Origin of the sequence: Ornithinimicrobium jinqii (assembly GCF_045032595.1) — a bacterium.
Taxonomy (GTDB): Bacteria; Actinomycetota; Actinomycetes; order Actinomycetales; family Dermatophilaceae; genus Ornithinicoccus.
The window spans coordinates 1-57671 of sequence record NZ_JBJFZS010000012.1 but is presented as its reverse complement, the minus strand read 5'-3'; the positions used below and the strand labels follow the sequence as shown (position 1 = coordinate 57671).

Annotated in this window: 48 protein-coding genes (1 of these 48 running past the window's edge); 25 read left to right on the top strand and 23 right to left on the bottom strand. The window is 73.8% G+C overall.

Going from position 1 to position 57671, the window contains the following annotated elements; all coding sequences use genetic code 11:
• The 3 genes in view from fdhF to ACI3ET_RS05510 are tightly spaced (each overlapping or abutting the next) and all read right to left on the bottom strand, a layout consistent with a single transcriptional unit that may run on beyond the window.
• Positions 1–80 carry the beginning of a formate dehydrogenase subunit alpha gene (fdhF, locus tag ACI3ET_RS05520; protein ID WP_405031973.1) on the bottom strand. The gene continues 2779 nt to the left of window position 1, outside the view, so 80 of the gene's 2859 nt are visible here — the first part of the coding sequence; it begins with the start codon at positions 78–80; the stop codon falls past the left edge of the window.
• Complete coding sequence (locus ACI3ET_RS05515) at positions 77–1606, bottom strand: formate dehydrogenase beta subunit (RefSeq protein WP_405031972.1); 1530 nt, start codon at positions 1604–1606, stop codon at positions 77–79. Before ACI3ET_RS05515 ends, fdhF begins: the two co-directional genes overlap by 4 nt.
• Complete coding sequence (locus ACI3ET_RS05510; protein ID WP_405031971.1) at positions 1603–2061, bottom strand: NADH-quinone oxidoreductase subunit NuoE family protein; 459 nt, start codon at positions 2059–2061, stop codon at positions 1603–1605. The genes ACI3ET_RS05515 and ACI3ET_RS05510 overlap by 4 nt, the downstream gene beginning before the upstream one ends.
• A 132-nt stretch (positions 2062–2193) precedes the next feature.
• On the opposite strand from ACI3ET_RS05510, the gene ACI3ET_RS05505 reads away from it, so the two are divergent.
• Complete coding sequence (locus ACI3ET_RS05505) at positions 2194–2637, top strand: pyridoxamine 5'-phosphate oxidase family protein (protein WP_405031970.1); 444 nt, start codon at positions 2194–2196, stop codon at positions 2635–2637.
• Positions 2638–2646: 9 nt separating this feature from the next.
• Here ACI3ET_RS05505 and ACI3ET_RS05500 read toward each other — a convergent pair whose 3' ends face one another.
• The 11 genes from ACI3ET_RS05500 to ACI3ET_RS05450 all read right to left on the bottom strand — a co-directional run bounded on the left by ACI3ET_RS05500 (position 2647) and on the right by ACI3ET_RS05450 (position 14593).
• Entirely contained in the window at positions 2647–4449 is a 1803-nt protein-coding gene (locus ACI3ET_RS05500; RefSeq protein WP_405031969.1) for an FAD-dependent oxidoreductase, read from the bottom strand.
• A 159-nt stretch (positions 4450–4608) separates the two neighbouring features.
• Positions 4609–6591: an acetate--CoA ligase gene (acs, locus tag ACI3ET_RS05495; RefSeq protein ID WP_405031968.1), complete on the bottom strand. Its 1983-nt coding sequence runs from the start codon at positions 6589–6591 to the stop codon at positions 4609–4611.
• A 102-nt stretch (positions 6592–6693) separates the two neighbouring features.
• On the bottom strand, positions 6694–8334 hold the full coding sequence (locus tag ACI3ET_RS05490) for a solute symporter family protein (protein ID WP_405031967.1): 1641 nt from the start codon (positions 8332–8334) through the stop codon (positions 6694–6696).
• The gene (locus tag ACI3ET_RS05485; RefSeq protein ID WP_405032088.1) at positions 8331–8663 is read right to left on the bottom strand and encodes a DUF485 domain-containing protein; all 333 of its coding nucleotides are present in this window, start codon (positions 8661–8663) and stop codon (positions 8331–8333) included. The genes ACI3ET_RS05490 and ACI3ET_RS05485 overlap by 4 nt, the downstream gene beginning before the upstream one ends.
• Before the next feature lie 184 nt (positions 8664–8847).
• Entirely contained in the window at positions 8848–10371 is a 1524-nt protein-coding gene (locus tag ACI3ET_RS05480) for a sodium/solute symporter (RefSeq protein WP_405031966.1), read from the bottom strand.
• Positions 10372–10381: 10 nt separating this feature from the next.
• A complete protein-coding gene (locus ACI3ET_RS05475; RefSeq protein WP_405031965.1) occupies positions 10382–10768 on the bottom strand; it encodes a hypothetical protein in 387 nt (128 codons plus the stop codon).
• Positions 10769–10781: 13 nt separating this feature from the next.
• Complete coding sequence (locus ACI3ET_RS05470) at positions 10782–11627, bottom strand: LytR/AlgR family response regulator transcription factor (RefSeq protein WP_405031964.1); 846 nt, start codon at positions 11625–11627, stop codon at positions 10782–10784.
• A gap of 27 nt (positions 11628–11654) precedes the next feature.
• Entirely contained in the window at positions 11655–12854 is a 1200-nt protein-coding gene (locus ACI3ET_RS05465; protein WP_405031963.1) for a sensor histidine kinase, read from the bottom strand.
• Between the two features lie 39 nt (positions 12855–12893).
• A complete protein-coding gene (locus ACI3ET_RS05460) occupies positions 12894–13544 on the bottom strand; it encodes an alpha/beta fold hydrolase (protein WP_405031962.1) in 651 nt (216 codons plus the stop codon).
• Between the two features lie 39 nt (positions 13545–13583).
• Entirely contained in the window at positions 13584–13973 is a 390-nt protein-coding gene (locus ACI3ET_RS05455; RefSeq protein ID WP_405031961.1) for a VOC family protein, read from the bottom strand.
• A 68-nt stretch (positions 13974–14041) separates the two neighbouring features.
• Positions 14042–14593: an NADPH-dependent FMN reductase gene (locus tag ACI3ET_RS05450; RefSeq protein WP_405031960.1), complete on the bottom strand. Its 552-nt coding sequence runs from the start codon at positions 14591–14593 to the stop codon at positions 14042–14044.
• 71 nt (positions 14594–14664) lie between these two features.
• On the opposite strand from ACI3ET_RS05450, the gene ACI3ET_RS05445 reads away from it, so the two are divergent.
• From ACI3ET_RS05445 to ACI3ET_RS05435, 3 genes are read left to right on the top strand one after another with little or no spacing between them, the layout of a single operon-like run.
• Positions 14665–17103, top strand: coding sequence for an excinuclease ABC subunit UvrA (locus ACI3ET_RS05445; protein ID WP_405031959.1), 2439 nt, complete (start codon positions 14665–14667; stop codon positions 17101–17103).
• 13 nt (positions 17104–17116) lie between these two features.
• On the top strand, positions 17117–18433 hold the full coding sequence (locus ACI3ET_RS05440; protein ID WP_405031958.1) for a glycosyltransferase: 1317 nt from the start codon (positions 17117–17119) through the stop codon (positions 18431–18433).
• A gap of 45 nt (positions 18434–18478) precedes the next feature.
• On the top strand, positions 18479–19711 hold the full coding sequence (locus ACI3ET_RS05435; RefSeq protein ID WP_405031957.1) for a PQQ-dependent sugar dehydrogenase: 1233 nt from the start codon (positions 18479–18481) through the stop codon (positions 19709–19711).
• Positions 19712–19820: 109 nt separating this feature from the next.
• On the opposite strand, the gene ACI3ET_RS05430 is transcribed toward ACI3ET_RS05435, so the two are convergent.
• Positions 19821–21719 (bottom strand): glycosyltransferase family 2 protein, encoded by a 1899-nt coding sequence (locus tag ACI3ET_RS05430; RefSeq protein ID WP_405031956.1) that lies wholly within the window; start codon positions 21717–21719, stop codon positions 19821–19823.
• Positions 21720–21796: 77 nt separating this feature from the next.
• On the opposite strand from ACI3ET_RS05430, the gene deoD reads away from it, so the two are divergent.
• Positions 21797–22513, top strand: a complete 717-nt coding sequence (gene deoD, locus ACI3ET_RS05425; RefSeq protein ID WP_405031955.1) for a purine-nucleoside phosphorylase — start codon at positions 21797–21799, stop codon at positions 22511–22513.
• Positions 22514–22520: 7 nt separating this feature from the next.
• On the opposite strand, the gene ACI3ET_RS05420 is transcribed toward deoD, so the two are convergent.
• The 8 genes from ACI3ET_RS05420 to ACI3ET_RS05385 all read right to left on the bottom strand — a co-directional run bounded on the left by ACI3ET_RS05420 (position 22521) and on the right by ACI3ET_RS05385 (position 32087).
• Positions 22521–23552, bottom strand: a complete 1032-nt coding sequence (locus ACI3ET_RS05420; protein WP_405031954.1) for an alpha/beta fold hydrolase — start codon at positions 23550–23552, stop codon at positions 22521–22523.
• 16 nt (positions 23553–23568) lie between these two features.
• Entirely contained in the window at positions 23569–24180 is a 612-nt protein-coding gene (locus tag ACI3ET_RS05415; protein ID WP_405031953.1) for a class I SAM-dependent DNA methyltransferase, read from the bottom strand.
• Positions 24181–24182: 2 nt separating this feature from the next.
• Positions 24183–25922 (bottom strand): substrate-binding domain-containing protein, encoded by a 1740-nt coding sequence (locus tag ACI3ET_RS05410; RefSeq protein ID WP_405031952.1) that lies wholly within the window; start codon positions 25920–25922, stop codon positions 24183–24185.
• Positions 25923–25942: 20 nt separating this feature from the next.
• Positions 25943–26791, bottom strand: coding sequence for an NUDIX hydrolase (locus tag ACI3ET_RS05405; protein ID WP_405031951.1), 849 nt, complete (start codon positions 26789–26791; stop codon positions 25943–25945).
• 82 nt (positions 26792–26873) lie between these two features.
• On the bottom strand, positions 26874–28622 hold the full coding sequence (gene paaN / locus ACI3ET_RS05400; protein ID WP_405031950.1) for a phenylacetic acid degradation protein PaaN: 1749 nt from the start codon (positions 28620–28622) through the stop codon (positions 26874–26876).
• Between the two features lie 29 nt (positions 28623–28651).
• Entirely contained in the window at positions 28652–30364 is a 1713-nt protein-coding gene (locus tag ACI3ET_RS05395; RefSeq protein ID WP_405031949.1) for an ABC-F family ATP-binding cassette domain-containing protein, read from the bottom strand.
• Complete coding sequence (locus ACI3ET_RS05390; protein WP_405031948.1) at positions 30346–30804, bottom strand: hotdog fold thioesterase; 459 nt, start codon at positions 30802–30804, stop codon at positions 30346–30348. Before ACI3ET_RS05390 ends, ACI3ET_RS05395 begins: the two co-directional genes overlap by 19 nt.
• Positions 30801–32087 carry a 3-hydroxyacyl-CoA dehydrogenase NAD-binding domain-containing protein gene (locus tag ACI3ET_RS05385; protein ID WP_405031947.1) on the bottom strand — a complete coding sequence of 429 codons (1287 nt, stop codon included), beginning with the start codon at positions 32085–32087 and terminating at the stop codon, positions 30801–30803. Before ACI3ET_RS05385 ends, ACI3ET_RS05390 begins: the two co-directional genes overlap by 4 nt.
• 501 nt (positions 32088–32588) lie before the next feature.
• Here ACI3ET_RS05385 and ACI3ET_RS05380 point away from each other — a divergent pair.
• The 20 genes from ACI3ET_RS05380 to ACI3ET_RS05285 all read left to right on the top strand — a co-directional run bounded on the left by ACI3ET_RS05380 (position 32589) and on the right by ACI3ET_RS05285 (position 57601).
• Positions 32589–34712 (top strand): hypothetical protein, encoded by a 2124-nt coding sequence (locus ACI3ET_RS05380; protein WP_405031946.1) that lies wholly within the window; start codon positions 32589–32591, stop codon positions 34710–34712.
• 221 nt (positions 34713–34933) lie between these two features.
• Complete coding sequence (locus ACI3ET_RS05375; RefSeq protein WP_405031945.1) at positions 34934–38656, top strand: FtsX-like permease family protein; 3723 nt, start codon at positions 34934–34936, stop codon at positions 38654–38656.
• Complete coding sequence (locus ACI3ET_RS05370; RefSeq protein ID WP_405031944.1) at positions 38653–41430, top strand: FtsX-like permease family protein; 2778 nt, start codon at positions 38653–38655, stop codon at positions 41428–41430. Before ACI3ET_RS05375 ends, ACI3ET_RS05370 begins: the two co-directional genes overlap by 4 nt.
• The gene (locus ACI3ET_RS05365; RefSeq protein WP_405031943.1) at positions 41427–42404 is read left to right on the top strand and encodes an ABC transporter ATP-binding protein; all 978 of its coding nucleotides are present in this window, start codon (positions 41427–41429) and stop codon (positions 42402–42404) included. Before ACI3ET_RS05370 ends, ACI3ET_RS05365 begins: the two co-directional genes overlap by 4 nt.
• Positions 42401–43141 (top strand): ABC transporter ATP-binding protein, encoded by a 741-nt coding sequence (locus ACI3ET_RS05360; protein WP_405031942.1) that lies wholly within the window; start codon positions 42401–42403, stop codon positions 43139–43141. The genes ACI3ET_RS05365 and ACI3ET_RS05360 overlap by 4 nt, the downstream gene beginning before the upstream one ends.
• A complete protein-coding gene (locus ACI3ET_RS05355) occupies positions 43131–43466 on the top strand; it encodes a DivIVA domain-containing protein (RefSeq protein ID WP_405031941.1) in 336 nt (111 codons plus the stop codon). Before ACI3ET_RS05360 ends, ACI3ET_RS05355 begins: the two co-directional genes overlap by 11 nt.
• A 62-nt stretch (positions 43467–43528) precedes the next feature.
• On the top strand, positions 43529–44548 hold the full coding sequence (gene galE / locus ACI3ET_RS05350) for a UDP-glucose 4-epimerase GalE (RefSeq protein WP_405031940.1): 1020 nt from the start codon (positions 43529–43531) through the stop codon (positions 44546–44548).
• Between the two features lie 72 nt (positions 44549–44620).
• Positions 44621–45001 (top strand): BlaI/MecI/CopY family transcriptional regulator, encoded by a 381-nt coding sequence (locus ACI3ET_RS05345; protein ID WP_405031939.1) that lies wholly within the window; start codon positions 44621–44623, stop codon positions 44999–45001.
• A gap of 3 nt (positions 45002–45004) precedes the next feature.
• Complete coding sequence (locus tag ACI3ET_RS05340; protein WP_405031937.1) at positions 45005–45928, top strand: M56 family metallopeptidase; 924 nt, start codon at positions 45005–45007, stop codon at positions 45926–45928.
• 64 nt (positions 45929–45992) lie between these two features.
• Positions 45993–47453 carry a cytochrome ubiquinol oxidase subunit I gene (locus tag ACI3ET_RS05335; protein WP_405031936.1) on the top strand — a complete coding sequence of 487 codons (1461 nt, stop codon included), beginning with the start codon at positions 45993–45995 and terminating at the stop codon, positions 47451–47453.
• 34 nt (positions 47454–47487) lie between these two features.
• Positions 47488–48540: a cytochrome d ubiquinol oxidase subunit II gene (gene cydB / locus ACI3ET_RS05330; protein ID WP_405031935.1), complete on the top strand. Its 1053-nt coding sequence runs from the start codon at positions 47488–47490 to the stop codon at positions 48538–48540.
• Between the two features lie 6 nt (positions 48541–48546).
• Positions 48547–51411, top strand: coding sequence for an ABC transporter transmembrane domain-containing protein (locus ACI3ET_RS05325; RefSeq protein ID WP_405031934.1), 2865 nt, complete (start codon positions 48547–48549; stop codon positions 51409–51411).
• On the top strand, positions 51309–51965 hold the full coding sequence (locus ACI3ET_RS05320; RefSeq protein ID WP_405031933.1) for an ATP-binding cassette domain-containing protein: 657 nt from the start codon (positions 51309–51311) through the stop codon (positions 51963–51965). Before ACI3ET_RS05325 ends, ACI3ET_RS05320 begins: the two co-directional genes overlap by 103 nt.
• 71 nt (positions 51966–52036) lie before the next feature.
• On the top strand, positions 52037–52393 hold the full coding sequence (locus ACI3ET_RS05315; RefSeq protein WP_405031932.1) for a hypothetical protein: 357 nt from the start codon (positions 52037–52039) through the stop codon (positions 52391–52393).
• 78 nt (positions 52394–52471) lie between these two features.
• Positions 52472–53905 carry an adenylosuccinate lyase gene (purB, locus tag ACI3ET_RS05310; RefSeq protein ID WP_405031931.1) on the top strand — a complete coding sequence of 478 codons (1434 nt, stop codon included), beginning with the start codon at positions 52472–52474 and terminating at the stop codon, positions 53903–53905.
• Entirely contained in the window at positions 53902–54282 is a 381-nt protein-coding gene (locus ACI3ET_RS05305) for a barstar family protein (RefSeq protein ID WP_405031930.1), read from the top strand. Before purB ends, ACI3ET_RS05305 begins: the two co-directional genes overlap by 4 nt.
• Positions 54279–54737 carry a guanyl-specific ribonuclease gene (locus ACI3ET_RS05300; protein WP_405031929.1) on the top strand — a complete coding sequence of 153 codons (459 nt, stop codon included), beginning with the start codon at positions 54279–54281 and terminating at the stop codon, positions 54735–54737. The genes ACI3ET_RS05305 and ACI3ET_RS05300 overlap by 4 nt, the downstream gene beginning before the upstream one ends.
• Before the next feature lie 49 nt (positions 54738–54786).
• Positions 54787–55068 (top strand): metal-sensitive transcriptional regulator, encoded by a 282-nt coding sequence (locus ACI3ET_RS05295; protein WP_405032087.1) that lies wholly within the window; start codon positions 54787–54789, stop codon positions 55066–55068.
• A 60-nt stretch (positions 55069–55128) separates the two neighbouring features.
• Positions 55129–55353 (top strand): heavy-metal-associated domain-containing protein, encoded by a 225-nt coding sequence (locus tag ACI3ET_RS05290; RefSeq protein ID WP_405031928.1) that lies wholly within the window; start codon positions 55129–55131, stop codon positions 55351–55353.
• A 46-nt stretch (positions 55354–55399) separates the two neighbouring features.
• On the top strand, positions 55400–57601 hold the full coding sequence (locus ACI3ET_RS05285) for a heavy metal translocating P-type ATPase (protein WP_405031927.1): 2202 nt from the start codon (positions 55400–55402) through the stop codon (positions 57599–57601).
• Positions 57602–57671 lie beyond the last annotated feature (70 nt).

Sequence of the window (57671 nt, the reverse complement as noted above, 5' to 3'; positions counted from 1 at the left end):
ACCCCGTCGCCCCCCGGCGGGGGCGGGGTGCCGAGGTCGCGCTCGGGGGCGTAGGGGGTTCCAGCGTCGAGGGTGGTCACGTCGGTCTCCGATCGAAGTCCTCCGGGAAGTGCGCGAGCGCGCTGCGCACCGGAACGGGCGTCAGGCCGCCCATCGCGCACAGCGACCCCTTGGTCATCGTCTCGCACAGGTCCTCCAGCAGCGCCAGGTCGGCCTGCCGTCGCTCGCCGCCGCCGGACGTGATGCGGTCGATCGTCTCCACCCCGCGGGTGGAGCCGATCCGGCAGGGCGTGCACTTGCCGCACGACTCGACAGAGCAGAACTCCATCGCGAACCGCGCCATCCGCGCCGCGTCGAAAGTGTCGTCGAAGACCACGACGCCGCCGTGGCCGAGCATCCCGCCCGCCTCGGCCAGCACCTCGTAGTCCATCGGCACGTCGAGGCGGTCGGCGGGCAGGTAGGCCCCCAGCGGGCCGCCGGTCTGTACCGCGCGGACCGGGCGGCCGGACCGGGTGCCCCCGCCGAAGCCCTCGACGAGCTCGCGCAGGGTGATGCCGAAGTCGCACTCGACGAGCCCGCCCCGGGCCACGTTGCCGGCCAGCTGGAAGACCTGGGTGCCGAGCGAGCGACCCGTGCCGTGGGCGGCATACGCGGCGCCGCCCCCGGTGACGATCGCCGGCACGGCGGCGAAGGTGAGCACGTTGTTGACGACGGTCGGGCGCCCCCACAGCCCGACGAGCGCCGGGATCGGCGGCTTGGCCCGCACCTCGCCGCGGCGACCCTCGAGGGACTCGAGCATCGAGGTCTCCTCGCCGCAGATGTAGGCGCCCGCCCCCTCGCGAACGTGCACGCGGAAGCTCCGGCCGCTTCCGAGCAGGTCCTCGCCCAGGTAGCCGTGCTCGCTCGCGACGGCCACGGCCTCGCGCAGGGTCTGCAGGGCGTCGGGGTACTCGCTGCGGCAGTAGACGTAGCCCTCCGTCGCCCCGACCGCCACGGCGGCGACCGCCATCCCCTCGAGCAGCAGGAACGGGTCGCCCTCGGCCACGATCCGGTCGGCGAACGTGCCGGAGTCGCCCTCGTCGAGGTTGCAGGCGACGAACTTCTGGTCCGCGACCGCCCCGAGAACCGTGCGCCACTTGATGCCGGTCGGGAAGCCCGCCCCGCCGCGGCCGCGCAGCCCCGAGGTGACGACCTCCTCGACGACCTCGGCCGGGTCGGTCCCCAGCGCGCGCCGCAGGGCGTCCCACCCGCCGGAGGCCAGGTATGCCGCAAGGTCCAGCGGCTCGGCGAGGCCGAGCCGGGCGCAGGTCACCCGTTGCTGCGCGGTCAGCCAGGGGTCCTCGTCGACGACCCCGATGACGTCGCCGGTCGCCGAACCGTCGAGCAGCCCGTCGGCCACGAGCCCGGGGACCGCTGCGGCGGTGACGTTGGCGTAGCCGACCCGTCCGCGTCCTGTCTCGACCTCGACGAGCGGCTCTCGCCAGAGCATGCCCCGGGTCCCGTTGCGGCGCACCGTGACCCCCTCGACCGCGGCGAGCGCCTCGGCCACCTCGTCCGCGCCGACGGCCCTGGCCGAGCTGTCCCGCGGGACCCAGACCGTGGTCATCCGTCCCACCCCTGCGCCCGCTCCAGCACCTGGGCGGCGGTCGCCCGGCCGCGCAGCTCCCCGTCAACCGTCACGCTCGGACCGAGGGCGCAGTTGCCGAAGCAGAAGACCTGCCGCACCTCGACGTTGGCCCGGCCCGCGAGGCCCCGCTCCACCTCGCCGTGCAGCTCCTCGGCACCGACCGCCTGGCAGGCCTCGCCACGGCAGACGCGCACCGTGTGGGCCGGCGGCGGCGTGCGACGGAGGTCGTCGTAGAAGCTCACCACCCCGTGCACCTCGGCGACCGAGAGGTTGAGCTCGTCGGCGATCTCGACGACCGCTGCGTCGCTGATGCAGCCGTCGGCCCGCTGGACGTCGTGGAGGACCTCCAGCAGCGGTCCTCGCTCGTCGGCACGACGACGGGCCAGCTCCCGCGCGCTCGTCTCCCGCGCGCTCGTCGCTCCCGTACGGGTCACGTCCACCCCTCCTCGTCGACGGTGGTCCCCGCAGTCTAGGCCCGCCCGCCCGGCGCCCGACCGACGCCCGACCGACGTGCTGAGGGGGGCTGACGCGCTACGACCGCCTGTCCTAGAGTGGGGCCAGGAGGGATGACCATGCCGACGGAGAACCCGATGAAGATCCTGACCGAGAGCGAGTGCTGGGAGCGGCTCGACGACCTGGAGTTCGGGAGGATGGCCTACCACCTCGCCGACGAGGTGCACATCTCTCCGGTCAACTACGCGGTCGACGGAGGGCGCATCATCTTCCGCACGGCGGAGGGCTCCAAGCTCCTCGGCGTCGTGATGAACGAGGACGTCGCCTTCGAGATCGACCGGATCCACACCGACGACGAGACCGCCTGGAGCGTCATCGCCCGGGGCAGGGCCGAGATCCTCGAGGGCCAGGACGCCCGGGACACCGACAACCTGCGGCTGCGCCCGTGGGTGAGCACCGACAAGTTCAACGTCGTGGCGATCACGGTCCATGAGCTCAGCGGCCGGCAGTTCCACCTCGCCCGGCCGTGGCGGCACATGGTGCCCGGTCAGGCGTAGCCGCCCGGTTCACGACGCGGCAGGCACCCACGACGACGCGGCAGGGACCGGCTCCAGCGCAGCACGCAGCGGGGAGGACGTCGCGGGCACCGGCGCGGTCGCAGCAGGCGTCGGCACCGACGCGGTCGCAGCAGGCGTCGGCACCGACGCGGCCCGGCCCGCGGCCCAGGTGAGGTACCCGCCGTCCAGGTTCCGGACGTCATACCCCCGCTGGGTGAGCAGCCGCGCCGCCGCGTGCCCGCGCACCCCGACGGCGCAGTGCACCACGAGCGCCCCGGCGGGCAGCTCGTCCAGCCGGTCACGCAGCTCGTCCAGCGGGAGCAGCACGGCCCCGGGGATCGCGCCACGCGCGTGCTCGGCCGCGGTGCGCACGTCCACGACGCTCGCGCCGGCGGCCAGGGCGTCGCCGAGCTCGTGCCACTGGATGCTCCGGGTCAGCCCGCCGGCCAGGTTCTCGGCGACGAAGCCCAGCATGTTGACGGGGTCCTTGGCCGACCCGAACTGCGGCGCGTAGGCCAGCTCCAGCTCGGCCAGCCCGCTGGCCGTGAGCCTTCCCGTCATCGCCGTCGCGATGACGTCCATCCGCTTGTCCACACCGTGCCGGCCCACCCCCTGCGCGCCGAGGATGGCGTCCGTCCGCGGGTCCACGAGCAGCTTGAGGTGCATGGTCTGCGCGCCGGGGTAGTAGCCGGCATGGTCGCCGGCGTGGGTGTGGATGGCCCGGTAGGGACGGCCGGCGGCCCGCAGCCGCTTCTCGTTCCAGCCGGTCGCCGCCACCTGCAGACCCATCACCCCCACGATGGCCGTCCCGAGCACCGGCCGTGACCGCACGTCGAGCCCGGCGATGTGGTCCGCGACGCGGCGCCCCTGGAGGTTCGCGGTGTTGGCCAGGGGCACGAGGACGTCGCTGCCGTCGAGGGCGTCCTGCTTGACGACGGCGTCGCCGACCGCGTAGACGGCAGCGTCCGAGGTGCGCAGGTGCTCGTCGACGACGATGCCTCCGCCCGGTCCGGTGGCGAGCCCGGCATCCTGCGCCAGCCGGGACTCGGGACGCACGCCGATGGCCAGGACGACCAGGTCGGCCGGCACGACGGCACCGGTGGAGGTGGTGACGGTCTCCTCCTCGACGGAGACGACCTGCTCACCGAGCCGCAGGCGGATGCCCACCTCGCGCAGCTCGTCGTGCACCGGCGCCACCATCTCGGGGTCCAGCGGCGCCATCACCTGGGTGGTGGCCTCGACGAGGGTGACCGACAGTCCGCGGTGGACGAGGTTCTCAGCCATCTCCACGCCGATGAAGCCGCCGCCGACGACCACGGCGGTCCGGGCAGACGCGGTCGCGGCCACGAGGGCGTCGGTGTCCTCGAGGTCGCGCAGCGACAGCGCTCTCTCGATGCCCGGCATCGGCGGTCGCACCGGTCGTGCACCCGGTGAGAGCACGAGCGCGTCGTAGGGCAGCTGCTCGGTCCCGCCGCCGTTCAGGTCGGCGACGTGCACGACGCGCGCCTCACGGTCGATGGCGGTGACCTCGTGGCGCACGCGCACGTCCAGGCCGAAGCGCGCACCGAGCGACGCGGGCGTCTGCAGGAGAAGGTCGGAGCGCTCCTCGATCACCCCGCCCACGTGGTAGGGCAGTCCGCAGTTGGCGAACGACACGTGGCCGCTGCGCTCCAGCACGACGATCTGCGCGTCCTCGTCGAGCCGCCGCAGCCGGGTGGCCGCGGACATGCCACCGGCGACGCCACCGACGACGACGACGCGCCGGACCCCCGCGGGGGAGGTCGTGTCGTGGGGCTGCGGGGCAGGGTTCATCGGTCAGTCCTTCGTCGGGGATACCCACCAGGGTATACGACCGGGGCTGGCCGACAGCCCCCGCCGACCGCCCCGGCCACCGCCCCTGGGGACAGCACTGCGCCCGTCCAGGCGAGTGGACGGGCGCAGCGGTTCGGGGGTGGTGCAGGACGGGAGCGCTCAGTCGCCCTTGTTGAGCCCCGCGCTGATCATCGTCATGACCGAGGAGTCCGCCAGCGTCGTCACGTCGCCGACCTCTCGGTTCTCCGCGACGTCCTTGAGCAGGCGGCGCATGATCTTGCCGGAGCGGGTCTTGGGCAGCTCGGGCACGATCATGATCTGACGCGGCTTGGCGATCGGCCCGATCTCCTTGGCCACGTGGTTGCGCAGCTCGGCGATGAGGTTCTCACCCTCGCCGACCTCGTCCGCCTCCTCCACGAACTCCGAGCGGAGGATGACGAAGGCGCAGATCGCCTGGCCGGTCGTCTCGTCGGCAGCACCGACGACCGCGGCCTCGGCGACCTTGGGGTGGGACACCAGCGCCGACTCGATCTCCGCCGTGGACATCCGGTGCCCCGAGACGTTCATGACGTCGTCGACGCGGCCGAGGACCCAGATGTTGCCGTCCTCGTCCAGCTTGGCGCCGTCGCCGGCGAAGTAGAGGTTCTCGAACCGGCTCCAGTAGGTCTCCTTGTAGCGGTCCGGGTCGCCCCAGATCCCGCGGAGCATCGCCGGCCACGGCTCGGTGAGGACCAGGTAGCCGGCCGAGCCCTTCTCCACCGGCTGGCCCACGTCGTCCACCACGGCGGCGCTGATGCCGGGGATCGCGTGCTGGGCGGAGCCCGGGCGGGTGGGGGTGACGCCGGGCAGCGGGCTGATCATGATCCCGCCCGTCTCGGTCTGCCACCAGGTGTCCACGATCGGGCACCGGTCGCCGCCGATGACCTCGCGGTACCACATCCACGCCTCGGGGTTGATCGGCTCGCCGACCGACCCGAGCAGCCGCAGCGAGGACAGGTCGAACTTCTCCGGGATCTCCCTGCCCCACTTCATGAAGGTGCGGATCGCCGTCGGCGCGGTGTAGAGGATGCTGACCTTCTTGTCCTGGACGATCTCCCAGAACCGGCCCTGGTGGGGGGTGTCCGGCGTGCCCTCGTACATCACCTGCGTCGCGCCGAGCGTCATCGGGCCGTAGACGATGTAGGAGTGGCCGGTCACCCAGCCGATGTCGGCGGTGCACCAGTAGACGTCGGTCTCGGGGTGCACGTCGTGCACGACCGAGCTGGTGTAGGCCGTCTGCACCAGGTAGCCGCCGGTCGCGTGGAAGATGCCCTTGGGCTTCCCCGTCGTGCCGGAGGTGTAGAGGATGAACAGCGGGTGCTCGGCGTCGAAGGCCTGGGCCTCGTGGCTCTCCGCCGCGGCGGCGAGCGCGTCGTCCCACCACACGTCCCGACCGTCGGTCCACTCCACGTCCTGGCCGGTCCGCCTCACCACGAGGACGTTCTGCACGTCGGTGTCGCCGACCGCGAGGGCCGCGTCGACCGCCGGCTTGAGGGCCGAGTGCTTGCCGCGCCGCCAGCCGCCGTCGGAGGTGATGACGAGCGTGGCACCCACGTCGTCGATCCGGCTGTGCAGCGCCTCCGCGGAGAAGCCGCCGAAGACGACCGAGTGGGGCGCACCCAGGCGTGCGCAGGCGAGCATCGCCACGACCGCCTCGGGGATCATCGGCAGGTAGATCGCGACCGTGTCGCCCTGGCCGACGCCCAGGTCCGCGAGCGCGTTGGCGGCCCGCTGCACCTGCTGGTGCAGCTCGGCATACGTGATGTCGCGGGTGTCCCCGGGCTCTCCCACGAAGTGGATGGCGACGCGGTCGCCGTTTCCCGCCTCGACGTGCCTGTCGACCGCGTTGACGCAGGCGTTGAGGGTGCCGCCGACGAACCACTTCGAGAAGGGGGCGTCGGACCAGTCGAGGACCTGGTCGAAGTCCTGCTCCCACGTCACGTAGCGGCGGGCCTGCTCGGCCCAGAACCCCTCACGGTCTGCCGCCGCGTGCTCGAAGAGCTCGGCGGTGCCGTTGGCCGCAGCCGCGAACTCCTCGCTGGGCGGGAAGGTGCGCTCCTCGTGCAGGTGGGTCGGTCCATCGGTCTGCTTCGGGTCGGACATCGGTGTCTCTCTCCTTGCCTCGTGCGTCAGGCTCCGTGCTTGCTGAGTATGCCGTGCCCCGGGGTGCGCGTCGCGGCGCACCCCGGGAGCACGGCGGGGGGGTCAGTGCTCGATGGACTCGGCGACGCCGTGCCCGGTGAGGCTCTTCACCTCGACCTCGGCCCACTTCTGGGGGTTGCTCTCCTTGTCGGTGACGGTGCCCAGCCAGCCCAGGAAGAAGCCGAGCGGGATCGAGATGATGCCCGGGTTGGCCAGCGGGAAGAACGAGAAGTCGACGTCCGGGTTGGTGATCATCGACGTCTCGGACCCCGAGACGACCGGGCTGAACGCGATGAGCAGCAGCGACGAGGCCAGACCGCCGTAGATGCTCCACAGGGCGCCACGGGTGTTGAACCGCGACCAGAACAGCGAGTAGAGGATCGTGGGCAGGTTGGCGCTGGCCGCGACGGCGAACGCCAGGGCCACCAGGAACGCGATGTTCTGCCCGTAGGCCAGGATGCCGCCGACGATCGCGACGACACCGATGCCGACCGCGGCCCAGCGGGCCACCCTGACCTCCTCGTCCGGGGTGGCCTGGCCGTTCCGGAAGACGTAGTTGTAGAGGTCGTGGGCGAAGGTCGCGGAGCTGGCGATCGTCAGACCGGCGACGACCGCGAGGATCGTCGCGAAGGCGATCCCCGAGATGATGCCGAGCATCCACGAGCCGCCGAGCTCGAAGGCGAGCAGCGGGGCCGCGGAGTTCGCCCCACCGGGGGCGGCGTTGATGGCGTCCGGCCCCACCAGGGCGGCGGCACCGTAGCCGACGACCAGGGTGAGCAGGTAGAAGCCGCCGATGAGCCAGATGGCCCACTCCACGGACTTGCGGGCCTGCTTGGACGTGGGGACGGTGTAGAAGCGGATCAGCACGTGCGGCAGGCCGGCGGTGCCGAAGACCAGCGCCATCGACAGCGAGATGAAGTCGATCTTGCTCAGTGTGGAGCCGCCGTAGCGCAGGCCCGGGTCGAGCAGCGCGGCCCCGTCCGGGGAGTTGTCGACGGCACCCTGCAGCAGCCCGGAGAGGTTGAAGCCGTACTTGCCCAGCACCCAGACGGTGATGATCGTGGTGGCCCCGATGAGCAGGACCGCCTTGATCATCTGCACCCAGGTGGTGCCCTTCATGCCGCCGATGAGGACGTAGCCGATCATCACGGCGCCGACGACGGCGATGACGAGGTACTGCGCCCACAGCGAGTTGAGCCCCAGGAGCAGCGCGACCAGACCACCGGCACCGGCCATCTGGGCGAGCAGGTAGAAGAAGGAGACCGCCAGCGAGCTGGTGGCCGCGGCGATCCGGACCGGACGCTGCTTGAGGCGGTAGGAGAGCACGTCGGCCAGGGTGAAGCGGCCGATGTTGCGCATCAGCTCGGCGGTGAGCAGGAGTGCCACCAGCCACGCGACCAGGAAGCCGACCGAGTAGAGGAAGCCGTCGTAGCCCTGCAGCGCGATCGCGCCGGCGATGCCGAGGAAGGACGCCGCCGACAGGTAGTCGCCGGCGATGGCGAGGCCGTTCTGCCGGCCGGAGAACGACGCACCGCCGGTGTAGTACTGCGCGGCGGTCTTCTTGCCGCCGGCCACCCGGATGACGATCGTCAGGGTGAAGAGCACGAAGCCGGCGAAGACGGCGATGTTGAGGGCGGGGCTACCCACCTGGACGGACTCGGCCGCGGCGGTCACCGGGACGAGGCTGGCGAAGGAGGTGCTCATCGGCCCTCTCCCATCTCGGTCATCCGCTCACCGAGGGCCTCGGCGCGGGGGTCGAACTCACGGTTGGCCCACCGTGCGTAGATGAAGGTGATCGCGAACGTCGTCACGAACTGGAGCAGCCCGAAGATCAGGCCGACGTTGATGTTGCCGAAGACCTGGACGCTCATGAACCCGGGCGCGAAGACGGCCGCGAAGACGTAGAGGAAGTACCAGGTGAGGAAGAAGGCGGTCATCGGGAAGACGAACTTGCGGAAACGGCTGCGCAGGTCCTGGAAGTCCTCGGTCTGCTGCAGTCTCACGTACGGGTCGACGTTGAGGTCGTCGTCCACGTGACGGGGGTCGGCCACGGGTTCCTCCATGCTCGGGACCGGGCTCCGGTGCTCGGTCGGTGACCCCACTGTGCGGTGGCGGCGGGGGCGCCCGGAACCCCTCCGGCAGCCCGGGGAGGACGGACGGCCGAGCGGCGCGCCGAACGGTCGCCCTGACGCGACGAACGGTCGCCGCCGCGTCTCCTCACCGGGCGTCGGTGATCGCCTCGGGGGTGTGGAGGCGGGCCAGCGTGCGCGCGGTCCCCCGGGGTATGCCGTGCGGCGTGGCCAGCGAGACCCCCACCGAGGTGAGGGCGGCCAGGGAGACCGTCCAGGCGGCCGGGTGCGCGAGGAGGGCCCCGGGCCAGCCGCCGGGCTCCCCCACCATCACGGTGACGACCAGCGCACCGGTCGCGAGCACCGCCCCGGTGACCAGACCGGCGGCCGCGCCCTGCACGGTGAGCCTCGGCCACCACACCCCCAGGGCGAGCAGCGGGAAGAAGGTCGAGGCAGCGATGACGAAGGCGAGCGTGACGAACGCCGCGAGCGGCACCTCGGGGAAGAACCGGCTGACCCCGAAGGGGACCACCACGGCCACGACCGCCGCCATCCGGAAGCCGGTCACCTCCGAGTGGTCGCCGCCGCTGAGGTGGCCCAGCAGCGGCCGGACGACGTCCTGGTTCAGCACGCCGGTCACGGCCACCGCCAGCCCCGACGACGTGGAGATGAAGGCGGCGAACGCACCGCCGGCCAGCGCCGCGACCAGCACGTCGGCCGGCAGCCCGGCGAGCACCTCGGTCGGCAGCCGGAGCACGACCGCGTCGGCGCGCATCCCGCCCTCGAGGACGGGCAGGTAGGCCCGGCCGAGGACGCCGTACACGACGGTGAAGACGTAGAAGATCGCGAGCAGTGCGAGCACCCGCACGGTGGTCTGCCGCGCGCTGGCGCCGTCCGGGTTGGTGTAGTAGCGCACGACGACGTGCGGGAGGCCGGTGGTGCCCAGCGCCAGGGCGACGATGAGCGAGAACGTGCGGTAGAGGCTGTGCGCCTGACCTTCCCCTCCGGTCCCCGCCAGCGGCGTCGTCCACGAGTCGGTCACGGCGGGCATGGGTCCGGACGTCGCCCACCAGACGCCGAGGATGACGCCGGCCGGAACGGCGAGGGCGGTCAGCTTGACCCAGTACTGCACCGCCTGGACCAGGGTGATCGAGCGCATCCCGCCCGCCGCGACGGACAGGACGACGACCACCAGCACGACGACCGCCCCCAGCCACGGCGGCGCACCCGTGACCATCCGCAGCGTGAAGCCCGCCCCCTGGAACTGGGGGACCAGGTAGAGCCAGCCGATGAGGACGACCAGCACCGAGCACAGGTGCCGCACGAAGCGGGACTCCAGCCGCGCCTCCGCGAAGTCCGGCAGCGTGTAGGCCCCGGACCGCCGCAGCGGCGCGGCGACGAGGACGAGCAGCACGACATACCCGGCGGTGTAGCCGACGGGGTACCAGAGCGCGTCCACCCCCTGGTCGTAGATCAGGCCAGCGACGCCGAGAAAGCTTGCCGCAGAGAGGTACTCGCCGCCGATGGCGGCGGCGTTGCGAGCCGGGGAGACGGTGCGACCGGCGACGTAGAAGTCGGAGGTCCGGCGCGAGAGCCGCAGCCCGAAGACGCCGAGGACCAGGGTGAGGAGGCAGACGAACGCCACGGCGCTGCCGGACAGCACGGTGCTCACGGCGGCGTTCTCAGCGCTCGCGCGTCACGACGTCGGTGAAGCGGCGCTCCACCCGCTCGGCGCGCACGACGTACCAGGCCGCGATCCCGACCATCGCGGGGTAGAGCAGCACACCCAGCGCCACCCACGGGAACGGCAGCCCGAGGACGCGCAGCTCCTGGCTGGCGGGAACGAGGAGGAAGAGCAGGGGCAGCCCGAGCAGCGTGGCGGCCCCCAGTCCGAGCACGACGAGCGCCAGCCGCAGCTGAGACTGCAGCAGACCCTGGAGGTAGAGCTCGCCGACGCCGGTCTGCTCGACCAGGGCGGTCGCGCGGGTGCGGCGGCGCGGCGCGGCGGCGCCGCGGCGGCTCGACGTGACGCGGACGCGCTGGGGTGGTGGCGTCGGCTCGTCGGGCATGCGCGCAGCGTAGTCAGTGGGAGCGGTCGACGGCGGGCGTCCGTGGGACGGGAGGCCGGGCCATCGCGAGGACCCGCTCGCGGACCTCGCGGGTGTGCCGTCGCGCCACCTGCAGCTGCGTGCCGTCCGGTGCCAGGTGGACGGCCAGGCGTCCCTGGCTCTGCCGCAGCTCCGCGACGTGGGCCAGGGCGACCAGGGTGGAGCGGTGGATGCGCACGAACCCCGCGCCGGCCCACCGCTCCTCCAGGGAGGCGAGCGGGATCCTGACCAGGTGGGAGCCGGTGCGGGTGAAGAGGCGGGCGTAGTCGCCCTGGGCCTGGACGTAGCGGATGTCCGAGCGGCGCACGAGCCGCGTCACCCCGCCGAGCTCGACCGCGATCGTCTCGTCGGGGGCACGGTCCTCGAGGGGGGAGGTCGGCGCAGACGTCGACGCCTGCGCCCCGGCCGCGGCACCACCCTCACCGGCCGCGCCCGGCGTCGACGCGACCCGCGGCGCCGGGGCTGCTGCCGCGACCACGCGGTCGACGGCCTCCGCGAGGCGCGCGCGGGACACCGGCTTCATGACGTAGTCGGTCGCCCGCACCGCGAACGCGTCCACCGCGTGCTGCTCGTGGGCGGTGACGAAGACCACCTGCGGGCGCTCGGCGAAGCGGGCGATGACGCGGGCCAGCTCCATCCCGTCGAGGCCGGGCATCGAGATGTCGGAGAAGACGACGTCGACGCGACCGGACTCCAGGGCGCGCAGCGCGTCGGTGCCCGAGCCGGCCGACTGCACGTCCTCGAACCGCCCGTCCTGCTCGAGCAGGTACGTGAGCTCGGAGAGGGCCGGCGGTTCGTCGTCGACGACGAGGGCGCGCATGGTCCTCATCGTAGGAGGCGGGCGGTCTCAGGCATGCACCCCGGGCGCGAACTTCGGCACCCGGAAGCTCACCTTCGTCCCGAGGCCGGGTGCGGTCTCGACGACCAGACCGTGGTCGTCGCCGTAGACCTGGCGCAGCCGGGCGTCGACGTTGCCGAGGCCGACGCTGTCCCGACCGTCGTCGGCGGACGGGTCGCCGTCCAGGGCCCGTCGCACCTGCTCGGGGTCGGAGCCGACACCGTCGTCCTCGATGCTGATCTCGGCGAGGTCGCCGAGGTCGGTCGCGGTGATCGTCACGTGCCCGACCCCCTCCTTGCCCGCCAGTCCGTGCCGGACGGCGTTCTCGACGAGCGGCTGCACGGCGAGGTAGGGCACCGCCACCGTGAGCACCTCGGGCGCGACCAGGAGGTGCACCTGGAGCCGGTCGCCGAACCTGGCCTGCTCGAGCACGAGGTAGCGCTCGATGTTGCGCAGCTCGTCGGCGAGGGGCGTGAAGGCTCCGCCGCGACGCAGGGCGTAGCGGGTGAAGTCGGCGAACTCCAGGATGAGCTCGCGGGCCCGGTCGGGGTCGGTGCGCACGAAGCTGGCGATGGCGGTGAGGCTGTTGTAGATGAAGTGGGGACTGATCTGGGCCCGCAGGCTGCGCAGCTCGGCCTCCATCGCGCGGGTGCGCTCGCGGTCCAGCTCTCCCAGCTCGAGCTGGCCGCAGACCCAGGTGCCGACCTGCTCCGTGGCCCGGGCGAGACCGGCCGAGGTGCGGTCGGCGTAGGCGGCCAGGGTGCCGATCACGCGGTCCTCGACGACGAGCGGGACGACGACGCCGGCGCGGACGTCGCACTCCACGTGCCCGCACGGCAGGTCCGCCCGCGTGAGGACCGCCGTGTCGCCGGTCCGCAGGACGCGCTCGGCGTGCTGCAGGGCCTGGTCCGCGTGGTGGTCGCCGTGCCCGGACCAGACGAGCAGGTCCTGGCTGTCGCAGATCGCCAGGGCGCTGGCGCCCAGCATCTGGCGCAGGTACCGCGCCGAGCGGTGGGCATGCTCGGGCGTCAGCCCGGAGCGCAGGTGCCGCCCCGCCTGGCTGCCCATCCGCAGGGTCTCGTAGGTGATCCGGTCGGTCTCGGACAGGAACCCGCTCTGCACCCGCCTGCGCCGCAGCCACAGGCCCGCGAGGAGCAGCAGGAAGACCGCCGTGACCACGATCGCCGTCGGGAGGTGGAAGCCCTGCATGCCAGCATCATCCCCCGAGGCCACCCCCTGACGGCGACGTCAGCGCAGGAAGTCCTCGAGGATCTCGACCAGCTCCTCCGGCTTCTCCTCGTTCAGCTGCTGCCCCGCGCCGTCCACGACGCGCAGGCGGGCACCGGCGATCCCCGCAGCCAGGGCCCGGGCCCCCGGCTGGTTCGCGCGGTCGCGGCCCCCCACGAGCACCAGGGTCGGTGCCTGGATCCTGGGGAGAGCATGGCTGAGGTCCGTCCGCCTGGCCAGGTCCAGCGCCTGCAGGAGCCGCTCCTTGGAGACCCCCGAGTCCGCGAACCGACTGGCCGGGATGAGCTTGAGCGCAGTCTGCTGGACCGACATCACCCCGCGGGGTGCTCGCACCTGCCCGGCGACGAGCACCAGCCTGCGCACCCGCTCCGGGAAGTCGGCGGCCAGCTGGGTGGCCACCATCGCCCCGTAGGAGACGCCGCACAGGTCGACCGCCTGCAGGCCCTCGAGCATGAGGTCGGTGTCGAGCGTGGCGGCCGCGTCCTCCAGCGGCACCGGTGCCTTCTCGGTCGGACGCAGCCCCGGCACCCACGGGGTCAGCAGCCGCCGCGACCCGTAGAGCCGCACCACGACGTCCTCCCAGGCCATCGGCGCCTGCCCGACACCGTGGAGCAGGACCAGCGGGGTGGTGGTGGGTGCGTCGTCCGTCATGCGGTCAGGGTATGCCGTGGGACCCGCGGCACCGCGCGGTCAGCGACCGTCGGCCGCCTGCGCGCCGTGGCCGGCGCCGACGCAGAACGTGTTTCCCGCAGGGTCGGTCAGGATGGTCCAGGTCGACCCGTCCCGCTCCCGGGTCTCGACCACGCTGGCGCCGAGCTCGACGAGCCGGGCGACCTCGTGGGGCCGCTCGCCGCCGGTGAGGTCCAGGTGGATGCGGTTCCTCGAGGTGGGCGGCTGCTCGACGCGCTGGAAGGCCAGGGACGGGGTGCCGGCGACCACCACCAGGTCGTCGCCGTGCGCCTCCCTCACCTCGGCCCCGAGCGCGGCACCCCAGAACTCGGCGAGGGCCGCAGGTTCCTCACAGTCGACGGTGACGGCCTGCACGGACAGCTGGCTGGGTCCCACCTCGGCGTCTGCCATGAGCGCCAGTCTGTCCCAGCGGCGCCGAGGCGTCCACCGCCGGCCGCCGGTCGGCCGGCCGCCTCCGCTCAGACCGGAAGGGCTGCCGACTCGCGTGCGGCCGCGAGCACCTGGTCGTAGAGCCCGCGCACGGCGTCCTCCGGCGCGGCATCGAGCACGTCGCCCTCGGGCGACAGGTCCTCCCCGAAGCGCAGGCCGGGGCCGTCGAGCCGCACGGTCCTCAGCCGGTCGAGCACCGTCGCGAGCGCGCCCGTCGCGGCCGCGGCTCCGCCCCAGCCGTAGCCCACGACGCCGACGGGCATCCCGGCCCACTCGGCGTGGAGGGTGTCGAGAGCGTTCTTCAGCACGGCCGGGTAGCCGCCGTTGTACTCCGCGACGGTCAGGATCAGCCCGTCGAAGCCCCCCACCTTCTCCGACCACGCGAGGGTGCTGGGCAGGTCGTACTCACCCTGCGCCGGCAGGGCACGGTCGGCGAGGAAGGGCAGGTCGATCGCGGCCAGGTCGACGACCTCGGCGCGGACGCCGTAGGGGGCCAGCTCCGACACCCACCGGGCCACCTTGGGGCCGATGCGGCCAGGACGGCTGGTGCTGACGACGATGCCGATCAGGGGGGTGCTCATGCTTCTTCAATGCGTGACGTTTCAACTACATTCCCGCACGCACCCGGGTGTGGTGCACGCCATACGCTGGCATGGTGACCGGTCGGATCGAGGTGCGCGGCGCCCGCCTCCACAACCTGCGCGACGTGGACGTCGACCTTCCGCGCGACGCGCTGGTGGCGGTGACCGGCGTCTCCGGCTCCGGCAAGTCGAGCCTGGCGTTCGGCACGATCCACGGCGAGGCGCAGCGCCGCTACCTCGACTCCGTCGCCCCCTACGCGCGCCGGCTCATCCACACGGCCGTCGACCCGCAGGTCCGCGACGTGCGCGGGCTGCCCCCGACCGTCGCGCTGGACCAGCGTCGCAGCGGCGGGAGCAGCCGCTCCAGCGTGGGCACCGTCACCGCCACCGGCCCGACCCTGCGCCTGCTGTGGTCCCGCTGCGGGAGCTACCCGCGCGGCGCGGAGCACCTCGACTCCGACCACTTCTCCGCCAACACGCCCGAGGGCGCCTGCCCGTCCTGCGGGGGCCTCGGCGTCGTCCACGAGCCGACCGAGTCCTCGATGGTCCCGGACGACTCCCTCTCCGTGGCCCAGGGGGCGGTGGCCGCGTGGCCGGGTGCCTGGCTCGGCAAGAACTACCGAGACATCCTCGCCACCCTCGGCCACGACGTCGACCTGCCGTGGCGCGCGCTGCCGCGCGAGGTCCGTGACTGGATCCTCTTCACCGACGAGCAGCCCGTCGTCACGGTCGTCCCCACCCGCGACGCGGCCCGCATCAACCGCCCCTACCAGGGCACCTTCTCCTCCGCCGCCCGCTACGTGCGCCGCACCCTCGCGGAGACGCGCAGCGCCACCCAGCGCGCCCGGATGCTCAGGTATGTCGACACGCACCCGTGCGGCACCTGCGCCGGGCGGCGGTTGCGGGCGGACGCCCTGGCGGTGACGTGGCAGGGCCTGGCCGTCGACGAGGCGGCCGCCCTGCCCGTCAGCGACCTCCTGGCCCGGCTGCGCGAGCGGCTCGACGCCCTGGCGGTCCGGCTCGGGCGGGACGCCCGCGAGCAGGCCGAGGTGCTGCTGCTGGGCGACCTCGTCGGGCGCCTCGCGCTGATGGGCGACCTCGGTCTCGGCCACCTCACGCTCGATCGGAGGAGCACCAGCGTGTCGACGGGCGAGCTGCAGCGGCTGCGCCTGTCGACGGCTCTGCGGTCCGGGCTGTTCGGCGTGGTCTACGTCCTCGACGAGCCGTCCGCCGGGCTGCACCCTCGCGACACCGACCAGCTGGTCGCGCTGCTCCGGCAGCTCGTGCAGGCCGGCAACACCGTCGTCGTGGTGGAGCACGACATGGGGGTCGTCGCCCGCTGCGACTGGGTGGTCGACGTCGGGCCCGGCGCAGGGTCGCAGGGTGGTGAGGTGCTGTGGTCCGGTCCGGTGGAGGGGCTGGCCTCGGTGAGGGAGTCGGTCTCGGCGCGCTACCTCCACGAGCCCGTCCACCCCGAGGAGATCAGGGCAGGACGTCCGCCCCGCCGGGGGTCGGGCACCCTGTCCTTCGCCGGGCTGACGCGGCACACCGTCCGCGACCTGGCCCTCGAGGTCCCCCTCGGTGCCCTGACCGTGGTCACCGGCGTCTCCGGGTCCGGGAAGACGAGCCTTCTCGACGCGGTCCACGACGTCACGGGCGCCCAGCTGGCCCGGGTGGAGGACCAGCCGGACGCCGACCCGGACGACGCCGAGCCCGAGGACGGGGCCGACGCACCTCCCGGGGACGCGCCCGCGGGAGCGCGCGTGGCCGCCTCCGGGGACGGCATACCGACCCGCCTGGTGCGGATCACGCAGAAGCCGATCGGGCGCTCGCCCCGTTCCACCCTCGCGACCTACACCGGCCTGTGGGACCAGGTCCGCAAGCTCTTCGCCGGCACACCCGCGGCCCGCGAGCGCCGCTTCACGGCCAGCCGGTTCAGCTTCAACACCGCCGCGGGCCAGTGCCCCACGTGCCACGGCGAGGGTGCGGTGGCGGTCGAGCTGCTGTTCCTGCCGGGCACCTACTCGACCTGTGCGGACTGCCGCGGCGCGCGGTTCAACGCCGAGACCCTGGAGGTGACCTGGGAGGGCCTGACGGTCGCCGACCTGCTGGCGATGACCGTGGAGGAGGCGCTCGAGGTCCTCGGACGCGTGCCGGCCGCCCGACGTGCGCTCGCCGCGCTCGACGCGCTCGGCCTGGGCTACCTCACGCTCGGTCAGCCGGCTCCCGAGCTCTCCGGTGGCGAGGCCCAGCGCATCAAGCTGGCGACCGAGCTGCAGAAGGAACGCCGCGCCCCGACGCTCTACCTCTTCGACGAGCCCACCACCGGGCTGCACCCGGCCGACGTCCACCGCCTGCTGGCCCAGCTGCACACCCTCGTCGACGCGGGGCACACCGTGCTGCTCGCCGAGCACGACGAGGCTGCGGTGAGCACGGCGGACATCGTCGTCGAGCTCGGGCCGGGCGCCGGGGACGACGGTGGCCGGGTCGTCGGCGTGCGAGCACGGTGACCCCCCTCCGCCCATGCCCGTGCCGACGCCCGCGACCGCCCCCACCCCGCTGCGCATCGCCCTGCTCGCCGCCGGGAGCCGCGGCGACTACCAGCCCTTGGTCGCCGTCGGGCGCGGCCTCGCCGCCCGCGGGCACGACGTGGGCGTGACCGCGACGACCGACTTCGTCGACCTCGTGCGGGCCGGCGGGCTGCGGCCCGAGGAGGTCCGCGTCGACGCCATGCGGTACTACCGCGAGGACCTCGCCGGGCGCGGGATGCCCACCGACCTCGACGGGCAGATGGGTCTGCTCGGCGACCTCGCCCGGGTGCTGGCCCCCGAGGTCACCCGCACGATGCGCGACCTGTGGCCGCGCTACGACGGGTTCGTCACCACGGCCATGAGCGCCACCTGGGCCGGGCTGTTCGGCGCGCGAGACCCTCGTCCGCAGGTGCTCATGATGTTCGTCCCCGCGCTGCCGTCGGTGTGGGGGGACTCCAGCCTCTTCGCGGTCGAGGAGGGCCGCTCGCTGCGCAACCTCGGCGCGGGCCTGCGCTCGCTGCGCGGAGCGGTGCAGCTCGCCTCTCCGGTCGAGGACGAGCTCGCGCGCAACGGCCTGAGCGGGCGGGACCGTCGCCGCGCGGTGCGTCGGATGGTGACGTCCCCAGCATTCGTCGCGAACAGCGTGCAGCTCGTCACGCCACGTCGGGTCTTCGGCCGCGCGGTGCGCTGCGTCGGCTACCCCTTCCTGGACAGTCCGCCGGGCACCGCCCTGCCGACCGAGGTCGAGCGCTTCCTGACGGCCGGGCCGCCCCCGGTCTTCGTCGGTCTCGGCTCGCACACCCTCCCCGCGGTGCGCGTCGCCCTGCGACACACGGTCGACGCGGCCCTGGGGCTGGGCCAGCGCGTGCTGGTGATGGCAGGTTCTGGCCTGGAGAGCGACGGCGGGTATGGCGAGAACGTGGCCTTCGTCGGCGACGTCCCCCACGACCTGCTGTTCCCCCGGACGGCGGTGGTCGTCCAGCACGGCGGTGCCGGGACGAGCGCGGTCGCGCTGCGGGCAGGTCGGCCCCAGGTGGTGCTGCCGTTCACGATGGACCAGCCGTTCTTCGCGCGGCGGTTGCACGAGATCGGCGTGGCGGCCCCGCCCGTGCCGACCGAGGACGCCGGCTCACCGGACGGGGTGCGGCGGCTCCGCGGGGCGCTCTCGCACGCCCTCTCGCCCCACGTCGCCGACCGCGCCGCCGAGGTGGCCCGGGCGGTGAGCCGGGAGGACGGCGTCGCAGGTGCGGTCGCCGAGATCGAGCGGGCGCTCGGGCGAGGGCTCGGGCGACAGGCGATGGGCGGGTAGTCGGTGCGGCGGCCGGTGGGCGGTGGGCGGTGGCACAGTGGTCGCATGAGCCGTCACGCCCGACCACTCGCGATCACCGCAGTCGCTGCGCTGACGCTGACCGCCTGCACCGGGGTCGTCGAGGACGAGCCCGGGTCCGACGCCACGGGGCCCAGCCCGGCCGGCGAGCCGACGGACGCCTCAGCCACCTCCACGACGGCCGCCACGGACCCCGCCACCGACCCGGCGGCCGTCCCTGCCCTCGACGTCGAGGTGGTTGCGGACGGCCTCACCCTTCCCTGGGACGTGCAGCTGCTGCCCGACGGCACCGCACTGGTCACCGAGCGTGCCGGCCGGCTGCTGGCCCTCGACGACGGCACGACGCGCGAGGTCACGATCGACCTGGCCACGCTCTTCGTCGGCAGCGAGGCCGGACTGATGGGACTGGCGCTCTCGCCGGAGTTCGAGGACGACCGCACGGTCTTCCTCTGCCACGCGGCGCAGGCCCCCGGGGAGCGCGCGGACGTGCGGGTCACCCGCTGGACCCTGGACGAGGACGTCACGGCAGCGAGCGCGGACGGGGTGGTGGTGGACGGCATACCCCTGACGTCCGGGCGCCACAGCGGGTGCCGACTGCTCTTCAGCGCCGACGGCACCCTGCTGGTCGGCACCGGCGACGCGGCCGACGAGACGAACCCGCAGGACCTCCGCTCGCTCGGGGGCAAGGTGCTCGCGCTCACCCCGGACGGCGACCCGGCAGACCCGGACGGGCACGTCGACGGGGCCGACCCGCGGATCCTCACCTACGGCCACCGCAACGTCCAGGGCCTCGCCCTCCAGCCCGGCACCGGCGAGCCGGTCGTCTGGGAGGTCGAGCACGGCAGCGACGTGGACGACGAGGTCAACGTGATCGAGCCCGGCGGCAACTACGGCTGGGACCCGGGCCCGGGCTACGACGAGTCCGTCCCGATGACCGATCTCGACGCCTTCCCGGACGCGGTCCCGGCCCGCTGGTCGAGCGGGAGCCCCACGCACGCCACGAGCGGCGCGGTGTTCCTCGACGGTGCGGCCTGGGGCGCCTGGGACGGGGCGCTCGCGGTGGCCGAGCTCAAGGGGTCGGGCGTGACCGTCCTCACCGTCGACGCCACGGGCGAGGTGTCGGGCGAGGCGAGGATCCCCGAGCTCGAGGGCACCTACGGCCGGCTGCGCTCGCTGACCCTGGACGACGACGGTGCGCTGTGGGTGACGAGCTCGAACGGCGAGCGCGACGTCGTCCTGCGCGTCACCCCGCGCGGCTGAGCACCTGCGGGTGCGGCCCTGGGCACCTGCGGGTGCAACCCTGGGCACCGGCGGAGGTGGTGCGACCCCCGACCGCGACCTCGGTCCTCACCGTCCTCCCGACGAACGCTCACAGGACGCCGACCGACCGTGTGCTGCGGACGCTGTCGGCGAGCAGCGGCATCGTCCACCCCTCCTGCTCCCAGATCAGCTGCTCCGCCCGAGAGCGAGCGCCCCACTCCGGGGCGCGTCCGAAGAGTGCTCGCACCACGGCCCCGACCGACTCCAGGTCGCGCGGCGGCTCGTCGCCGGAGGGCGGGACCGCGGCCACGAGGACGCGGTCGGCGCTGATGCCCGGAACAGGCTCCGGGGCGACCGCGAGCACGGACGGCTCGAGCACGAGCAGCGTGTCGGCGTGCACGCGGTCGCTGTCCGTGAGCAGCTCGATCCGGGACTCGCGCGCTGCCTCCAGGAGCACGTCGCTCCACGGCGCCGGTCCCTCGCCGGCCCGTGTCAGGTCCTCCCTCCCCAGCACCCCGACGGCTTCGTCGGTGCCGGTGACGCCGTCGGATCCTCGCACCCATGCCGCCAGCCGGTCGTCGAGGGCCGCCGGGCAAGGATCGGCCTGGTCGACGACCATCACGAGGGGCAGGCGCCCGGACGGCGGGGCCCCGGGGAGACCGCGCACGAAGGTGCGTGGCACTGGGAAGGGGCGTGGCCCCTCCCTGCGGAGGGCAGCGGCCTCCGGGGTCGCCGCCCCCCGGTCCGCCAGCTGCCCGTGCCAGTGCCGGAACGAACTCCGGAACAGCACGCGGTCCGGGCTGTGCCTGCCGAGGGTGAAGTCGGCCCGCGAGAGCGACCCCGGAGCGAGCCGCGTGATCGCCAGCGGTGCGAGCACGTCCACGACGCCCCCCACCAGGGCCAGGCGCTCCTGCAACTCCGAGTCGGCGCCCTTGCGGACGGTGTCGAAGCCGCCCAGGCGGTTCAGCACGTCGCGGCGGACCATCAACGAGCTGGCGTTCATCCGCTCCGGGCGGTAGCCGAACCACTGCCGCGTCAGGTCCGGCCGGGCGCGGATCGCGACGCTGCGGCTGCCGGCGGCGCGGGGGGCCTCGGCGAGGGCCTCGACCTGCCGGGCCACCCGCTCCGGATGCGACCAGTCGTCGGCGTCCTGGGTGGTCACGAGCTCGCCGCGCGCCACCTCGAGCGCCGCGTTGCGCGCCAGGTAGGAACCGCCGTTGACCTCGCGTCGCAGCAGCCGGACGCGCGCGTCGAGAGCCACGCACTCCGCGAAGACCTCCTCGAACGCCGGTCCGGACGCGTCGTCCACGAGCAAGACCTCGAGGTGGCCGTACGACTGCGACACCATCGACGCCACCGAGGTGACCAGCCCCCGGTCCGGACGGTAGGCCGGCACCACGACCGTGACCATCGGTCCGTCCACCGACCGGCCCGGAGCCAGCCTCAGTCCGTCGAACACCGGCACGCGCGAGCCGTCGACCGACGGCCCCAGGAGCCCACGTGCGGCGAAGCGGGACCCGAGCAGGCCCTCCCAGCGCGCGTGCCCCGCCGGGGAGCGCGTGTGCTCGGCGTAGGGGTTGACGAGGTCGGCGAGCAGTCCCTCGGTGACGTCCGCGCTGACGTCCGGCAGCTCCTCCAGACCGCGACGGACCAGGTCGTGCCGCCCGACGAGGAAGGCCGCCTGCAGGTAGTGCCGCCGCTCGACCCGCCGCAGCGCTCCCGGTCCGAGCCGCTGCACGACCTGGCGGTAGACCTCCACCGCGGCCTGCATCTCCCGCTCGTCGCGGGCGGCGCCGAACCAGGCGGTCGCCAGCGCCACGACGTAGGGCAGCGTGACCCCCTGCTGCGTCGTCCGCGACGGAAGCTCCTCACCGTCGACCAGCGACCCGGCGAGCGCCCTCGCGGTGCGCCCGACCCCGGCCCCCCCGGCCAGGGCGTCGAAGGCCGCGTCGTGACGCCCTCGCAGCGCCACGCCGAGCAGGCGGTCGCTGTCCCTCGGTGTCGCCATGCCGTCCCTTCGTCGCGGTGACCGTGCAGCCTACGTGGGGTTGGGTGAACCCGCTCCGGAACGCATAGCCTGTCCGCGTGAGCACGCACATCGCCGCCGGCCCCGGCCAGATCGCCCCCCGCATCCTTCTTCCCGGAGACCCGCTGCGCGCCCGGTGGATCGCCGAGACCTACCTCGAGGACGCGGACTGCTACTCCGAGGTCCGCGGGATGCTGGGCTTCACCGGCACCTTCCGCGGCGAGCGCGTCTCGGTCCAGGGCACCGGTATGGGGCAGCCGTCCGCCTCGATCTACGTCAACGAGCTGATCCGGGAGTATGACGTGCAGCAGCTCGTGCGCGTCGGTTCCTGCGGCGCGCTGACCGAGCGCCTCGCGGTGCGCGACGTCGTGCTCGCGCAGGCGGCCGCCACCGACAGCTCGATGAACGCGCTGCGGTTCCAGGGCTACCAGTACCCCGCGACCGCCCACTTCGGTCTCCTCCGCAACGCGGCCCGGGCCGCCGAGGACGCCGGCGCCCCCCACCTCGTGGGCACCGTCTTCAGCTCCGACAGCTTCTACCACTCCCGCCCCGAGCTCACCGCCACCGTGGTCGAGTACGGCGTCGTCGCGGTCGAGATGGAGGCTGCGGAGATCTACACCCTGGCAGCCCGCCACGGCCGCCAGGCCCTCGGCGTGATGACCGTGTCGGACCACATCGTCACCGGCGAGGAGACGACCGCCGCCGAGCGCGAGCAGACCTTCGGCGACATGGTCACGATCGCCCTCGAGGCGATGCTGGCGACGCCGCTGCCCTGAGTCGGTCTCAGGCTCGCAGGAAGGCCCGCACGTCGGCGGCGAACCGCTGCGGGTGCTCCAGGTGCGGCGCGTGGCCGCAGTCCTCGTAGACCTTCTCGGTGACCACGCCGCCCGCACGCTCCAGGACGGCCCGGAGCTGGGACACCATCGGCTGGGTCGGCACCACGTCCTCGCCCGGGTAGCCGGGCACGACACCGAGCCTGCCGAGCTGGGCCAGGTCGAAGAACGAGGTGTCGGACACGATCTGGTCCTGCTCCCCCCGGATCCACAGCACCGGGGGCACCGGGTCGAGGTCGGCGAACCCGCTCTGGTCCAGGTACTTCGGCGAGAGCGCGTTGTTCATGCCGCTCGTGCCCGGCGCGACGCCGGGCCAGTGCGGCGACGCGGTCTGGTCCCCGGGGTAGACGTCGTCGCCGACCGAGGTCGCGAGCATCCCGTCGAGGTAGCGCTCCTCCGCCTCGGGGTCGAACGCGAACCCCGGCCGGACGTAGAACGAGCGGAGCGTCGTGCGCGGGCTGGTGGGCCCCTCGCCCCGGTCGCCGGCTGCGAGCGCCTCGCAGAACTGCGGGTTGGCGGTTCCCCCGCCCGACCCGGCGAAGTCGTCGGCGACGGGCCGGCCGTCGAGCCCCGTGCTGCCGCCGAAGCCGAACGGGCTGCCCGCCGCCTCCAGGACCAGCCGTCGGACCCGGTCGGGGTGGTCGATCGCCAGCTGCAGCACCACGTTGCCGCCCGCCGACCACCCGAGGGCGTCCACCGGCCCCTCGACGCCCATCGCGTCCAGGAGCGCAACAAGGTCGTCGGAGAGGTCGGCCATGCCGCGGGCCGCGTCGATGGGGGCGCGCTCCGACCCGCCGTACCCGCGGAAGTCCGGCGCGACCAGGTGGAAGTCCGCGGAGAGGTCCTCCATCAGCGCGTCGAAGAACACCGACGAGGACACGTTGCCGTGGACGAGCAGCAGCAGCGGCGCGGCAGGGTCGCCCGCCTCGCGCACGAGGGTGGTCAGACGGTCGGTGCTGACGGAGCGGGACTGGGTGCTCATGCCTGCATCCTGCCAGTCAGGGCCGACGGGCGGTGGCGAGGAACACGGGGTATGCGGTGCCCTCCTTGGAGATGGTCGTGCAGTCCGCCGTGGTCACCTCCGCGAGACCTGCGGCGCCCAGGGCTGTCACCAGCTCCTGCCGGTCGAAGCCGTGGTGGCCGCCGAAGTCGTGGCTGTGGAAGCTGCCGTCCTCGCGGTCCAGGTCGGCGATGCACAGGTGACCACCGGGTTCGAGCAGCTCCGCGAAGGCGGCGAGCACCACGTCGAGCTGCGTGACGTGGTGCATGACCATCGAGGACACGACCAGGTCGAAGCGCTCGCTCGGGACCGGCTGGGTCTCGAGGTCGAGGTCCCAGACGCGGGCGTCCCGGGGCAGGATGCCGGAGGCGACCTTGACCTGCAGGACCTCGCGCATGCCCGGCGAGTTGTCGGCGAGGGTGACCGGCCCGACGCGGCCGATCAGCGCCTGCGTCACCAACCCGGTGCCGGCGCCGTACTCGAGCAGGCGGGTCGCCCCGTCGGTCGGGACCGCGGACGCGACCGCGCGCGCCACGTCCTGCGCCTGGCGCGCCTTGTCCGGGTCGTCGTCCCAGGTCGCGGCCTTGTCGTCGAAGTGCTCGGTGCCCATGGTTACGGCGCGCGCCGGGCGACGATGTCGACGAAGACCTGCGGCAGCTCCCGCGGGTCGCGGAGCACGAGCGCCTCGCCGCCGGCCGACGCGGCCAGCCGCTCCAGCGCCTCCTCGTCGACGTCCGGTCCCATGCCGATGAGGACCACGGTGACGGGGCGCTCGCCGGTCTCGCGCGCCTCGGTCAGCCGCTCGACCACCTCGTCCTCGGACAGGCCGCCGGTGCTGTCGTCGTTGATGCCGTCGGTGAGGAGCAGCACTGAGCTGATCGCCTCGGGGCTGTAGTCCTCCTGCATCTGCTGGTAGGCGGCCCACAGCGAGTCGTGCAGACCCGTGTCCCCCTCGAGGATGTCGAGGTCGAGGTCCTCGGTGACGCTCAGCACCGCGTCCAGCTGGGTGACGCCGCTGCGGACCTCCTCGTTGAGCGGGCGCATGGGGACGGCCTCGCGGTAGTCGCGGTCGCCGTCGAGCGCGGTGGCGAAGTACCACACCCCGATCGCGGTGCGCTGCGGGATGACCGACAGTGCGGTCTGGGCGGCCTCGCGGGTGAGGTCGATGCGGGTGACGTCGCCGTCGACGGGTGCCTCCATCGAGCCGGAGATGTCGATGAGCGCCAGGATGCGCGACTGGGGGGCGATGAGCGTCCAGGTCTGGGCGAGCAGGTTCGTGGTGGCGGGGTCCGGGGCCTCCCCGTCGACGGTCAGCCCCTCGGGCACGCCGGCCACGTCCGGGGCCTCCCCGTCGGTGCCGGCACGCAGCTGCAGGTCGGCGAGGTCGGTGGCCGCCTCCTCGGAGGTCAGCTGCTGCTCGAGCGCGTCCACCGCCGCGGCGGAGCCCGTGTCGGCGACCCGGACGAACGGCATGGTGACGGCGCCCACGCCCCCGGCGAGCGAGACGCCCTCCAGCTCGAGGTCCTCCTGCGCCGCGGCACCGATCTGCTGCTCGGTGGCCGGGACGACCAGGGTCTCCTCCGAGGCCAGCGCCGACACCGGCTCGCCCGGGACGGCGGTCTGAGCCAGCACGACGAGCAGGTTGCGCCCGGCGCTCCCGGACTCGTCGAGGCCCCCGAGCTGGTCGCTCGTCGCGGTCAGGAGGGCCATCGTGGCGGGGTCGGTGCGGGGGTCCCCCAGCCGCACCGCGACGTCGGACCCGCCGGTGGCGACGGCCGCCTGGTAGCTCTGCAGCACCTCGGCGAAGGTGCTCTCCGGGGTGACGCCCAGCTCACCCAGCCCGGCCACCACCTGAGGACGCCCTGCGAGCAGGACCGGCGAGGAGGCGACCGTCTGCCCGATCTCCAGGTCGACGCCCTCCTCGGCCATCAGCTGCGGCCAGGCCACGGAGCTGGGCAGCCACACGTCCGGGGTCTCCCCGTCGCGCAACGCAGACCTGGCGGTGGGTGCGGTTCTCGACACCACGGCATAGCTGAAGCAGTCGTCGGTGGCCCGTCCCGCCGCGGACTCCACGGCCGGCAGGAGCTCGGGGGCGGCCCAGACGGTGACCTGCCCGCACTCCACCTCCCCGCTCCGGGCGTCGTCGTCCGCTGCCGGCGGCGGGTCGCTCGTCACGGCGGAGTCGTCGACGTCGCTCGTGCCCGTCGCCGTGCTGCCCGTGCCGTCCTCGTCCCGGTCCCCCACCAGCAGACGGTAGATGCTGATGCCGCCCACGAGGACGGCGACCGCCACCAGGAGCGCGAGGATGCGCTGGCCCCCGCTGGTCGGGGTGGGATTGCTGTGCTTGGCCACGCTGGGCAACGTAGCGCACCTCAGGACCCCCGCGGCGTCCCGTCCTCCAGGAACTGGGTCCGGGCGGGGGCGCCGACGCCGTCCCCGGACCTGTCGCGCCTCCCGTCCGCGATCTCCGTGAGGTCCGCCAGCGAGCGCAGCAGCCGGGCGACGTAGGGGGCCACGTGGTCGGCCGCCTCCCCCACGGTCCGCCAGTGCAGCCCACGCAGCTCGGTGGTCTGCAGGGTGGCCTGGTCGATGAGGTCGGGGTGGATCCCGAGGTCGAAGACGAGCAGCAGCGCGTCGGTCCACTGCCGGTAGGGCGGCAGCCAGTCGACCGCCAGCAGGTCACCGACCGGCAGGTCCAGGCCGAGCTCCTCGCGGACCTCCCGCTCGAGGCTGGCGACGGGGGTCTCCTCCGGCTCGGCCACCCCGCCGACGAGGTCCCAGTCCTGCTTGTAGGTCAGCTCGCACAGCAGCACCCGGCCCTCGCCGTCGCGCACCAGGCCCTGGACGATGAGGCGCTTGGTCGGCAGCGTGGCGTTGAGCATCCCCAGGAAGGCTGCGGGGGTGCCGGGCGCGGGGTCGGCACGCAGGCGCGCCAGGCGCAGGACGTCCACGGGGCGGCCGTCACGCCCGGTCCCGCGACCGCGCGCCACCCCCTCGGGACGCAGCCCGGCGCGCTGCAGCACCCGCCGGGTCCGGGCGTCGTCGTGCTCGACCTCGGCCTCGACCCGGTGGTGCCCCTCGGCGAACGCGACGGCGACCAGGCCGCTCACGACCTCGAGGGCGGTGTCGGCGTCCGCCGGCAGGTGCTGCAGGCCGACGAGGGTGGCGCACCCGTCGCCGGTGGCGTGGGCGCGGACGCGTCCTGCGCGTCCCGGGCTCACCCCCGGCCCCGAGTTCTGGCCAGGCACCGCAACGCGACCCGGCACCACCTCATACCCGCGGACGTCCTCCTCGCCCCCGCCCTCAGACGTGCCGCCGGCTGGTGACGACGCGGAAGCGGTTGGCGACGAAGGCCGCGTCCGCGTAGGCGGCGTTGGCGGCCGGGTTCGCGCCGGTCCCGTGGTAGTCGGAGAAGGCCGCCGTCTGGTTGACGAAGACCTGGCCGGTGAGGTTCTCCGACAGGGAGACCCCGGCTTCGGCGGCGGCGTCGCGCGCGGCGTCGAGGACGTCCGCGGAGGTGGAGTAGACCGCTGCGGTCATCCCGCCGTGCTCGCGCACCGTCGCGGCGAAGATCCGCAGCGACTCCTCGGTGTCGGCGGTGCGGACGAGGAAGGCCACCGGGCCGAAGCACTCCTGCGTGTAGGCGGCCTCGTCGGCGGCGTCGACGGCCACCAGCGCCGGGGTGCGCACCACGGCGTCGGGATAGGTCGGGTGGTGGACCTCGCGGGCGTCGAGCACCACCTGGCCCCCCAGCCGCTGCGCCAGCGCGGGCACGTCGGTGGCCCGGCTGCGGACGTCGTCGTTGACCGTGGCGCCGAGGATCTCGACGGCCTTGGCGTCGTCGGCGGTGAACCGGGAGATGGCCGCGCCCAGCCGGGTGCCGAACTCCTCGGCCGACAGGTGACCCTCGTCGGTGTCCACGCCGGTCGCGGGGACGTAGACGTTCTGCGGGGCGGTGCACATCTGGCCGGAGTAGAGGGAGAACGAGAAGGCGAGGTTGCCGAGCATGCCGCGCAGGTCGTCGGTCGAGTCGACGACGACCGTGTTGAGGCCGGCCTTCTCGGTGTAGACGAGCCGGCCGCCGGCCGCCGCCTCGGTCTCCAGCCAGTGCCCGAAGCCCGGTCCGCCGGTGTAGTCGACGATCCGGACGTCGGGGTGCAGCGCCAGGTCCTTGGCCAGCGTGCCGCCGTCGTCCTCGGCCGCCAGCTGCACCAGCGCCCGGTCGAAGCCGGCCTCGGCCAGCACCTCGCGCGCCACCGCGACGGTGATCGCCAGCGGCAGCACGGCGCGCGGGTGCGGCTTGACGACGACCGGGTTGCCGGTGGCCAGGCTGGCGAAGAGGCCCGGGTAGGCGTTCCAGGTCGGGAAGGTGTTGCAGCCGATGACCAGCGCGACCCCGCGCGGCACGATCCGGTAGTCCTTCTGCATGCGGATCGGCTCGCCGCGTGCGGGCTTCTCCCACGTCACGGACGCGGGGATGCGCTCCTGCTCCTCGAGGGCGGCGACGACCGCCTCGAGCGCCCGGTCCTGCGCGTGCGGGCCGCCGGCCTGGAAGGACATGACGAAGGGCTGGCCGCTGGTGTGCATCACCGCGTGGGCGAGCTCGTGGGAGCGGGCGTTGATCCGGTCGACGATCTCGACGCACACCGCCGCCCGCACCTGCGCGCCCGCGTCCCGCCAGGCCGGGAGCGCGGCGCGGGCCGCAGCCATGGCGGCGTCGACGTCGAGCTCGGGGTAGCGAACGCCCAGCCAAGGGCCGTAGGGGCTGACCTCGCTGCCGACTGTGCGCCCGGTGGAGGGCTGGTCGGCGAGCGCGCCGAAGTCGTGGTGAAGCGTCCGGTCGTGGGCGCGCAGCCCGTCCTCGGGCGCGGTCTCGCCGTAGACGCGGGGGCTCGGCGACTCGGGGTAGCGGCTGAACCAGGAGCGCTCGCGCAGCGCCGTCCCCGCCTGCTCGAGGGTCTCGCGGTGCCGGTCCAGGAGCGGGTGGCCCGCTGCGGTGGTCGTGCGGGCCGGGCCGGTGTCGTCGGTGGGCTTCGTTGCGGTCTCGGACATGGCGCCAGCGTAACCAGCGTCGCCGACAGCTATCTGCGTCGGCGGACCCGCGACTCGTCCCAGACCGGTTCGTCGGCCTCGTAGACCTCCCCGTCGGCGCCGAACACGAGGAAGCGGTCGAACCCGCGGGCGAACCAGCGGTCGTGGGTCACCGCCAGCACCGTCCCGTCGAAGGACCGCAGCCCCTCCTCCAGCGCTTCTGCCGAGTGGAGGTCGAGGTTGTCGGTCGGCTCGTCCAGCAGCAGGAGCGTCGCCCCCGACAGCTCGAGCACGAGGATCTGGAACCGGGCCTGCTGCCCCCCGGAGAGCGAGTCGAAGATCTGCTCCGCCGCCCCCGCCAGCTCGTAGCGGTCCAGCACCCGCGACGCCTCGTCGCGCCCCCGGCCGCGACGGTGGTCGTCCCCGCGGTGCAGGATCTCGAGCAGCGTGCGACCGGTGAAGTCGTGGTGCTCGTGGGTCTGTGCGAACCACCCGGGCCGGACCCGGGACCCCAACCGCACCACCCCGGTATGCCGCACCGCCGGCGGGCGCAGGTCGCCCACCGGGAGGTGCTCGGGCTCTGGGTCGGACCCGCCGGCCGCCAGCAACCGGAGGAAGTGCGACTTGCCCGAGCCGTTGGACCCGAGCACGGCGACGCGCTCGCCGTACCAGACCTCGAGGTCGAAGGGGCGCATGAGCGCGTCAGCGCCGGCGGGGGCACCCTCCGGGGCGAGCAGCTCCACGCGCTCGCAGATGACGGCCCGCTTGGCGGTGCGGCCGCCGGTCAGCCGCATCGTGACGTGCTGCTCGTGGGCGACCTTCTCCGGCGGTCCGGCCTCCTCGAAGCGGCGCATCCGCGTCCTCGCCGCCTGGTAGCGGGCCGCCATGTCGGCGTTGTAGGACGCCTTCTGCTTGTACATCAGGACGAGCGCCCGCAGCTTGGCGTGCTCCTCCTCCCAGCGCTTCAGCGCCTCCTCGAGCCGGGCGTTGCGCTCCTCGCGCGCCTGGTGCCAGGTGGCGAACGAGGCGGGGTGCGTCCACGCCGTGGCCCCTGCCGCCCCCGGTTCCAGCGTGACGATGCGGGTGGCGGCCTGGCTGAGGAGCTCGCGGTCGTGGCTGACGAGCAGCACGGTCTTGTCCGTCTCGCGCAGCCGGCCCTCGAGCCAGCGCTTCCCCGGCACGTCGAGGAAGTTGTCCGGTTCGTCGAGCAGCAGGACCTCGTCGGGGCCGCGGAGCAGCGCCTCCAGGACCAGCCGCTTCTGCTCGCCGCCGGAGAGCGTCGAGGCACGGCGCCACTGGTGCTGCTCGAAGCCGACCCCGAGGGCTGCGGTCGTCACCGTGTCCCAGCGTGTCTCCTGCTCGTAGCCGCCGACGTCGCCCCAGTCGGCGAGCGCCTGGGCGTAGGCGAGCTGGGTCGGCTCGTCGTCGACCTCCATCATCGCCAGCTCGGTGGTGTCGACGGCGCGCGCGGCGGCCCGGATGCGCTCCGGGGCCACGCCCACGAGGAGGTCGCGGACCGTCGCGTCGTCGCGGACCGAGCCGATGAACTGCCGCATCACGCCGATCCCGCCACTGCGCGAGACGGTTCCGCCGTGCGCGTCGAGGTCGCCGGCGACGATCCGCAGCAGGGTGGTCTTGCCGGTGCCGTTGGGGCCGACCAGCGCCACGATCGCGCCCTCGCCGACCCGGAAGCTGACCTCGTCGAGCAACGGTCGGCCGTCGGGCAGCGAGAAACTGATCTGGCTCAGGTCGACGTGTCCCACGCGCCGAGCCTCGCAGACGGGGGGAGGGCGCGCGAGCGTCCGCGCACCTCGGCGACGACGGCACCGTCCGCCTCACGGCATACCTCGATGTCGGTGAGCCCGCTGCGGCCGTAGGTGACGCGCTCGCGGCCGTGCGCGACGAGCACGTCGCCGAGTCGTGCGACAGCGACGAAGGTGACGTCCGCGCCCGCGGCCACGCTGGTGCGCCCGGTGGCGTTGCAGGCCAGGGCGAAGGTCGAGTCGGCGAGGGTGAAGAGGTAGCCGCCGTGGGCGATCCCGTGCCCGTTGACCATCGCGGGGGTCACCACCATCCGGGTGCGCGCGTGCCCGCGCCCGTCCTCGACGCCCACCTCGAGCAGCTCGATTCCGAGTGCGGCCGACGCTGCGTCTTCGGCCCACATCCGCTGCACGTGGGCGAGGTCGGACGACTGGTCGTTCACAGGTCCTCGAGCCCCGGGCTGGTGCGGTAGCGGCCGCCGGGGTAGACGCGGTCCAGCTCCTCGAGCTGGGCACGGACGGCCTCGGCACCGAGCTCCTCGAGCCAGCCGAAGGGTCCCTGGGGGTAGTTCGTGCCCAGCCGCATCGCGGTGTCGACGTCCTCGGGGGTCGCCTCGCCGCGGTGGACCAGGTCGACGCCCTCGTTGACGAGCATCGCGAGCGTGCGGGCGACGGGGTCGGTGACCACCGGACCGCCGACCAGTCGCTCCGCCAGGTCCGCGTCCGGCTCGGCGTCGAGCGCGCGTCCGTCGTCGTCGTAGCGGAAGATCCCCCGACCGGTCTTGCGGCCGAGCCGGCCGGCGCGGACGAGGTCGCGCTGCAGGTCGGCCGGGGCGTAGCGCGGGTCCTCGTCGGTCTGGTGCCAGACGGACTCGCTCACGGCGAGGTTGACGTCCTGGCCGATGAGGTCGGTGAGCTCCAGCGGACCCATCCGGAACCCGGCGCCGCGCAGCGCGAGGTCGATGGTGGCCGGGTCGGCGATGCCCTCCTCGACCATCCGCTGCGCCTCGCCGTAGAAGGGTCGCGCCACCCGGTTGACGATGAAGCCGGGCGTCGAGGTGCACTGCACCGGCGTCTTCCCCCAGCGGCGCATCAGCCCGGCGGCGTCCTCGAGGACGGCCGGGTCGGAGTCGGTGCCTCTCACCACCTCGACCAGGCGCATCGCCGTCGGCGGGTTGAAGAAGTGCAGGCCCACGACGCGGCCGGGCAGGGCCAGCGCCGGGGAGCGACCTCCGTGCAGGGCGGCGTCGTGCCCGGTGGTCGCCACCCCCGTGATGCCGTCGATCGGCAGGCTGGAGGTGTTGGTCGCCAGGACGGTGGCGGGCGGCTGCGTCTGCTCCAGCTGACGGAAGATCACCCGCTTGATGTCGAGGTGCTCGACGACGGCCTCGACCACCAGCCCGACCGGGGGGACGGTCGTCATGTCGCTGGTCGTGAGCGGGGTGATGCGGGCCAGCGCCGCGTCCGCGTCGGCGCGCCCGAGGCGGCCCTTCTCGACCCGTGCCGAGACGGCCTCGGCGAGGCGCCTGAGGGCCTGCTCCGCGGCGCCGGACTGACTGTCGACGAGGAGGACGGGGTGCCCGGCCAGGGCCGCCACCTGGGCGATCCCGCTGCCCATCGAGCCTGCGCCGATGACGGCCACGGTCAGCTCGGCGGCCGGTCGGCCCACGAGCGGGCCGGCAAGCGGTCCGGCGGCCGGGCCGGAGGACGAGGACGTCTCAGTCATGGCACGACTCTTTCACGTGCCTCCGACGTACCCGCGATCACGGTTGCGTAGCTCTCCGCGGACGATGAGGCTCCCCGCGTAGGGCCTCAAGACGCGGTGGACGTGGTGGGCCCACGGGCCGGTCGAGGGCACTTGTCCACAGGCCGCGGACACTCTTGACAAACTCGAACATATGTACTAACTTTGAGCTAGGTGATAGGACCAGCGCGGGTCACAGATAGGGCGCAGGCGATGAGCAGAGAAGACGGCTCGGCAGAGGGCGAGGGCAGAGACGGTGCCGACCGGTGGCGCTCGGGGCGGCAGTCAGGTCAGGCGGAGGGCCTGGGGCGTTTGGGGCGCCTGGGAGAAAGCGCTGCGCGTGAGCGCATCCGCGATCGGGCGCGGCTGAGGGTCATGACGGCATCGGCGCACCCGCCGCGTCACGGCCGGTTGGTGCTGCGACAGTTCGTGCCCGAGCAATGGTCTCCCCACGCTCTCCGCGGCCTTGGTGGGGTGCTCCGGATGACACTGCCGCCGTCGGACTCCTGGGACACCCGCGACGCACTCGGCGACGAGAACGGTGGCCATGCCCACCACGAGGACCGCTCACGCGACGGCCACGAGAACAGTGACGACGGAGGGGTGGGTGCGCTGCTGGCGGACCTGGGCTGCGTGCTCCCCGGGGCGGCAGCTCAGGACCTGGACCCTGAGCGATGCCTGGACGCGGTCCGTGCCGCCCACCGCCTGACCGCGATCCTGCAGTCCGCCACGATGCTCGCTACCGGACAGCTCGCTGCCCGCACCGGCGAGCGCCTTCTGCGCGAGGCCGACGCCACCGATCCCGGGGAGCTGTCCAAGACCGCACGTGCACGATGGCGGGCCCGCGTGAAGACGGTCACGGCCCTGGAGGTCGAGGCCCTGACCGGACTGGGCCGATACGCCGCCCGTGAGCTCGTCGCTCTGGCCACGGCCCCCGCCCCGGTGCGGGCCGCGGTCACGCAGGGACTGTCCGGGGGCACGACCCGCGCGGAGCAGGTCAGCGCGTGGTGGCGGCGCTGCTCCCAGCTGCCGCACGAGGACGCCACCGACATCGCGCGGCGCCTGTTCGCCGACAGCGACGACCCGGACGACGTGGTGCCTGAACGCCGCGGCCCCGACGGGGACGTCAAGACCGCCCCGTGGGCGACCGGAGAGTTCCGCAACGCCCTGGAGCGCGAGGCCACCCGCGCCGAGGGCAGGGACCCCACCACTCGCGCAGCCACCCGCGCCGCACGAGCCCGCGCTCGAGACGGCTACGGGATCCTCGACGACGACGGGACGGGGAGGGTCGTCCTCACCGGCGACGCCGCGTCAATCTCCGCGTGCGTGGACCGCCTTCACGTCCTGGCCCGCCGCGCCCGCCAGGCAGGCGACCCCCGCACCCAGGCCCAGCTGCGCTCCGACGTCGGCCGCGCCCTGCTGCTGCACGGCGCCCTCCTCCTGCCCGACCTCGGCGACGAGCCGGCCCTGATCACCCCCGACGACATCGACAGGCTCGTGCAGGTCGTCAGCGGCGCGCCGTCGTACGAGGTCCAGGTCGTCGTCCCCTGGAACGCCCTGACCGGCACACCGGCCCTGGCCACCGTCAATCCACCCCCGGCTCACTGGCATCGCACGGAAACTGGCACCCCCGCGAGCGACCCCGAGGGCGCCGCCGCCGCCGCCAGGACCACCCCGGCCGCTGCCGCTACCGACCGGGATGAGTTCGGTGCGGTCCCGGCCGGAGGGGTCGGTGAGCAGCTGGGCCGGTTCCGGCGCTACCTGACCACTGATGAGATCCGCGACATCCTCTGCCGTACCGGGACCTCCCTGTTCCGGCTCCTGACCGACCCCGCAGACGGCCGCTGCGTCGAACGCACCCTGGCCCGCTACCAGCCGGACGCGGCCATGCGCGCCCAGGTCCGCGCCGCGGACCTCACCTCCCGCGGACCAGGCTCCACCGTCCTGGTCCGCGACGCCGACCTCGACCACGTCACCTCCTACCTTCTCGGCGGGTCCACCAACGAGGTCAACCTCCAGGGTCTTGACCGGGTCTGGCACGCGGCCAAGACCCAGAAGCACTGGCAGGCCCAGATCGACGCCACCCGCAACGTCACCTGGACCTCGCTCTGGGGACGCCTCTACCGCACCCGCGGCCACGACTACAGCCAATATCTCGACCTGCGATCCCTCGCGGGCCCAGCCCCAGGCAGCGACCCGCACGAACCAGCCAGCCACGCGGGCCCATCAGGCACATCAGGGCGACCGGGCACCGACCTGACCCCCGAGGAACGTCGCCATCTCGCCTCTCTGCTCGTCTACTCCGCCCTCGCCCACCGCGACCCCGGATCACCCCTGGAGTCCGACACCGACGACCCCGACAACGACGGCGACCTGCCCGACGTGCGACGCCTGCGTCAAGCCATCCACCTGCGCCACACCCGACCTGACGGCAAGAAGGGCAACGGCCCCCATCCCCGGACACCCACTCCCGGACAGCTCCGCCAGCACGGCGCCTCCACCGTCCTCAACCACTCCGAATGGACCCTCCTGCGCCACACGACTCCGGGCGGCGACGCCGACGACCCGGACGAGAGAGGAGCCAACCAGCCACCACCGCCCTTCTGAGCCCCTTCTGGAGTCGCCCCATCTTCCCCACCCCGTCTTCCCCACCCCGTCTTCCCCACCCCGTCTTCCCCACCCCGTCTTCCCCACCCCGTCTGTACGCGGCACCGGACCCCAGACCCCCCAGCCCGAAGCCCGAAGTCAGCGAGAACGGCAGGGGCCGCTGTTGCAGCCGTTCAAGGGCGCTGTTGCACCCGTTCAGGGGCGCGGCCTAGGGTCCGCCCATGACGACGTGGTGGGGGTGGGCGCTACGCCGCGCGCGCGCCTCCACCGGGCTCCTGCTCACGCTGCTCGTGCTGGTCACCGCCACCACGGCGATCCTTGCCGGCGCGGTCGGCTACTCCGGGGCAGCGTCGACCACCGCGGCCCGCCTGGCCCTGACCGGCACGGTCGCCAACGAGGCAGGGATCACGGTGCAGACCCGGCAGGCGGAGGACCCGCAGGCCCAGGACGAGGCAGCCCGCCAGCTCATCGACGACGCCTTCCGACCGGCCGCGATCACCGTGCAGCGCACGGTGGTCAGCGAGCCACGGCCGGCGGCCCTCGACGGGGAGCTGCTCGACGGGCGCCTGGTGGTGCTGGCGAGCCCGTCGCTGACCCCCGAGGACCCGCAGGTCGACGAACGCGTCGCGCTCGTGGAGGGCAGCTGGCCGTCGACCGGGACCGGGACCGGCGCAGACACAGACACGGGCAGCGAGGCGGACACCGATCCCGTGCAGGGCATGCTGCACGCCGCCACCGCACGCGAGTGGGCCGTGGAGGTTGGCGACGTTCTCGAGGTGGGAGCCGGCGAGACGGGTGCGACCCCGGTCGTGGTGACGGGGGTATGGCGTCCCGTGGACGCCGAGGACGCCTACTGGTTCGACGACCCCCTGGTCGCCGCCGGCCGGGATGAGGCCCAGCGTGGCCCGCTGGTCGTGGCCCCGGGCGCCGTGACCCGGGTCGTCGGCGCGCCCTTCGTGCGCTGGACGATCCAGCCTGACGCACGGACCATCCGCCCGGAGGACCTCACCCACCTGGCCAGCGCCGCGCAGAACCTGCAGTCGGCCCTCAAGACACCGGAGATCGACGTCCGGGGTGTGACGGTCGACGGCGACCTTGCGCCGACCGCCGCCACCGCCTCGCGCAACCTCGCCACCGCGAGCGCGCTGGGCGTGATCCCGCTGTCGGTGCTCGCGCTCGTCACCCTCCTGGCCGTCGTCCAGCTCGCCCGGCTGCTGGCGGAGACCCGAGAGGCGCAGGCTCAGCTCCTCGTCGCACGCGGCGCGAACCGCCGGCAGGTGCTCGCGAGCACGGTGGCCGAGTCGGCGCTGGTGACCTTCCTCGGCGCCGCCCTCGGAGCGCTGCTCGCCCGGGGGGTGCTGCAGGCGGTGCCCGCGGGCGACGGCCAGACCGGCACGGTGCTGCGGGTGGCCCTGGCGACCGGGCTGGTCGTGCTCCTCGTCCTCACCGCCGTCGCCAGCCTCCAGGTCCGCCGGCTCACCGCCGGCGGCGCCGCTGACCTGTCCGGCCGGACGCGGGCCGCCACCGCCCTGGCCACGGTCGTGCTCGTCCTCGGGGCCGCGGCGCTGGCCTGGTGGCAGCTGCGACGCACCGGGTCACCGCTCGTCGCGCGCCCGGACGGCACCCTGGGCACGGACCTCGTCGCCGGCGCGGCCCCGGCACTGCTCCTCGCGGCCGCCGCGGTCGTCACGATGGCGCTGCTCGGCCCGCTGAGCCGGCTCGTCGAGGCGGTCACCGGACCGGGTCGTGGCGTCACCGCCCACCTGTCGGCGGCACAGGTCTCGCGACGCCTCCCCGTGTATGCCGTGCCCGCCGTCCTCACGGTGCTCGCGGTCGGGGCGACCTCCATCTCCGGCCTCTACGCCGGCACGTCGTCCTCGTTCCGGGACGCCCTGACCGTCGTGGCGCAGGGAGCCGACGTGCGCGTGACCCTCGAGCGACCCCCCGTGACGACCGAGGCCGGCAGGGTGCCCGCGGCATACCCGACCTTCACCGACGTCGACGGCGTGGCCGCGGCAGCGGCGGTGTGGCTCGACGATGAGGCCAGGCTGGCGGACGTGGACGTGCCACTCACGATGAGCCACCTCCCCGACCTCGCGCGGGTCGTGGTGCTGCCGGACCTGCCCACGCCGGACCCGCTGGTCCCGGTCGGCCCACTGGCCGAGGGGGTGCAGGCTCCCCCAGGTCTGGACCTGCCCGAGGGGACGGGCGCGATCGAGGTGACGCTGGCCGCCGAGGTCGTCGTCGGGGACGACGACCTCACGCAGCTGCAGGAATCCTTCGACGCGTCGGTGCAGCAGGCGGTCGACGGCACCTTCGGCGACCCCCTCCCCGAGGACGAGGCGCGCAGCACCACGACCACGGCGTACGCGGACATGCTGGAAGGGGACTCCACGACCCGCGACTGGACGGTGACGCTGACCCTGCTCGACCGGGACAGCGGGATGCGCCACGCGGTGCGGTCGGAGGTCGTGGAGGTCACGGGTGCCCGCGTGGAGGTCACCGGTGAGGACTACGCAGGGGCTGCGGTCGAGCCGGGCGGCGGGAGCGGGGCGCTGACCTTCACGCTGCCGGAGGGGGCGGCGGCGCACCGACTCCTCGACGTCCGGCTCGACATGCCGTTGGGCGCCCCGCAGCGCGGGATGCTGGTCCCGCCGAGGGTCGAGGTCGTCGTCGACGCCCGGACCGACACCGGGGAGCCGCTGATCAGCGAGGCGGTGCAGGACTGGGGCTCGACCCGGCTGGCCCCGCCGGAGGTCGTCGCCGCCAAGGAGGAGGAACGGGAGGAGCAGGGCGAGCCCGAGGTCGTGGAGCAGATCGACCCTGTGACGGGCGACCGCTTCAGCTCCAGCGACGAGGTGCACGTCCCGGCCGGGCTGGACAGCGCCGCCGGTGTCTGGACGGTCCGGGGGACCGTGGAGTGGCACACGGGGCTGCTGGGCGGTGGTGGTCCGGACGGCGAGCCGCTCACCATCGGACCCGGCCTCGAGTGGGTCGACGCCTCGGCCGGGCCACCGACGCCACCGACGCCACCGACGCCACCGACGCCCGGCAACGACGCCGACGCCGACGCCGACGACGGACCCGACGACGGCACCGCTGACGACCGGAGCGTCCCGCTCGCCCTGACCGCCGACGCCGCGCGCGCGGCGGACCTCGAGGTGGGCGACCCCACGCTCCTCTCCGCCTTCGGGGCGCGGATCCCGGCCACCCTCGCCGCGATCGTCCCGGCGGTGCCCGGGACCCTCGCTCCCGCCGCCGGTCTCGTGGACCGGGACGCGATGGCGGCGTTCCTGGCTGCCGAGGACCGCTCCCTGCCGGCCCCCGACGAGGTGTGGATCGCGACGGAGGTGGACGCGGCCACGGAGGTGGACCCGGGGACGGGGGCGAGCGCAGAGGACGGCGCGGTGACCGAGGACGACACGGTGACCCAGCTCGTCGAGGTCCTCTCCGGGCTGGACGTCGTGGCGGGCGTGAGCGGGCCGGACCGGGTCGGGGTGACCGACGCGACCAGCGCCGCCCGGCTCGTCTTCTGGGTCGCCTCCGCCGGTGCGGTGCTGCTGGCCGTGACCGGCATCGCCGCCGTCGCCGCCACCCTGCTCGCGCACCGCCGTCCGGAGGTGGCCGTGCTCCGTGCGCTGGGTATGCCGCCCGCTGCCCAGGCGCGCTCGCGCTCCTGGGAGCTGGCCGGGGTGGTGCTGGCGGCCGTGGGCCTGGGGCTGGCCGCCGCCTGGCTCGTGGGCAGGGCCGTGGTCCCCGAGCTCGCACGGTCGACGACGCTGCGCGGCCGGGTGCAGCTGCCGGTCGAGCTGTCGCTCGAGGTCCTCCCGTGGGCCGCCCTGCTGGGCGTCGGAGCACTCCTCGTCGTCCTGGTCGTGCTGGGCCAGGCGGCGCTGGTCCGCCGGCAGGCGCTGGACCACGACTACCGGGAGGAGATCCGGTGAGCCGCGGGGACGGGCACCACCAGGCGCGGCGTGCGCCCCGGCATACCCCGGCGGGGTTGGCCTGGCGCCAGTTCGCCGCCGACCCGTGGGTGTCGGCGGCCCTCGCCGCGCTCATCGGCCTGGCGTCGCTCCTGCTCACCGCGGTGCCGCGCGCGCTGGAGGACGTCCAGGGGCGCCAGCTCGCCCAGGACGTCGGCGAGCTGTCCGCCCTGCAGCGGGACGTCACCGGGGTGTGGGGCACGACGGTCGGGGCGCCCTCGCCCAGGGAGCAGCAGGGGGGGCAGGAGGGCAGGCAGGAGGTCGCCGGCGTCGACCCCTGGGCGCCCTTCCTCGAGGGGGCCGAGCAGATCCGCGTCGCCCAGCCGGAGCCGCTCCGCTCGCTGCTGCAGCCAGCACAGGTCCACGCGCGGTTGACGCGGGCGATCGACGCGGTGCCGGACCTGGAGTCCGGCTACTACCTGGCGACGCTCACCGTGACCGCCGACCCGGCACTGACCGAGCACGTGGCGCTGGTCGAGGGGAGCTGGCCGGGGGCGTTGACCGGGGCAGGGGTGCCCGTACCCGTGCTCGTGCTCCACGAGGCGGCGGAGGAGCTGCACTGGGAGGTCGGCGACACGATCGGCGCGGAGCTGCGGCTGGCCGGGACCTACCGGCCGGTGGATCCGGAGGACCCGCGCTGGCAGCACGTGCCCAACGGGACCACGATGGGCGTGCTCGCCGACCCCAACCGGGGCGAGGCCGGGGTGGTCACCGCCTACCTCGACCCGCGCAGCCGCGGCAGTCTCGGCGAGCCCACCTCGGTGCGCAACGAGCTGTGGTTCCCGGTCGACGCCGGGGAGGTGAGCGGGCGCGTGGACACCAGGGAGCTGAGGCAGCAGCTGACCGGGATGCTCGCCCAGCGGCACGTGGTCGTGGCGCAGGGCGACGCCGCGCTGGGGGTGCTCGAGGGTGACCAGGTGCCGTCGTTCCGCAGCGAGCTGCCGGGCGTCCTGGACCGGGTCCTGCGGCAGCAGCGCGCCACCTCCTCGCTGCTCGCGGTCGTCGCCGCCGGACCGCTGGGGGTGGCGACGGCGGTGACGGCCCTCGGGGCCCGGCTCGTCGTGCACCGCCGCCGCCCCGGGCTGGCGCTGACGCTCGCCCGGGGCGCGAGCCCGGTGCAGCTCCGCCGGCTCGTCGCCCTGGAGGGGCTGGCCCTCGGGGTGCCTGCGGCCCTGCTCGGCCACGCCGTCGCCCGGCTCCTCCTGCCCGGTCCCACCCGATGGTGGGAGTGGGTGGTCACCGGCGTGGTCGCGCTCGTGCCCGCGGCGGCGCTGGCCCTGAGCCTGGACGACGCCTCGCTGCGCGAGCAGCGCACCGACCTGACCGCTCGCAGCACGAGCCGGTGGCGCTGGGTGGCGGAGACCGCCGTGCTGGCCCTCGCCGCGCTCGCAACGTGGCGGCTGCTCGACCGTGAGACCCGGGGCGACGCGGCCACGGAGAGCGGGATCGACCTCCTCGCGGCCGCCGCCCCGGTCCTGCTCGCGCTGGCCGCGTGCGTCGTCACCCTGCGCCTCTACCCGCTGCCGCTGGCCGCCCTGACCCGCGTCCTGCGGGGTCGTCGCTCGCTCACGCCGTTCCTCGGGGCCGCACGCTCCCTGCGCGACCCCGCGGGGGGTCTGGTGCCGGCCCTGGCGGTGGTGCTCGGGACGACGATCGCGCTGGTCAGCGCGGTGCTGCTGACCACCGTGACACGGGGGGCCGAGATCGCCGCGTGGCAGGCGAACGGAGCCGCGGTGCGCGTCACCGGGCCACCGGTCCCCGACGACCTCGTCGTCGCCCTGGAGCAGGTCGACGGCGTGGCCGCCGTCGCCCGCGTGCGCGACGTCGGGACGACGCAGGAGCTGCTCGTCGGCGGTGGGCGCACCGCCACCCGGGTCCTCGTCGCCGACCGGTCCCTGCGCGAGGTCATGGCTGCGCCGACCCTGGCGACCGGCCCGCCGGAGGCGCTCTTCGCCGACGACGGGCCGGTGCCGGTCGTCCTCGGTGGTGACCTTGCGACCGGTGTCCCCGACAGCGAGGAGAGGGACGGCCAGGTGTCCCTGGCCTCCCTGCGCGAGCCGGTCGAGGTCGTCGGTCGGCTGGACACGCTGCCCGGCGTGACGACGCCCGGCAGCTGGGTGCTCGTCGACGCCGAGCGCTGGGCGGCGTCCGGTCGCCCCGTGCCGCTGGCCCGCTCGGCGCTCATCAGCGTCGAGGAGGACGCCGACGTGGACGCCGTCGTCGCGGGGGTCGAGAGGGTGGTCCGCAGCGGCGCCGTGACCACCGTCGACGCGGAGCTCGACGACTTCACCTCCGCCCCGGTCACCACCGGGCTGACCCGCGCCTTCGTCGGGGCGACCGTCCTGACGGGACTGCTGACCGTCCTGGCCATCGTCGTCGTGCAGCTCATGGGCGCCGGCGCGCGGTCCCGGTTGCTGGCGCTGCTGCGGACCCTCGGCCTGGCACCCGGCCAGACGCGGACCCTGACCATGTGGGAGCTCGCCCCCCTGCTCGTCACCTCGCTCGTCGTCGGTGCTGCCCTCGGGCTCGTCGTGCCGTGGGTGTTCGTGCGCGCCGTCGACCTCACCGGTCTGACCGGCGGCACCGTCCAGCCGGCCCTGTCCGTCGACCCGCTCGTCGTCGGGGCCGTGCTGCTCGGCGTCGTCCTGACCGTCCTGCTCGCCGTCACCGTCAGCGCCTGGCTCGCCGGGCGCACCAACCTTGCGCAGGCCCTGCGCGTCGGGGAGGACCGATGAACACCACCACCGAAGACCGTTCGAGCACGGACGGGGTCCGGGGCCGAGCCCCCGCGGGCCCGGACATCTGGTGCGAGGACCTCGTGCGCATCTACTCGACCGAGGGGGTCGAGGTGCAGGCGCTCCAGGGCCTCAACCTCGTCGTCGACCCCGGGGACGTCGTCGCGCTCGTCGGTGCGTCCGGGTCCGGGAAGTCGACGCTGCTCGGCATCCTCTCCGGCCTGGACCGGCCGACCGGAGGGCGGGCGCGGGTGGCCGGGGTGGACCTGCTCACGATGAACCGTGCGCAACGGGTGGACTACCAGCGGCACGTGGTCGGCTTCGTGTGGCAGCAGACCTCCCGCAACCTGCTGCCCTTCCTCTCGGCCGCCGACAACGTGGCGCTGCCGATGGTCATCAGCAACCGCAAGGACCGGGCCGCCCGCGTCACCGAGCTGCTCGAGCTGCTCGGCGTCGGCGACTGCGCCGGGCGTCGCCCCGCGCAGCTGTCCGGTGGCCAGCAGCAGCGGGTGGCCATCGCCACCGCCCTGGCCAACTCCCCCGCCGTCCTGCTCGCCGACGAGCCCACGGGCGAGCTCGACGACGCCGCCTCGGAGCAGGTGCTCGAGGCGATGCGTCAGGCCGCCGGCGAGCTGGGCACGACCGTCCTCGTCGTCACCCACGACCCCACCGTCTCCGACCACGTGCGCCGCACCGTCCAGATCCGCGACGGCCGCACCTCGACCGAGGTGCTGCGGCAGACGGTCGTCGGCCCGGACGGGGTGGAGCGCACCGTGTCGCGGGAGTACACCGTGATCGACCGGGCCGGGCGCATCCAGCTGCCCAAGGCCCACGTCGAGGGTCTGGGGCTGCGGGACCGGGTGCGCCTCGAGCAGGGGCACGACCACGTGTCCGTCTGGCCCGACGACCAGGACCACCACCTGCCGCGCACCGAGCCGGACCCGTCCCCCGACCTGCCCGAGGAGCACCGATGAGCCAGCCCACGGCCTACCCGGGCGGGTCCGTGACCCGGACCCCGGTCCTGACCGCGCGGGGCCTGAGCCGCACCTTCGGCAGCGGGGCGACCGAGGTGCACGCCCTGTCCGCGGTCGACCTCGAGGTGCCGGCTGGGCGTCTCACCGTCGTGCGCGGCCCGTCGGGGTCCGGCAAGACGACGCTGCTCAACCTGCTGGGGGGGCTGGACCGACCGACGTCGGGCGAGGTCGTGCTCGACGACGGGCGGGTGCTCTCCTCCCTGCCCGAGCGCGACGTGCTGGAGGTGCGGCGGACACGGATCGGCTACGTCTTCCAGAGCTTCGGCCTGGTGCCGGTGCTCTCGGCGGCCGAGAACGTCGAGGTGCCCCTGCGCCTGCAGCGCACCCCCGTCGCCGAGCGCTCCGCACGGGTGGCCGAGGTGCTCGAGCTCGTCGGCCTGGCCCGGCACGCCGGGCAGCGGCCCTACGAGCTGTCGGGGGGGCAGCAGCAGCGGGTCGGGATCGCCCGGGCGCTGGTGGCGCGGCCCGACATCCTGCTCGCCGACGAGCCGACCGGGCAGCTCGACTCCGAGACCGGCGCCACGATCATGGACCTGATCGTCGAGGTCACCCACAGCCAGGGCATCGCCTCCGTCGTCTCCACCCACGACCCCGTGCTGATCGGACGGGCCGACCAGCTCGTCGAGCTGCATGACGGGCGGCGGGTGGACGTGCGACCATCGGAGGATGACGACTGACGACACGATCCCCGTCGAGGGTTCGGGCTCGGACGAGCTGCCCACCGTGCCGGTGCCCGAGGGGGTGCAGGAGACCGACCTGCCCCAGCCGGAGGACTTCCCCACGACGCGTCTGCGCCGCGGCTACGTCCCCGATCAGGTCGACGAGCTCATCGAGGAGGTCTTCGACGCCGTGCGCTCCGGCGAGCCCGCGCCGGAGATCGCCGAGGTCCGGTTCGACGCGACCAAGCTCAGGACCGGGTATGTCGAGGGCGCGGTGGACGAGTACCTCGACCAGCTCTCCGAGGCGATCGGCCAGGAGCCCACGCCCCCTCCGGAGAAGTGAGCCGCGAGACAGTCGACCGGCAGGCCTGAACGGGCAGGCTGCTGCCCACTAGGGTGAGGGCCATGCGCGTCCTGGTCACCGGCGGTGCCGGATACATCGGCTCCCACACCGTCCTTCAGCTGCTGGGTGCCGGTCACGACGTCGTCGTCGTGGACGACTTCTCCAACAGCCGGCCGGCGGTCGTGGGGCGGTTGGAGGAGCTGGGCGGACGGCCGGTGCCCCTGCTCGCCTTCGACGTCAACGACACTGACCGGCTGGCTGCGACGATGTCCGACGAGGGCGTCGAGGCCGTGGTCCACTTCGCGGCCTTCAAGGCCGTCGGCGAGTCGGTGGCCAAGCCCCTGGAGTACTACCGCAACAACGTCGGCGCGACGATGAGCGTGCTGGAGGCGATGCTGCGCACCGAGGTCACCCACCTGGTCTTCTCCTCCTCGGCGACCGTCTACGGACCGGACGCCCCCGTGCCGATGACCGAGGACCTGCCCACCTCGGCGACCAACCCCTACGGCTGGACGAAGGTCTTCAGCGAGCAGCTGCTGCGCGACGCCACCGTCGCCCACCCCTGGCTGCGGGTCGCGCTGCTGCGCTACTTCAACCCCGTCGGCGCGCACCCCAGCGGCCGGATCGGCGAGGACCCTGCCGACGTCCCGAACAACCTCATGCCCTACATCGCGCAGGTCGCGGTCGGGCGCCGGGAGCGGCTCGCCGTCTTCGGCGACGACTACGACACCGTCGACGGAACCGGCGTGCGCGACTACATCCACGTCGAGGACCTCGCCGCCGGCCACCTCGCCGCCCTGGAGTGGATCCAGGAGCACGACCGCGCGCTGTCGGTCTGGAACCTGGGGACCGGCCACGGCACCTCGGTGCTCGAGCTCGTGCACGCCTTCGAGGAGGCGAGCGGCAGACCCGTCCCGTATGACGTGGTCGCCCGCCGCGCGGGGGACGTCGCCTCCTCCTGGGCCGACCCCACGCGGGCCGAGCAGGAGCTGGGCTGGTCCGCGTCCCGCACGGTGGCGCAGATGTGCGAGGATACCTGGCGCTGGCAGCAGGCCAACCCGGAGGGGTACCCGGCGGTCTAGGGCAGCGGTCGAAGGGCGGCCGGTTTCCTCGCTCGTCTGTTCATCTACGACGCAGGGCCGTAGACTCGACCCATGCCTCCGCGCTCCACCTCCCTCGGCGACCTCGAGCGGACCGTGATGGACACCCTCTGGGCCCACGGACCCGCCCTGACGGTCCGCGACGTCCTGGACACGATGGCGGGCGACAAGTTGCTGGCCTACACCACGATCATGACCGTGCTCGACCGCCTCGCGAAGAAGGGTCTGGCCGAGCGCACCCGCGACGGCCGCGCGTGGCGCTACACCGCCACCTCCTCCCGCGAGGAGCTCGCGGCCTCCGCGCTGCGGACCACCCTGGAGAACCACCAGGCCGACCGGCGGCTGGCGATGCTGCACTTCCTCGACGACGCCTCGCCGGCCGAGCTGGACGACCTGCGCGCCGCGCTCGCCGAGGTCGCCCAGCGCCACGACTGAGCCGTGACGGGAGCCCTCGTCACCGCCGCGCTGATCACCGGCGCCCTCCTGCTGGTCCTCGTCGTCCCGCACGCGCTGGCCCGGCAGGAGCAGCTGCGGACCGTCCCCGCACAGGCGCTCCTGCTCTGGCAGTCCGTCAGCCTCACCGGCGTCGCCCTGGCGCTGCTCGCCGCCCCGGTCGCAGCGGCGACCTTCGGCACGGACCGGCCGGGGCTGCTCGCCGCCGCCCTCCTCGTCTCCGGCCTGATGCTGGCGCGGGTGCTGTGGTCGGGCCACCGCATCGGCATCGACCTGCGCCGTCGCCGGGCTCGGCAGCGCGAGCTGGTGGACCTCGTCGGGGAGCGGATCAAGCACCGCCGGCCGAGGCAGCACCGACCCCACCCGCGTGACGCCGTGACGGTCATCGCCCACGCCAACCCCACCGCCTACTGCCTGCCCGGCCGTGGCGACCGCATCGTGCTGAGCCAGGCCGCCGTCGACCGGCTGGCGCCCGAGGAGCTGGGGGCGGTGCTCGCGCACGAGCACGCCCACCTCCTGCACCGCCACGACCTGCTGCTCGAGCTCTTCACGGTCCTGCACGAGACGGTGCCGCAGCGCATCCGGTCCCAGGCGGCGCTGCAGGAGGTCCACCTGCTGACCGAGGTCCTCGCCGACCGCCGGGCCGCGCAGGAGGCCGGTCACACGGTGCTCGCCCGGGCGCTCGTCGCGATGGCCACCCCGGCGCCCACCACCACGCCCTCCCCCGATGCCTCTCCCGACCCCAGCCTCGACGGCGCCCTGCGTGCGACGGGCGGGCACGCGCAGGTGAAGGTGCGGCTGCGGGTGCTCGCGGCCGAGCCGGCCCCCCGGTGGTTCGCCACGTCGCTCGTCGCCGCGGCCGGCACCCTGCTCCTCGTGCCGGTCCTCCTGCTGCTGCCCCTGATCTGACCCACCGTCCGCGGCGGGGTACGCTAACGACATCACGTAGTAGGGCACCCGTGGGGAGACGTTCATGGACGTAGTGGACCTGGCACGGTGGCAGTTCGGCATCACGACCGTCTACCACTTTTTCTTCGTGCCGATCACGATCGGGCTCAGCCTGCTCGTGGCGATCATGCAGACGCAGTGGATGCGCACGCGCGACCCGCAGTGGCTGCGGCTGACGAAGTTCTTCGGCAAGCTCTTCACGATCAACTTCGCGCTCGGCCTGGTCACCGGCATCGTGCAGGAGTTCCAGTTCGGGATGAACTGGTCGGACTACTCCCGCTTCGTCGGTGACATCTTCGGCGCACCCCTGGCGATCGAGGCGCTGCTCGCGTTCTTCCTCGAGTCGACCTTCCTGGGCCTGTGGATCTTCGGCTGGGGCCGCGTCCCCGAGAAGCTGCACCTGTCCTTCATCTGGCTCGTCCACATCGGGACCGTGCTGTCGGCCTACTTCATCCTGGCCGCCAACTCCTTCATGCAGAACCCGGTCGGCTACACGATCAACGAGGAGAACGGCCGGGCCGAGCTCACCGACTTCGTCGCCGTGCTGACCAACCCGGTGCAGCTCGTGACCTTCCCGCACGTCGTCGCGGCCGCCTGGATGACCGGCGGCGCCTTCGTGCTCGCCTTCGCCCTGTGGCACCTGTGGCGCACCCAGACCCCGGGTGCCGACAAGCCGATGTACCGCAAGGCCGCCAAGCTCGGCGCCTGGACCGTGCTCGTCTCCTCGCTGGTCGTCATCGGCACCGGCGACCTGCAGGGCAAGGTCATGACCGAGGTGCAGCCGATGAAGATGGCCGCGGCCGAGGGCCTCTACGAGGACGTGCCCGAGGGGGTCGGCGCCCCGTTCTCGATCATCACCGTCGGCACCCTGGACGGCAGCGAGGAGGTGTGGGCGATCACCGTGCCCAAGCTGCTGTCCTACCTGGCGACCGGCTCCCTGGAGGGTGCGGTCGAGGGCATCGACCACATCCAGGAGCGCTACGAGCTCACCTACGCCGGCGAGGCGCTCACCGCGGCGGACGACTACCGCCCGGTCATCCCGGTGACCTACTGGAGCTTCCGGCTGATGATGGGTCTGGGCTTCGCCGGTATGGCGATCGCCGCCGCCGTGCTCTGGGCGTTGCGGGGCCGCGGTGCCGAGGACGACGAGACGCGGGTGTCCGCGCCGTGGTGGGGCTGGGCGGCGGCGCTGGTCCTGTTCATGCCGCTGCTGGCCAACAGCTTCGGCTGGATCTTCACCGAGATGGGTCGCCAGCCGTGGCTGGTCATGGGACTGATGACCACGCAGACCGGCGTCTCCCCCAGCGTCGGCGTCGGCTACGTCCTCACCTCGCTGGTCGTCCTCACGCTGCTCTACGGCGGGCTGGCCGTCGTCGAGGTCGGGCTGCTCCTGCGCTACGGCCGGGCCGGTGCGGAGCCCTACCACGGGGAGTCGCTGGACCCCGCCGACCGGGCCGACGACGAGCCCTTCGTCTTCTCCTACTGAGCGCGCACGGCATACCTTCCCAAAGGACTTGGTCATGGAACTCACCACCGTCTGGTTCATCCTCATCGCCGTGCTGTGGATCGGCTACTTCGCCCTGGAGGGCTTCGACTTCGGCGTCGGGGTGCTGCTGCCCGTGCTCGGGCGCGACGACGGCGAGCTGAGCGGCGAGACGCGCCGCCGGCAGATGCTGTCCTCGATCGGCCCGTTCTGGGACGGCAACGAGGTGTGGCTGCTCACCGCGGGCGGCGCGACCTTCGCGGCGTTCCCGCACTGGTACGCCACGCTGTTCTCCGGGTTCTACCTGCCGCTGCTGCTCATCCTCGTCGCGCTCATCGTGCGGGGGGTCGGGCTGGAGTACCGTGGCAAGGTCGACTCCGTGGCCTGGCGGCGCCGGATGGACGCGATGATCGTCGTCGGGTCGGCCGTGCCGGCGCTGCTGTGGGGCGTGGCCTTCACGAACATCGTGCGGGGCGTCCCGATCGACGCGGACATGGAGTACGTCGGCGGCTTCTGGAACCTGCTCAACCCCGTCGCCCTCCTCGGCGGCCTGGTCACGCTGACGCTGTTCGTCGCCCACGGGGCGCTGTTCATCGGCCTGAAGACGGACGGGCAGCTGCGGCACGACGCCCGCGCGCTGGGGCTGAAGGTCGGCGTGGTCGCCGCGGCGCTGGCCGTCGTGTGGCTGGTCGTCGTGCACTCCTCCACCGGGACGGTCGTGTCCTGGGCGCTGGCCGGGCTCGCGGCGGTGTCGCTGGTGGCAGCCCTCTGGACGGCCTGGCGGGGCAGCGAGGGCTGGGCGTTCACCGGCACCTTCGTCGCGATCGCGCTGGCCGTGTCCTCGTTGTTCGTCGCGCTCTTCCCCGACGTGATGCCCTCCTCGCTCGACCCGGCGTGGTCGCTGACGGCCGAGAACGCCTCGTCGAGCCAGAAGACGCTGGGCATCATGACCTGGGTGGCCGTCATCTTCACGCCGATCGTGCTGCTCTACCAGTCGTGGACCTACTGGACCTTCCGTCGCCGGGTGTCCGGTCACCACATCCCGACCTCGGTGGCGCCGGCGGCCGTGACGCACGAGACGGTGCGCTGACCCCGCGTGCGACCGTTCGACCCCGCCCTCGTGAGGGCGCTGCCGTCGACCCGAGGACCGGTGGCGCTGCTGTCGCTCGTGGGGGTGGCCGCCGGCGCGGTCTCGATCGCACAGGCGCTCCTGCTGGCACTGACGGTCGCGCGGGTCGTCGGCGGGGGTGAGCTGGGGCCGGTGCTGCGGTGGCTGGTGGCGCTGCTCCTCCTGCGCGGCCTGCTGAGCGGGCTCGGCGAGGTGGTCGCCCGCCGGGCCGGGCAGCGTGTCGCCGCCCAGGTGCGGCTCGCCGTCCTGCAGGACTGGCTGGGGCGTCCCGAGGAGGAGCGGCCCCCGACCGAGGTGGCGCTGGCCCGGGCGACCGAGGGGGTGTCGTCGGTGGAGCCCTACGTGTCCCGCTACCTGCCCGCGCTGGTCACCGGGACGGTCGTCCCCGCGTTCGCCGTGCTGACGCTGCTGGTGGTGGACCCGTGGAGCGCGCTGATCGTCGTGCTGACGCTGCCGCTGCTGCCGGTCTTCGCCGCGCTCATCGGGCGGCACACGCAGGACCAGACGCAGCGGCGCTGGGGGGCGATGGCGCAGCTGGCCGGGCACTTCCTCGACGTGGTGCGCGGGCTGCCGACGCTCGTGGTCTACGGGCGGGCGCAGGCCCAGGTCGCGGTGGTGCGGGAGGTCGGCGAGCGGCACCGGGTCGCGACCGTGCGCACCCTGCGTACCGCCTTCCTGTCGACCGCCGCCCTGGAGCTGCTGGCGACGATCTCGGTGGCGATGGTCGCGGTCGGCGTCGGCCTCCGACTGGCGCACGGCTCCATGGACCTGGTCGTGGGACTGGCGGCCATCCTGCTCGCGCCCGAGGCCTACTGGCCGGTGCGCCGCGTCGGCGCCGAGTTCCACACCGCCGCCGACGGCGCCGCCGTGCTGGAGGAGCTCGGGCGCGACGGCACCCTCTCCGCCTCGACCGCAGCGGCCCCCTCGACCGGCGCGGCGGACGTCGGGACGATCGGCCTCACCCACGTCTCCTACGCCCACCCGGGCCGCGCGCGCACCGTCGAGGACGTCACGCTGCACACCCTGGGCGGGCCCGGGCTCACGACGCTGACCGGGCCGTCGGGCGCGGGCAAGACGACCGTGCTCGAGCTCCTCGCGGGACTGCGCACCCCCGCCGCGGGCGAGGTCGCGGCGCCGGCCGTGCACCTGGCCAGCCAGCGACCGGTCATCCTGCCCGGGACCGTGCGCGACAACCTGGCCCTCGTGGCCGGACGCCGGGCCGGCAGCGTCCCGGACGACCCCTCGATGGTGGCGGCGCTCCGCCGGGTGGGCCTCTGGGGGGCCCTGGAGCTGCGCGGGGGTCTGGACACCGTGCTGGGGGACGACGGGTTCGGGCTGTCCGCCGGGCAACGGGCGCGGCTGGCGCTCGCCCGGGCGCTGCTCGCCGGCACGGCGCTGGTCCTGCTCGACGAGCCGACCGCCAACGTCGACGCGGCGGCCGTGCCCGCGCTCCGGCGCGTCATCATCGAGCTGGCCGCCGAGCGGCGCGTCGTGGTCGTGACGCACGACCCGTCGCTCGAGGCGCAGGCGGACGAGCGGTGGCGACTGACCCCGCCCGCCGCACCGGAGACGGCATACCCCGCGGAGGTCCCGGGGGTGCCGGACCGTGGTGCAGGACCGGCGCCGCAGCTCCGTCGGGGGGACGACGGAGGTGCGGCGCCGTCCGGGCACACGGGTGCCGGTGCCGGCGTCGTCGAACCCGTCCCCACCCCCGACGGACGCCGCGGCCTCGTGCTCGCGTGCATCCTCGGCGGCCTCGCGGTCAGCTCCGGCGTGGCGCTGACGGCGACGTCCGGCTGGCTGATCGTCCAGGCGTCCACCAGGCCGGTGATCCTCACCCTGATGGTCGCGATCGTGGGCGTGCGGGCGTTCGGCCTGGCACGGCCGGTGCTCCGCTGGGCGGAGCGGGTGGTCTCGCACGACGTCGCCCTGGAGGAGCTGGCGGAGCGACGGGCCGACGTCTTCGCCCGGCTGGTCCCGCTCACGCCGGCGCGCCTCGGCCGCCGCAGCCGCGGCGAGGTCCTGACCGCGGTCGTCCGCGACCTCGACGACGTCGTCGACGAGCGGGTGCGCGTCGTCGTCCCCGGCTGGTCCGCCGCGATCGCCTCGCTCGTGGGGGCCGCGATCGCGGCCTGGCACCTCCCGCAGGCCGGCCTGGTGGTCGCGGTCGCGGGCCTCCTGGCGCTCGGCGTCGCCACGGCCGGGTCTGCAGCAGAACGCTCCGCGCAGGCGAGCGCCGTCGCCGCGCGGGGGCGGGTGCAGCACGCGGTCACCGCTCTGACCTCCAGGCTGCTGCAGGTGCAGGCGGTGACCGGGCTGCACGCCGACCGGACCCTGCTCCTGCGGCCGGTGGCGGCCGCCGAGGCCGAGCAGCAGCGCGCCGAGCAGCGGCTCGTCGGTGCCCGGGCCGTCGGCATCGCCGTCACCTGGCTGGTCGTCGCCGCCACCACCGCCACCGTCGCCGTCCTCGCGTGGCAGGCGCAGGTCGCGGGGATCCTCGACGGACCGTATGCCGCTCTGGTCGCCCTCGTCCCCATGGCGCTGGCCGACACCTGGGTGGAGCTGCCGACGATCGCCGGCGCGCGCGCCCGGGCCCGGGCCGCGGCGGCACGGCTTCATCTTGGTTCGCGGTGGCATGGTTTAGGGTCGTGCTGGTTCAGGAGCCCGCGGTCGCGGCCCGGGGCACGCTGGCCCCCGGGCCGGGCCCGCACGACCTGGCGCTCGAGCAGGTGGGGGCACGCTGGCCCTCGCAGCCGGGTGGGCCTTCGCGCGACGCGGTCGACCTCGAGCCGCTCGACCTCGCCCTGCCGGCGGGGTCGCGCGTCGCCCTGACCGGGCCCAACGGGGCCGGCAAGTCCACCGCGCTCGCCGTGCTGGCCCGGCACCTCGACCCGTTGTGCGGCCGCGCCAGCCTCGACGGCGACGACGTGCTCGCCCTCGACCTCGACGGGACCCGCGCGCGGATCGCGGTCGTGGACGACGAGCCGCACGCGTTCGCCGGGTCGGTGCGGGCCAACCTGGCCGTCGCCGCGCCGGAGGCTGCGGACGACGAGATGGTCGCCGCCCTGCGGGCCGTGGACCTCGGCCACTGGTTCCTCACCCTGCCGCAGGGTCTCGCCACCCCCCTGACCGGGCTGTCCGGGGGCGAACGGGCACGACTGTCCCTGGCACGCGCCCTGCTGTCCGGTCGGCCTGTGGTGCTGCTCGACGAGCCCACCGCCCACCTCGACGACGCCACGGCCGGGCGTGCGCTGGCCGGGCTGCTCGGGGCACCCGGTGCTGGGACGACGACCTACCTGCTGGTCAGCCACCGCCCCGCCGACCCGGACCCGGAGGTCTGGGACCGGGTGGAGCTGGGTCGGGAGCCGGTCGCGCTGCGCGTCTGAGGTGGCCGGTGGTGGCCGTGCGCCGTAGGTTGGGGGGAGGTTGGGGCGGTCCCATCCGACGAGGAGGAGACATGGGCGAGACCAGCTGGATCGACGAGAACACCTGGATCTGGTGGGTGGTCGCAGCCGCTGTCGCCCTGGCGGTCGTGGTCGGGCTGATCCTGGCCTCCCGGCGCCGCACGCACAGGGACGAGGCGCGGGTCGAGGCCGGCGCGCTGCGCGAGCGGGCGCACGGCGGTGAGGACTACGTCGCGGGTGTCGAGGAGCGTGCGCGTGAGGCTCAGGCGGCGGCACACACCGCGCGCGCCGAGGCCGACCGCCTGCAGCAGAAGGCCGACGAGGCGACGAACCTCGCTCGTGGGTACCGCGACCGGGTGACGGACAACTACCTCAAGGCCGACGAGATCGACCCCGACGCCAAGCGCTGAACGCCGCGCCCCGCGTCCGGTCGTCGGCGGACGCGTCCCGTCTGGGAGCGGAGCCGGGCCGGTGACAAGATGGACGCCATGCCGCTGCCAGCTGCCCGCACCCCCCTGTCCGAGCTGACCCCGACGATCGCCCTCGGCCCGCTCGACGGTCGCTACCGCGGGGCGGTCGCTCCCCTCGTCGACCACCTGTCGGAGGCCGCGCTCAACAGGGCCCGGCTGCACGTCGAGGTCGAGTGGCTGCTCCATCTCGTCACCCACGAGGTCGTGCCCGGCTCCGGCTCCTTGTCCGAGGCCGAGGCCGCCGCGCTGCGGGCGCTCGTTCCTGACTTCGACGCCGCCGCGATCGAGGAGCTGCGGCAGATCGAGGCGGAGACCGTGCACGACGTCAAGGCCGTCGAGTACTACCTGCGCCGCCGGCTCACCACGGTCGTCGGCGAGGACCGGGGAGCCTCGCTCGGCGAGCTCGTCCACTTCGCCTGCACGAGCGAGGACGTCAACAACACCTCCTACGCCGTGATGGTCCAGGGGGCGGTCACCCAGGTCTGGCTGCCGCGGGCCACCGCCCTCGTCGGCCAGCTCGCCGGCATGGCGCGGGACCTGGCCGAGGTCCCGCTGCTGGCCCACACCCACGGCCAGCCGGCGACCCCCACGACCATGGGCAAGGAGCTCGCGGTCCTCGCGCACCGGCTCGGCCGCCAGCTCGCCCGGGTGGCGGGCGCGGCCTACCTCGGCAAGCTCAACGGGGCGACCGGCACCTACGGCGCGCACGTCGTCGCGGTGCCCGACGCCGACTGGCAGCACGTCAGCCGGAGCTTCGTCGAGCACCTGGGCCTGACCTGGAACCCGCTGACCACGCAGATCGAGAGCCACGACTGGCAGGCCGAGCTCTACGCCGACGTCGCGCGCTTCAACCGGATCCTGCACAACCTGGCGACCGACATGTGGACCTACATCTCGATGGGCTACTTCGCGCAGGTCCGCGGCCAGGGCACGGTGGGCTCCTCGACGATGCCGCACAAGGTCAACCCGATCCGCTTCGAGAACGCCGAGGCGAACCTCGAGGTCAGCACCGCCCTCCTGGACGTCCTGGCCGCGACCCTGGTGACGAGCCGCCTGCAGCGCGACCTCACCGACTCCTCCATGCAGCGCAACATCGGCACCGCCCTCGGTCACAGCCTGCTGGCGCTGGACAACGTCTCGCGTGGGCTCGCCGGCCTCGACGCGGTGCCGGAGGCGATGGCGCGCGACCTCGACGCCAACTGGGAGGTGCTCGCGGAGCCGATCCAGTCGGTGATGCGGGCGCTGGCCGCGCGCGGGGTCGAGGGGATGACCAACCCCTACGAGCGGCTCAAGGAGCTCACCCGCGGCCGCCGGATCGGGCAGGTCGAGCTGGTCGCGTTCGTCCGCGGGCTGGGGCTGCCGCCAGAGGAGGAGGAGCGGCTCGTCGCGCTCACGCCCGCCACCTACACCGGCATCGCCGCCGAGCTGGTCGACCACCTGGAGGGTGCGTGATCATCGTCCCCGCCGAGCGGCTGGACAGCGTGCGCGCCACCCTGGAGGAGTCCGGGTATGCCGTCGCGCAGGCCACCACCCCCGCCCAGGCTGGCCTGCGGCAGACCCAGGCGGAGATCGCGGCGGCCCTGCGGCTGCCGGAGCCCGCCGACCGGAACCTCGACGCCATGGCCGACTCGCTGCGCGACCTGGACCAGCTGTGGGACGGGCAGCGGGTGGCGCTGCTGTGGCAGGACGCCGGACGCCTGGCCGGCGCCGACGGGCGCGCCTGGTGGATCCTCGGCGAGCTGCTCGACGACGCCGACAACCTCGTGGTCGTGGCGCTCGGCGAGGCGCGGGTGGGACGTCCGGACGACCCGGGTGGTGAGCTCGCGTGAGGCTGCCCCGTCCCGTGTCGATCGGGCTGCTCGTCCTCGTGGGGCTGCTCCTGGTGTGGCTGGCCGTGGCCCGGGGCCCCCAGCCCTCCCCCTCCGCCGCGCCCGACGCCTCCCCCCAGGACACGGCATACCCCGCCGGGGTGGACACGCGTGACTGGGACGACATCGACGCCTGCCGCGACGACGTCCTGCCGGAGGAGCTGGTGGAGGTCGTCGACGGCGTCGAGGGCGGCGGGCCGTTCGAGTACCCCGACAAGGACGGCTCGACGTTCGGCAACTACGAGGGCTACCTGCCGGACGAGTCGCGGGACTACTACCGTGAGTTCACCGTCGAGACGCCCGGGCTGGACCACCGCGGTGCGCGGCGCGTCGTCACGGGCGGCGACGAGCTGGACCCGCAGGTCTGGTACTACACCGAGGACCACTACGAGAGCTTCTGCGAGTTCGCGCCCTGACGTGCACCGCGGCCGGAATACCCTCCAGGGGTATGCTGTTGGCATGGCAGTGAACGGCTACACCGGGTCCAAGGACGACTATCTCAAGCGCCTGCGCCGGATCGAGGGTCAGGTCCGCGGGATCGCCCGGATGGTCGAGGACGACACCTACTGCATCGACGTGCTCACCCAGGTGAGCGCGGCCACCAAGGCGCTGCAGTCCGTGAGCCTCGGGCTGCTCGAGGACCACATCGGGCACTGCGTCGTCGAGGCGGCCAAGGAGTCGGACGAGGCCGGCGAGGCCAAGGTCCGCGAGGCGGCCGACGCGATCGCGCGGCTCGTGCGCAGCTGAGCCGCGACGGGGCCCACCCGCGCGGTCGCACACCCAGAACCCCCACGAAGGAGAACACCGATGGACACCCAGACCACCACGATGATCGTCACCGGCATGACCTGCGGCCACTGCGTCGCGTCGGTCACCGAGGAGCTCAAGGAGGTCCCCGGCGTGACCGAGGTCCGCGTGCCGGACCTCGTCAAGGGCGGCGACACCGAGGTGTTCGTCGAGTCCGAGGGTCCGCTGGACGTCCCGGCCGCCGAGGCCGCCGTCGTCGAGGCCGGCTACACCAGCCGCGTCTGACCCCACCCGGCGCACCCGTCGCCACCCCCTCTCGAACGCAGGAGCCATGAGCACCCCCACCAGCACCGACACCCACCACGTCGACCTCGCCATCAGCGGGATGACCTGCGCGTCGTGCTCGGCCCGCATCGAGCGCAAGCTCAACAAGATCGACGGCGTCGAGGCGAGCGTCAACCTGGCCACCGAGAAGGCCAGCGTCAGCTTCCCCTCGGCGCTGTCGGTCGCGGACATCGTGGCCACCGTCGAGAAGACCGGGTATGGCGCCACGCCCCTCGAGCGGGACCGCGGCGGCCGGGCGCCGGCCATGACGCACGACCTCGTGGGCAAGGACTCGCTCCGGCTGCGGATGGTCGTCGCCAGCGCCCTGGCCGCGGTGGTCGTCGTCCTCCACATGGTGCCGCCCGTCAAGGACGCCCTGGGGACGACCGGCCACTGGCTGCAGTTCTTCCTCACGCTGCCGGTCTACCTGTGGGCGGCGTGGCCCTTCCACCGGGCCGCGGGCATCAACGCGCGCCACCTGTCCTCGACGATGGACACGCTCGTCTCGGTCGGCACGACCGCGGCGATGGGCTGGTCCGTGGTCGCCCTGTTCACCGGCTTCAGCCACGACCTCTACTTCGAGGTCGTCGCGGTCGTCACCGCGTTCCTGCTCATCGGGCGCTACATCGAGGCGCGCGCGAAGGCCCAGGGCCGCTCGGCCCTCGCCTCCCTCATGGAGCTGGGGGCCAAGGAGGTGGCGGTGCTGCGGCACGAGACCGGCAGCGGCGCGTGGACCGAGGTCCGCCTGCCGATCGAGGACCTCCAGACCGGCATGCGGTTCGTCGTGCGCCCCGGCGAGAAGGTCGCCACCGACGGCCTCGTCGTCGACGGCTCGAGCACCATCGACGCCAGCATGGTCACCGGCGAGTCGATGCCGGTGGAGGTCAGCGCCGGCGACGACGTGACCGGCGCCACGGTCAACGGGCACGGCCGCCTGGTCGTGGAGGCCCGCCGCGTCGGTTCCGAGACCACCCTGGCCCGGATCACGCAGCTCGTCGAGCAGGCCCAGACCGGCAAGGCGCCGGTCCAGCGGCTCGCCGACCGGATCTCCGCGGTCTTCGTGCCGACGGTGCTGGTGCTGTCCGCCCTCACCCTCCTGGGCTGGCTGGTCACCGGTCACTCGCTGGCCGAGGCGCTCGCCCCGGCCGTCGCGGTGCTCATCATCGCCTGCCCCTGCGCGCTGGGCCTGGCCACGCCGACCGCGCTGCTGACCGGCACCGGTCGCGGCGCCGAGATGGGCATCCTCATCAAGGGTCCGCAGATCCTCGAGTCCACCCGCCGCGTCGACACCGTCGTGCTCGACAAGACCGGCACCCTGACGACCGGCGAGCCGGTCCTCACCGAGGTCGTCACCGCCGGGGCGTTGCCCCAGGAGGCGGCACTCAAGGCCGCGGCCAGCGTCGAGAGCGGCAGCGAGCACCCGGTCGCCCGCGCGATCGTGACCGCAGCCCAGGAGCAGGGGGTCGAGCTCACGCCGATCACCCACTTCACCAACCTGCCGGGCCAGGGCGCGCGCGCGTCGCTCAAGGGCACCGTGGTCACGGTCGGCAAGGCTGACCTCTTCCCCCAGGTCCCCGACGTGCTGCGCGAGGCCCTCGCGGCCGGCACCGGCACCACCGTGCTCGTCGGCTGGGACGGCATCGCCCGCGCCGCGGTGACGGTCGCCGACACCCCCCGCCCCTCCAGCGCCGCGGCGGTGACGCGTCTGCGCGAGCTCGGGCTGACGCCCTACCTGCTCACCGGAGACAACGAGCACACGGCCCGCGCGGTGGCCCGCGAGGTCGGGATCGACGCGGCCAACGTCGACGCCGGGGTCCTGCCGCAGGACAAGTTCGCGCACGTCAGGGCGCTGCAGGAGCGCGGCCGCGTCGTCGCGATGGTCGGTGACGGCGTCAACGACGCCGCGGCCCTGGCCCAGGCGGACCTCGGGATGGCGATGGGCTCGGGCACCGACGTGGCCGCCGAGTCGGCCGACATCGTCCTCATGCGCTCGGACGTGGACGCCGTGGCCGACGCGATCGGCCTGTCCCGCTCGACCCTGCGGATCATCAAGCAGAACCTCGTGTGGGCCTTCGGCTACAACATCCTGGCGATCCCGCTCGCCGCGTTCGGGATGCTGACGCCGGTCATCGCCGGCGGCGCGATGGCGATGTCGAGCGTGCTGGTGGTGCTCAACAGCCTCCGCCTGAAGGCCTACGGCCGACGCTGAGGCTGGACGCCGGGGGGGGGGGGGGGGGGGGGGGGGGTGGAGGGGGGGGGGGGGTTGTGGGGGGGTGGGT

Coding starts and splice junctions, on each gene's coding strand:
- ACI3ET_RS05515 (WP_405031972.1), bottom strand. CDS start 1,606: ATGACCACGGTCTGGGTCCCGCGGGACAGCTCGGCCAGGGCCGTCGGC.
- ACI3ET_RS05505 (WP_405031970.1), top strand. CDS start 2,194: ATGACCATGCCGACGGAGAACCCGATGAAGATCCTGACCGAGAGCGAG.
- ACI3ET_RS05500 (WP_405031969.1), bottom strand. CDS start 4,449: ATGAACCCTGCCCCGCAGCCCCACGACACGACCTCCCCCGCGGGGGTC.
- acs (WP_405031968.1), bottom strand. CDS start 6,591: ATGTCCGACCCGAAGCAGACCGATGGACCGACCCACCTGCACGAGGAG.
- ACI3ET_RS05490 (WP_405031967.1), bottom strand. CDS start 8,334: ATGAGCACCTCCTTCGCCAGCCTCGTCCCGGTGACCGCCGCGGCCGAG.
- ACI3ET_RS05475 (WP_405031965.1), bottom strand. CDS start 10,768: ATGCCCGACGAGCCGACGCCACCACCCCAGCGCGTCCGCGTCACGTCG.
- ACI3ET_RS05470 (WP_405031964.1), bottom strand. CDS start 11,627: ATGCGCGCCCTCGTCGTCGACGACGAACCGCCGGCCCTCTCCGAGCTC.
- ACI3ET_RS05465 (WP_405031963.1), bottom strand. CDS start 12,854: ATGCAGGGCTTCCACCTCCCGACGGCGATCGTGGTCACGGCGGTCTTC.
- ACI3ET_RS05460 (WP_405031962.1), bottom strand. CDS start 13,544: ATGACGGACGACGCACCCACCACCACCCCGCTGGTCCTGCTCCACGGT.
- ACI3ET_RS05455 (WP_405031961.1), bottom strand. CDS start 13,973: ATGGCAGACGCCGAGGTGGGACCCAGCCAGCTGTCCGTGCAGGCCGTC.
- ACI3ET_RS05450 (WP_405031960.1), bottom strand. CDS start 14,593: ATGAGCACCCCCCTGATCGGCATCGTCGTCAGCACCAGCCGTCCTGGC.
- ACI3ET_RS05445 (WP_405031959.1), top strand. CDS start 14,665: ATGGTGACCGGTCGGATCGAGGTGCGCGGCGCCCGCCTCCACAACCTG.
- ACI3ET_RS05440 (WP_405031958.1), top strand. CDS start 17,117: ATGCCCGTGCCGACGCCCGCGACCGCCCCCACCCCGCTGCGCATCGCC.
- ACI3ET_RS05435 (WP_405031957.1), top strand. CDS start 18,479: ATGAGCCGTCACGCCCGACCACTCGCGATCACCGCAGTCGCTGCGCTG.
- ACI3ET_RS05430 (WP_405031956.1), bottom strand. CDS start 21,719: ATGGCGACACCGAGGGACAGCGACCGCCTGCTCGGCGTGGCGCTGCGA.
- ACI3ET_RS05420 (WP_405031954.1), bottom strand. CDS start 23,552: ATGAGCACCCAGTCCCGCTCCGTCAGCACCGACCGTCTGACCACCCTC.
- ACI3ET_RS05415 (WP_405031953.1), bottom strand. CDS start 24,180: ATGGGCACCGAGCACTTCGACGACAAGGCCGCGACCTGGGACGACGAC.
- paaN (WP_405031950.1), bottom strand. CDS start 28,622: ATGTCCGAGACCGCAACGAAGCCCACCGACGACACCGGCCCGGCCCGC.
- ACI3ET_RS05385 (WP_405031947.1), bottom strand. CDS start 32,087: ATGACTGAGACGTCCTCGTCCTCCGGCCCGGCCGCCGGACCGCTTGCC.
- ACI3ET_RS05380 (WP_405031946.1), top strand. CDS start 32,589: ATGACACTGCCGCCGTCGGACTCCTGGGACACCCGCGACGCACTCGGC.
- ACI3ET_RS05375 (WP_405031945.1), top strand. CDS start 34,934: ATGACGACGTGGTGGGGGTGGGCGCTACGCCGCGCGCGCGCCTCCACC.
- ACI3ET_RS05365 (WP_405031943.1), top strand. CDS start 41,427: ATGAACACCACCACCGAAGACCGTTCGAGCACGGACGGGGTCCGGGGC.
- ACI3ET_RS05360 (WP_405031942.1), top strand. CDS start 42,401: ATGAGCCAGCCCACGGCCTACCCGGGCGGGTCCGTGACCCGGACCCCG.
- ACI3ET_RS05355 (WP_405031941.1), top strand. CDS start 43,131: ATGACGACTGACGACACGATCCCCGTCGAGGGTTCGGGCTCGGACGAG.
- galE (WP_405031940.1), top strand. CDS start 43,529: ATGCGCGTCCTGGTCACCGGCGGTGCCGGATACATCGGCTCCCACACC.
- ACI3ET_RS05345 (WP_405031939.1), top strand. CDS start 44,621: ATGCCTCCGCGCTCCACCTCCCTCGGCGACCTCGAGCGGACCGTGATG.
- ACI3ET_RS05335 (WP_405031936.1), top strand. CDS start 45,993: ATGGACGTAGTGGACCTGGCACGGTGGCAGTTCGGCATCACGACCGTC.
- cydB (WP_405031935.1), top strand. CDS start 47,488: ATGGAACTCACCACCGTCTGGTTCATCCTCATCGCCGTGCTGTGGATC.
- ACI3ET_RS05315 (WP_405031932.1), top strand. CDS start 52,037: ATGGGCGAGACCAGCTGGATCGACGAGAACACCTGGATCTGGTGGGTG.
- purB (WP_405031931.1), top strand. CDS start 52,472: ATGCCGCTGCCAGCTGCCCGCACCCCCCTGTCCGAGCTGACCCCGACG.
- ACI3ET_RS05290 (WP_405031928.1), top strand. CDS start 55,129: ATGGACACCCAGACCACCACGATGATCGTCACCGGCATGACCTGCGGC.
- ACI3ET_RS05285 (WP_405031927.1), top strand. CDS start 55,400: ATGAGCACCCCCACCAGCACCGACACCCACCACGTCGACCTCGCCATC.